General features: G+C 63.4%; 57 protein-coding genes, 2 tRNA genes and 1 pseudogene (2 of these 60 only partly in view). 33 read left to right on the top strand and 27 right to left on the bottom strand.

Annotation, left to right across the window (positions count from 1 at the left end; all coding sequences use genetic code 11):
* Both E8F20_RS24905 and E8F20_RS24900 read left to right on the top strand, forming a co-directional pair.
* A pseudogene (locus E8F20_RS24905) lies at nt 1-199 on the top strand (cold shock domain-containing protein membrane protein) (its annotated part extends 200 nt beyond the left edge of the window); the annotation flags it as partial.
* 54 nt (nt 200-253) lie between these two features.
* The gene (locus E8F20_RS24900; protein WP_162945915.1) at nt 254-478 is read left to right on the top strand and encodes a cold-shock protein; all 225 of its coding nucleotides are present in this window, start codon (nt 254-256) and stop codon (nt 476-478) included.
* Between the two features lie 48 nt (nt 479-526).
* Here E8F20_RS24900 and E8F20_RS24895 read toward each other — a convergent pair whose 3' ends face one another.
* A complete protein-coding gene (locus tag E8F20_RS24895) occupies nt 527-733 on the bottom strand; it encodes a SlyX family protein (RefSeq protein ID WP_280286136.1) in 207 nt (68 codons plus the stop codon).
* 3 nt (nt 734-736) lie between these two features.
* The gene (locus E8F20_RS24890) at nt 737-1162 is read right to left on the bottom strand and encodes an HIT domain-containing protein (protein ID WP_280286135.1); all 426 of its coding nucleotides are present in this window, start codon (nt 1160-1162) and stop codon (nt 737-739) included.
* Between the two features lie 707 nt (nt 1163-1869).
* On the opposite strand from E8F20_RS24890, the gene E8F20_RS24885 reads away from it, so the two are divergent.
* Entirely contained in the window at nt 1870-3237 is a 1368-nt protein-coding gene (locus E8F20_RS24885; protein WP_280286134.1) for an OprD family porin, read from the top strand.
* A gap of 67 nt (nt 3238-3304) precedes the next feature.
* On the opposite strand, the gene E8F20_RS24880 is transcribed toward E8F20_RS24885, so the two are convergent.
* Nucleotides 3305-3718: a PaaI family thioesterase gene (locus E8F20_RS24880; RefSeq protein ID WP_280286186.1), complete on the bottom strand. Its 414-nt coding sequence runs from the start codon at nt 3716-3718 to the stop codon at nt 3305-3307.
* A 113-nt stretch (nt 3719-3831) separates the two neighbouring features.
* Between E8F20_RS24880 and E8F20_RS24875 the strand changes: the two genes are divergently transcribed.
* Together E8F20_RS24875 and E8F20_RS24870 are read left to right on the top strand one after the other, a co-directional pair.
* The gene (locus E8F20_RS24875) at nt 3832-5547 is read left to right on the top strand and encodes a proline--tRNA ligase (protein WP_280286133.1); all 1716 of its coding nucleotides are present in this window, start codon (nt 3832-3834) and stop codon (nt 5545-5547) included.
* An 8-nt stretch (nt 5548-5555) separates the two neighbouring features.
* Nucleotides 5556-6512, top strand: coding sequence for a hypothetical protein (locus E8F20_RS24870; RefSeq protein WP_280286132.1), 957 nt, complete (start codon nt 5556-5558; stop codon nt 6510-6512).
* A 42-nt stretch (nt 6513-6554) separates the two neighbouring features.
* Here the strand turns inward: E8F20_RS24870 and E8F20_RS24865 are convergent, their stop codons facing one another.
* Together E8F20_RS24865 and E8F20_RS24860 are read right to left on the bottom strand one after the other, a co-directional pair.
* Nucleotides 6555-6830, bottom strand: coding sequence for an acylphosphatase (locus E8F20_RS24865; RefSeq protein WP_280286131.1), 276 nt, complete (start codon nt 6828-6830; stop codon nt 6555-6557).
* 4 nt (nt 6831-6834) lie between these two features.
* A complete protein-coding gene (locus tag E8F20_RS24860) occupies nt 6835-7314 on the bottom strand; it encodes a TlpA disulfide reductase family protein (RefSeq protein WP_280286130.1) in 480 nt (159 codons plus the stop codon).
* Nucleotides 7315-7344: 30 nt separating this feature from the next.
* Between E8F20_RS24860 and E8F20_RS24855 the strand changes: the two genes are divergently transcribed.
* Both E8F20_RS24855 and E8F20_RS24850 read left to right on the top strand, forming a co-directional pair.
* Nucleotides 7345-8751 carry a PilZ domain-containing protein gene (locus E8F20_RS24855; RefSeq protein ID WP_280286129.1) on the top strand — a complete coding sequence of 469 codons (1407 nt, stop codon included), beginning with the start codon at nt 7345-7347 and terminating at the stop codon, nt 8749-8751.
* A gap of 121 nt (nt 8752-8872) precedes the next feature.
* Nucleotides 8873-9262, top strand: coding sequence for a hypothetical protein (locus E8F20_RS24850; RefSeq protein ID WP_280286128.1), 390 nt, complete (start codon nt 8873-8875; stop codon nt 9260-9262).
* A 6-nt stretch (nt 9263-9268) separates the two neighbouring features.
* Here the strand turns inward: E8F20_RS24850 and E8F20_RS24845 are convergent, their stop codons facing one another.
* On the bottom strand, nt 9269-9460 hold the full coding sequence (locus E8F20_RS24845) for a hypothetical protein (RefSeq protein ID WP_280286127.1): 192 nt from the start codon (nt 9458-9460) through the stop codon (nt 9269-9271).
* Nucleotides 9461-9597: 137 nt separating this feature from the next.
* The gene (locus E8F20_RS24840; protein ID WP_280286126.1) at nt 9598-10818 is read right to left on the bottom strand and encodes a virulence factor BrkB family protein; all 1221 of its coding nucleotides are present in this window, start codon (nt 10816-10818) and stop codon (nt 9598-9600) included.
* A 124-nt stretch (nt 10819-10942) separates the two neighbouring features.
* Here E8F20_RS24840 and arsC point away from each other — a divergent pair, with 124 nt between their 5' ends.
* Genes arsC through E8F20_RS24825 form a run of 3 tightly spaced genes read left to right on the top strand, consistent with a single transcriptional unit; the run spans nt 10943 to nt 12298 of the window.
* Nucleotides 10943-11296, top strand: a complete 354-nt coding sequence (gene arsC, locus E8F20_RS24835) for an arsenate reductase (glutaredoxin) (protein WP_280286125.1) — start codon at nt 10943-10945, stop codon at nt 11294-11296.
* Nucleotides 11293-11898 (top strand): NAD(P)H:quinone oxidoreductase, encoded by a 606-nt coding sequence (gene wrbA, locus E8F20_RS24830; protein WP_280286124.1) that lies wholly within the window; start codon nt 11293-11295, stop codon nt 11896-11898. Before arsC ends, wrbA begins: the two co-directional genes overlap by 4 nt.
* Nucleotides 11891-12298 (top strand): DUF2069 domain-containing protein, encoded by a 408-nt coding sequence (locus E8F20_RS24825; RefSeq protein WP_280286123.1) that lies wholly within the window; start codon nt 11891-11893, stop codon nt 12296-12298. The genes wrbA and E8F20_RS24825 overlap by 8 nt, the downstream gene beginning before the upstream one ends.
* A gap of 72 nt (nt 12299-12370) precedes the next feature.
* Here E8F20_RS24825 and hda read toward each other — a convergent pair whose 3' ends face one another.
* From hda to E8F20_RS24805, 4 genes are read right to left on the bottom strand one after another with little or no spacing between them, the layout of a single operon-like run.
* Nucleotides 12371-13075 (bottom strand): DnaA regulatory inactivator Hda, encoded by a 705-nt coding sequence (gene hda / locus E8F20_RS24820; RefSeq protein WP_028627573.1) that lies wholly within the window; start codon nt 13073-13075, stop codon nt 12371-12373.
* Nucleotides 13072-14166, bottom strand: a complete 1095-nt coding sequence (locus E8F20_RS24815) for an AI-2E family transporter (RefSeq protein ID WP_280286122.1) — start codon at nt 14164-14166, stop codon at nt 13072-13074. Before E8F20_RS24815 ends, hda begins: the two co-directional genes overlap by 4 nt.
* Before the next feature lies 1 nt (nt 14167).
* Entirely contained in the window at nt 14168-14716 is a 549-nt protein-coding gene (locus E8F20_RS24810; protein ID WP_280286121.1) for a CDP-alcohol phosphatidyltransferase family protein, read from the bottom strand.
* Nucleotides 14717-14754: 38 nt separating this feature from the next.
* On the bottom strand, nt 14755-15795 hold the full coding sequence (locus tag E8F20_RS24805) for a DUF2066 domain-containing protein (RefSeq protein ID WP_280286120.1): 1041 nt from the start codon (nt 15793-15795) through the stop codon (nt 14755-14757).
* Nucleotides 15796-16023: 228 nt separating this feature from the next.
* On the opposite strand from E8F20_RS24805, the gene purM reads away from it, so the two are divergent.
* From purM to E8F20_RS24785, 4 genes are all read left to right on the top strand, one after another.
* Nucleotides 16024-17082 (top strand): phosphoribosylformylglycinamidine cyclo-ligase, encoded by a 1059-nt coding sequence (gene purM / locus E8F20_RS24800; protein WP_028627569.1) that lies wholly within the window; start codon nt 16024-16026, stop codon nt 17080-17082.
* The gene (purN, locus tag E8F20_RS24795) at nt 17082-17732 is read left to right on the top strand and encodes a phosphoribosylglycinamide formyltransferase (protein WP_280286119.1); all 651 of its coding nucleotides are present in this window, start codon (nt 17082-17084) and stop codon (nt 17730-17732) included. The genes purM and purN overlap by 1 nt, the downstream gene beginning before the upstream one ends.
* Nucleotides 17733-17743: 11 nt before the next feature.
* Nucleotides 17744-18460 (top strand): DUF3108 domain-containing protein, encoded by a 717-nt coding sequence (locus tag E8F20_RS24790; RefSeq protein ID WP_280286118.1) that lies wholly within the window; start codon nt 17744-17746, stop codon nt 18458-18460.
* A 173-nt stretch (nt 18461-18633) separates the two neighbouring features.
* Nucleotides 18634-18909, top strand: coding sequence for a Rho-binding antiterminator (locus tag E8F20_RS24785; protein WP_280286117.1), 276 nt, complete (start codon nt 18634-18636; stop codon nt 18907-18909).
* Nucleotides 18910-19188: 279 nt separating this feature from the next.
* On the opposite strand, the gene E8F20_RS24780 is transcribed toward E8F20_RS24785, so the two are convergent.
* From E8F20_RS24780 to cysM, 5 genes are all read right to left on the bottom strand, one after another.
* Entirely contained in the window at nt 19189-19728 is a 540-nt protein-coding gene (locus tag E8F20_RS24780) for a DUF2058 domain-containing protein (protein WP_280286116.1), read from the bottom strand.
* Nucleotides 19729-19749: 21 nt separating this feature from the next.
* Entirely contained in the window at nt 19750-20580 is an 831-nt protein-coding gene (gene mazG / locus E8F20_RS24775) for a nucleoside triphosphate pyrophosphohydrolase (RefSeq protein WP_280286115.1), read from the bottom strand.
* Between the two features lie 63 nt (nt 20581-20643).
* Entirely contained in the window at nt 20644-22890 is a 2247-nt protein-coding gene (gene relA, locus E8F20_RS24770) for a GTP diphosphokinase (protein WP_280286114.1), read from the bottom strand.
* Nucleotides 22891-22973: 83 nt separating this feature from the next.
* On the bottom strand, nt 22974-24326 hold the full coding sequence (rlmD, locus tag E8F20_RS24765) for a 23S rRNA (uracil(1939)-C(5))-methyltransferase RlmD (protein WP_280286113.1): 1353 nt from the start codon (nt 24324-24326) through the stop codon (nt 22974-22976).
* Nucleotides 24313-25224 (bottom strand): cysteine synthase CysM, encoded by a 912-nt coding sequence (gene cysM, locus E8F20_RS24760; RefSeq protein WP_280286112.1) that lies wholly within the window; start codon nt 25222-25224, stop codon nt 24313-24315. Before cysM ends, rlmD begins: the two co-directional genes overlap by 14 nt.
* 486 nt (nt 25225-25710) lie before the next feature.
* On the opposite strand from cysM, the gene E8F20_RS24755 reads away from it, so the two are divergent.
* Nucleotides 25711-26391, top strand: a complete 681-nt coding sequence (locus E8F20_RS24755; RefSeq protein WP_280286111.1) for a Fe2+-dependent dioxygenase — start codon at nt 25711-25713, stop codon at nt 26389-26391.
* Complete coding sequence (locus E8F20_RS24750; protein ID WP_280286110.1) at nt 26392-27183, top strand: tetratricopeptide repeat protein; 792 nt, start codon at nt 26392-26394, stop codon at nt 27181-27183. It begins immediately after the preceding gene.
* 97 nt (nt 27184-27280) lie between these two features.
* Here E8F20_RS24750 and E8F20_RS24745 read toward each other — a convergent pair whose 3' ends face one another.
* From E8F20_RS24745 to E8F20_RS24715, 7 genes are all read right to left on the bottom strand, one after another.
* Nucleotides 27281-27619 carry a DUF3325 domain-containing protein gene (locus tag E8F20_RS24745; RefSeq protein WP_280286109.1) on the bottom strand — a complete coding sequence of 113 codons (339 nt, stop codon included), beginning with the start codon at nt 27617-27619 and terminating at the stop codon, nt 27281-27283.
* 1 nt (nt 27620) lies between these two features.
* Nucleotides 27621-29153, bottom strand: coding sequence for a PepSY-associated TM helix domain-containing protein (locus tag E8F20_RS24740; protein ID WP_280286108.1), 1533 nt, complete (start codon nt 29151-29153; stop codon nt 27621-27623).
* Nucleotides 29150-29533, bottom strand: coding sequence for a hypothetical protein (locus E8F20_RS24735; RefSeq protein ID WP_280286107.1), 384 nt, complete (start codon nt 29531-29533; stop codon nt 29150-29152). The genes E8F20_RS24740 and E8F20_RS24735 overlap by 4 nt, the downstream gene beginning before the upstream one ends.
* Nucleotides 29530-29835 (bottom strand): iron transporter, encoded by a 306-nt coding sequence (locus E8F20_RS24730; protein WP_280286106.1) that lies wholly within the window; start codon nt 29833-29835, stop codon nt 29530-29532. The genes E8F20_RS24735 and E8F20_RS24730 overlap by 4 nt, the downstream gene beginning before the upstream one ends.
* A 14-nt stretch (nt 29836-29849) precedes the next feature.
* Nucleotides 29850-32117 (bottom strand): FepA family TonB-dependent siderophore receptor, encoded by a 2268-nt coding sequence (locus tag E8F20_RS24725; protein WP_280286105.1) that lies wholly within the window; start codon nt 32115-32117, stop codon nt 29850-29852.
* 185 nt (nt 32118-32302) lie between these two features.
* Entirely contained in the window at nt 32303-33655 is a 1353-nt protein-coding gene (locus tag E8F20_RS24720; protein WP_280286104.1) for a sensor histidine kinase, read from the bottom strand.
* A complete protein-coding gene (locus E8F20_RS24715) occupies nt 33652-34365 on the bottom strand; it encodes a response regulator transcription factor (RefSeq protein WP_280286103.1) in 714 nt (237 codons plus the stop codon). Before E8F20_RS24715 ends, E8F20_RS24720 begins: the two co-directional genes overlap by 4 nt.
* Before the next feature lie 114 nt (nt 34366-34479).
* Here E8F20_RS24715 and E8F20_RS24710 point away from each other — a divergent pair, with 114 nt between their 5' ends.
* Genes E8F20_RS24710 through E8F20_RS24695 form a run of 4 tightly spaced genes read left to right on the top strand, consistent with a single transcriptional unit; the run spans nt 34480 to nt 39165 of the window.
* Nucleotides 34480-37242 (top strand): ATP-binding protein, encoded by a 2763-nt coding sequence (locus E8F20_RS24710; protein ID WP_280286102.1) that lies wholly within the window; start codon nt 34480-34482, stop codon nt 37240-37242.
* Nucleotides 37243-37301: 59 nt separating this feature from the next.
* Complete coding sequence (locus E8F20_RS24705; protein WP_280286101.1) at nt 37302-38285, top strand: 2-hydroxyacid dehydrogenase; 984 nt, start codon at nt 37302-37304, stop codon at nt 38283-38285.
* Between the two features lie 35 nt (nt 38286-38320).
* Nucleotides 38321-38761: a hypothetical protein gene (locus E8F20_RS24700; RefSeq protein ID WP_280286100.1), complete on the top strand. Its 441-nt coding sequence runs from the start codon at nt 38321-38323 to the stop codon at nt 38759-38761.
* Complete coding sequence (locus E8F20_RS24695) at nt 38761-39165, top strand: META domain-containing protein (RefSeq protein WP_280286185.1); 405 nt, start codon at nt 38761-38763, stop codon at nt 39163-39165. The genes E8F20_RS24700 and E8F20_RS24695 overlap by 1 nt, the downstream gene beginning before the upstream one ends.
* Before the next feature lie 60 nt (nt 39166-39225).
* Here E8F20_RS24695 and dinB read toward each other — a convergent pair whose 3' ends face one another.
* Nucleotides 39226-40281 (bottom strand): DNA polymerase IV, encoded by a 1056-nt coding sequence (gene dinB / locus E8F20_RS24690; protein WP_028627547.1) that lies wholly within the window; start codon nt 40279-40281, stop codon nt 39226-39228.
* A 187-nt stretch (nt 40282-40468) separates the two neighbouring features.
* On the opposite strand from dinB, the gene E8F20_RS24685 reads away from it, so the two are divergent.
* The 6 genes from E8F20_RS24685 to E8F20_RS24660 all read left to right on the top strand — a co-directional run bounded on the left by E8F20_RS24685 (nt 40469) and on the right by E8F20_RS24660 (nt 48055).
* Nucleotides 40469-40545 (top strand) — tRNA-Met (locus tag E8F20_RS24685).
* 114 nt (nt 40546-40659) lie between these two features.
* A tRNA-Met gene (locus tag E8F20_RS24680) sits at nt 40660-40736 on the top strand.
* Nucleotides 40737-40881: 145 nt separating this feature from the next.
* Nucleotides 40882-43287 (top strand): EAL domain-containing protein, encoded by a 2406-nt coding sequence (locus tag E8F20_RS24675; protein WP_280286099.1) that lies wholly within the window; start codon nt 40882-40884, stop codon nt 43285-43287.
* Nucleotides 43288-43507: 220 nt separating this feature from the next.
* Nucleotides 43508-46153 (top strand): bifunctional lysylphosphatidylglycerol flippase/synthetase MprF, encoded by a 2646-nt coding sequence (gene mprF, locus E8F20_RS24670; protein ID WP_280286098.1) that lies wholly within the window; start codon nt 43508-43510, stop codon nt 46151-46153.
* Between the two features lie 7 nt (nt 46154-46160).
* Nucleotides 46161-47432 (top strand): AcvB/VirJ family lysyl-phosphatidylglycerol hydrolase, encoded by a 1272-nt coding sequence (locus E8F20_RS24665; protein WP_280286097.1) that lies wholly within the window; start codon nt 46161-46163, stop codon nt 47430-47432.
* Between the two features lie 74 nt (nt 47433-47506).
* Nucleotides 47507-48055, top strand: coding sequence for a cytochrome b (locus E8F20_RS24660; RefSeq protein ID WP_280286096.1), 549 nt, complete (start codon nt 47507-47509; stop codon nt 48053-48055).
* Nucleotides 48056-48111: 56 nt separating this feature from the next.
* Here the strand turns inward: E8F20_RS24660 and E8F20_RS24655 are convergent, their stop codons facing one another.
* Nucleotides 48112-50016, bottom strand: a complete 1905-nt coding sequence (locus E8F20_RS24655; RefSeq protein WP_280286095.1) for a potassium transporter Kup — start codon at nt 50014-50016, stop codon at nt 48112-48114.
* A gap of 209 nt (nt 50017-50225) precedes the next feature.
* Between E8F20_RS24655 and rimO the strand changes: the two genes are divergently transcribed.
* From rimO to tsaA, 6 genes are all read left to right on the top strand, one after another.
* On the top strand, nt 50226-51548 hold the full coding sequence (rimO, locus tag E8F20_RS24650) for a 30S ribosomal protein S12 methylthiotransferase RimO (RefSeq protein ID WP_280286094.1): 1323 nt from the start codon (nt 50226-50228) through the stop codon (nt 51546-51548).
* 152 nt (nt 51549-51700) lie between these two features.
* Entirely contained in the window at nt 51701-52051 is a 351-nt protein-coding gene (locus E8F20_RS24645) for a DUF393 domain-containing protein (protein ID WP_280286093.1), read from the top strand.
* Between the two features lie 49 nt (nt 52052-52100).
* Entirely contained in the window at nt 52101-52742 is a 642-nt protein-coding gene (locus E8F20_RS24640) for a glutathione S-transferase family protein (RefSeq protein ID WP_028627539.1), read from the top strand.
* A gap of 95 nt (nt 52743-52837) precedes the next feature.
* Nucleotides 52838-53608: an SDR family oxidoreductase gene (locus E8F20_RS24635; RefSeq protein ID WP_280286092.1), complete on the top strand. Its 771-nt coding sequence runs from the start codon at nt 52838-52840 to the stop codon at nt 53606-53608.
* A 64-nt stretch (nt 53609-53672) separates the two neighbouring features.
* Nucleotides 53673-53858, top strand: a complete 186-nt coding sequence (locus tag E8F20_RS24630) for a hypothetical protein (RefSeq protein WP_280286091.1) — start codon at nt 53673-53675, stop codon at nt 53856-53858.
* Between the two features lies 1 nt (nt 53859).
* The gene (tsaA, locus tag E8F20_RS24625; protein ID WP_280286090.1) at nt 53860-54552 is read left to right on the top strand and encodes a tRNA (N6-threonylcarbamoyladenosine(37)-N6)-methyltransferase TrmO; all 693 of its coding nucleotides are present in this window, start codon (nt 53860-53862) and stop codon (nt 54550-54552) included.
* Nucleotides 54553-54649: 97 nt separating this feature from the next.
* Here tsaA and E8F20_RS24620 read toward each other — a convergent pair whose 3' ends face one another.
* Nucleotides 54650-54964, bottom strand: a complete 315-nt coding sequence (locus E8F20_RS24620; protein ID WP_280286089.1) for a putative quinol monooxygenase — start codon at nt 54962-54964, stop codon at nt 54650-54652.
* Nucleotides 54965-55024: 60 nt separating this feature from the next.
* Between E8F20_RS24620 and E8F20_RS24615 the strand changes: the two genes are divergently transcribed.
* Nucleotides 55025-55438, top strand: a complete 414-nt coding sequence (locus E8F20_RS24615) for a VOC family protein (protein WP_280286088.1) — start codon at nt 55025-55027, stop codon at nt 55436-55438.
* Between the two features lie 61 nt (nt 55439-55499).
* On the opposite strand, the gene fpr is transcribed toward E8F20_RS24615, so the two are convergent.
* Nucleotides 55500-55536 carry the 3' end of a ferredoxin-NADP reductase gene (gene fpr / locus E8F20_RS24610; protein ID WP_028627533.1) on the bottom strand. 743 nt of this gene lie beyond the right edge of the window, so 37 of the gene's 780 nt are visible here — the last part of the coding sequence; its start codon lies off the right edge, out of view — the gene reads right to left on this strand; its stop codon occupies nt 55500-55502.

The raw sequence follows: 55536 nt of genomic DNA, 5'->3' as shown, positions 1-55536 counted from the left end.
CCTGCTCAACCTGCTGCTGGCGCCGGTGGTTCCGGCCTGGGCCAAAGGCCTTCACAACCAACTGCAGAACCTGGTTTCCGCCCTGCTGGTACTGGCAGTGATCCTGCAGACCCTGATTCTCCTGGCCCCTCTGCCGGCAATCGGCGAGCAGCCGGCCGTCCTCGCCAGCCTCCTTGCGGTGATTCTCGCCGTCGCACTTCATCTGGCCATCAACTTGCGCAAGGTAACCCACGCACCGCTACTGCCCCAGGACATGTCCAACCGCGAAACCGGCACCGTGAAGTGGTTCAACACCTCAAAGGGCTTCGGTTTCATCTCCCGTGACTCCGGAGATGACATCTTCGTGCACTTCCGCGCCATTCGCGGCGAAGGCCACCGCGTGCTGATCGAAGGTCAGCGCGTGGAGTTCTCGGTAATCCAGCGGGACAAAGGCCTGCAAGCCGAAGACGTGATTGCCGCACTACCCAGCCGGCGCTGATAGCAACAATGAAACAGGCCGCCAATTGGCGGCCTGTTTCATGGTCGATCAGTAATGGGGCGGGGGCGCCTCGTCCTCGCCAGGGCCGAACTGGCCAAGCAACTCTTCCTGGCGCTTGGCCAGTGCCGTCACCTGGAGCTGCAGGCGATCTACCGCTTTCTGCTGCTCAACCAGTACATCGTTCAGGGTCTGGATAGTGTCATCCTGAAAAGCCAGTCGACTCTCCAAGTCAGCAATGCGTAGTTCCAAACTCATGGCTCACTCCTCCACGAAGCGGAAATCATCGGCCAGTACCAGGCGCAGCTTGGCACGAATGGCGGCCACATCGTCAGCTGAATAAGCCACAGCCGGATGGCGCCCCCAGACCGGAGCAGGCCAGGCCACATCCTCACGGCGCCGCACGATTACATGCATGTGCAATTGACTGACCACATTACCCAGCGTGGCGACATTCATCTTGTCGGCCCCAAAGGTGTCCTTGAGGGTTTCCGCCAGGAATGTCGTCTCTTGCCAGAGTTGACGCTGCTCGTCAGCGCCGAGCTGAAACAGCTCACTGACCTCCTCGCAACGTGGCACCAGAATGAACCAGGGATATCGGGCATCGTTCATCAACAGCAGGCGGCACAGGGGAAAATCACCAATGGGCAGGGTGTCCTGCTGAAGTCTTGGGTCCAGGGCGAACATACTGGCCTCTCCTGTTCGACGTTAGGGAATTCGAGATTAGCACCCTGCCACAGCCATACGACCAACGCAGGGGCGCGCAGCATAGCCAAGGCGCGCGGCGAGCGGAACTCGGAGCGCCCCGCCTCCTATATAAGGAAGCGAAGCGATACAGCGCACCAAAATCGCCCACGCCTGGCGTTTCGTTACCTCTCGCCACACTCGGGTTACTCTCCGCAAGCCAGACCGCAGCCGCTGACCATCCATGGCTTTAGCGTGATCGCCTGTCAATAGCCACCCAACGCGCAAAATGCCTCATTTCGGGGCATAGACTTTCCGCTCCAAGCAGGCTGGGATCAGGCATTGGACAGTGCTGGAACGACCGCACCACGTGGGCAAGGGAGGTTTTCTTTCCGCCCTGCCCAGTTTGTGCACGGTTGTTGCTTATCAGGTGCCAGGTCACACGCGGGAACGGCAACAACTCCAATGGGCGCCCACCCGCATAGTGCCTCGGATACATAGGGGATGAAGGGATGCAAGGCCGAACCTATAGATATGCGACACAGGTCTTTTCGATTTGCGACAGCACTGTGAAGAAATCGTAAGGACTAGGTTTCAACTATCGCCATAATTGTCGCCGTGCTATAAGTTAGCGCCGACACAAAAAGAAAGAACCGCCTTCCATAAATAAGAAAGCGGCGAGAATCTTCAAAACCAAAGGAGCAATCACAATGCAAGTGATGAAGTGGAGCGCACTGGCTCTGGCCGTGACCGCCGGTAGCATGCAGTTGGCTTTTGCCAGCGCCCAGGAAGAGTCCAAGGGCTTCGTAGAAGACAGCAACCTGACTCTTCTGAACAAGAACTTCTTCTTCTACCGCGACTTCCGTAACAACCCTTCCACCAGCCAGAACTACCGTAAAGAATGGGCCCATGGCATCAGCGCCATGTACGAGTCCGGCTTTACCCAAGGCACTGTTGGCTTCGGCGTTGACGCCCACGGCATGCTGGGCCTGAAGCTGGACAGCGGCAACGGCACCAACGGTACCGGCCTGCTCCCGACCGGCTCCGACGGTCGCTCCCAGGACGATTACTCCTATGCGGGTGGCTCCGTTAAAATGCAGGTGTCCAACACCCAGCTGAAGTACGGCAACCTGTTCCCGACCGCTCCGGTATTCGCTACCGGTACCGCTCGACTGTTCCCGGGCTCCGCTGAAGGCTTCCAGCTGCTGAGCAGCGAGATCGAAGGCCTGAACATCGACGCCGGCCACTTCACTTCCATCCGTGATGGCAGCTCCTCCACCAACAGCCACGGCGAAATCACCACCACCTACACTGGCATCGCCAGTGATAGCGCCGACTACGTGGGCGGTTCCTACTCGTTCACCGACAACGTCAGCGCTAGCCTGTATGGCTCCGAGCTGGAAGACATCTGGCGCCAGTACTACGGCAACCTGAACTGGAACATCCCGTTCAGCGACAGCCAAGCGCTGAACCTGGACTTCAACGTCTACCGCACCCTGGATGAAGGCAAATCCCTGGCTGGCGATCTCGACAGCACCGCCTGGTCCGCTGCCGCTGCCTACTCCATCGGCGCCCACAAGTTCACCCTGGCCTACCAGAACGTGAATGGCGACGAGCCCTTCGACTACATCTCGATGGACGGCCAGAACTCGGGCGACTCCATCTACCTGGCCAACTCCGTCCAGTACTCCGACTTCAACGGTCCGAACGAGAAGTCCCTCCAAGTCCGCTACGACCTGAACATGGCTGAGTACGGCGTGCCAGGCCTGAGCTTCATGGCCCGCTACATTTCCGGTAAGGATGTTGATGGCTCCGACGCACAAAAAGGTGGCGCCTTCTTCCCCCTCAATGAAGAGACCGGCGAGTTCGAGCAAGCTATCGGTGATGATGGCAAAGAATGGGAACGCGACATCGAAGCCAAGTACGTGTTCCAGGACGGCCCGGCCAAAGACCTGTCCATCCGCGTTCGCCATGCAACTTGGCGCGGCAACAAGGACATGGCCTTCTTCGGCTCCGCTGGCGGCACTGCCAACGACGAAATCCGTGTGATCACCGAGTACCCGCTGGATATCCTGTAATATCCCTCGCGTACACGTAAGCGATAAAAGAAACCCGGCCTAGGCCGGGTTTCTTTTTGCTCAAACTTTAATCACTCAAGGGCAACGCATACGTACCCGTTACATGTGCGACGAGATTCTCTTCCTCACCTTGCGAATAAAGGGACACTTCACAAACTGCTTGACGGCGACCAAGTTTAAGTATCCGCGCCTCAGCAACTAGATCCACTGGTTTGGGTTTCGCGAGGAAGTTGATATTCAAGTTGGACGTCACTGCCATCTCGACTTTACCGAGCCGCCCTAGCACGACTGCATACATGGCTGCATCGGCCAGCGCCATGATGGTCGGACCGGACAAGGTTCCCCCTGGACGCACCAATCTGGACTGGAAAGGCACCCTCGCCAGCGCGCCTTGCTCGTCGATCCGCTCGATACGGAGGTCGATATCCTCTGCCATGGGTACCCCAGCGCGAATCAATGCTTCAACCTGCTCTGCTGTCAGACTCACTACGTCGCTCTCCTCCCTCTACGGGACTGCAATCCTGTACGCCACTTGATCAGGGCCGTACAATGCCGAGCCATTCAAACCCCTCGCAACCGACAGAACGGCCAAACATGCGTACCAGTCAGTACCTGCTGTCTACCCTCAAGGAAACCCCCGCCGACGCCGTGGTGATCAGCCACCAGTTGCTGCTGCGTGCCGGCATGATCCGCAAGCTTGCCTCCGGCCTCTACACCTGGCTGCCAATGGGCCTGCGGGTACTGCGCAAGGTCGAGACGGTGGTCCGCGAAGAGATGAACGCCGCCGGCGCGCTCGAGGTGTTGATGCCCGCTGTGCAGCCCGCCGAACTGTGGCAAGAATCCGGCCGCTGGCAGCAGTATGGCCCTGAGCTACTGCGCCTGAAGGACCGCCATGAGCGCGAGTTCTGCGTTGGGCCGACCCATGAAGAAGTCATCACCGACATGGCGCGCAATGAGCTGAACAGCTACAAGCAGCTGCCGCTCAATTTCTATCAGATCCAGACCAAGTTCCGTGACGAGATCCGCCCGCGCTTTGGCTTGATGCGTGGCCGCGAGTTCGTGATGAAGGACGCCTACTCCTTCCACATGAACCAGGAATCGCTGCAAGAAACCTACGACCGCATGCACCAGGCCTACTGCAACGTGTTCAGCCGCCTGGGCCTGGACTTCCGTCCCGTGCTGGCCGACACCGGCTCCATCGGCGGCACCGGCTCCCACGAGTTCCACGTGCTGGCAGACTCCGGTGAAGACGATATCGCCTTCAGCGACAGCTCCGACTACGCCGCCAACGTCGAGAAGGCCGAAGCCCTGCCCCGCGAGACCGAACGTCCCGCCGCGAGCCAGGAACTCAAGCTGGTCGACACGCCGAATACCAAAACCATCGCCGACCTGGTGGAAAACTTCGACCTGCCGATCGAAAAGACCATCAAGACCCTGGTGGTGCATGCCGCCGAGGAAGGCAAGCTGGTCGCCTTGATTGTCCGCGGCGACCACGAGCTGAACGAAATCAAGGCCGCCAACCTGCCTCAGGTCGCCAGTCCGCTGGTCTTCGCCAGCGAAGCCGAACTGCGCCAGGCCATTGGCGCCGGCGCGGGCTCCCTCGGCCCGCTGAACCTGCCGCTGCCCTGTGTGGTGGACCGCTCCGTGGCCCTGATGAGCGACTTCGCCATCGGCGCCAACATCGACGACAAGCATTACTTCGGCGTGAACTGGGAGCGTGACCTGCCCCTGCCGGAAGTCGCCGACCTGCGTAACGTGGTCGCTGGCGACCCGAGCCCGGACGGCAAGGGCACCCTGGTGATCAAGCGCGGCATCGAAGTCGGCCACATCTTCCAGCTGGGCACCAAGTACAGCGAAGCCATGAAGCTGAACGTGCTCAGCGAACAAGGCAAGCCGGTCACGCTGATCATGGGTTGCTACGGTATTGGCGTCTCTCGCGTAGTCGCGGCTGCCATCGAGCAGAATTACGACGACCGCGGCATCCTGTGGCCTGAAGCCCTGGCACCGTTCCAGGTTGCCCTGGTACCGCTCAAGTACGAGACCCCAGCCGTCAAGGAAGCTACAGACAAGCTCTATGCCGAGCTGCGCGCAGCGGGTGTCGACGTGTTGCTGGATGACCGTGACAAGAAAACCAGCCCCGGCGTCAAATTCGCCGACATGGAGCTGATCGGCATTCCGCACCGCATCGTGGTGAGCGAGCGCGGCCTGGCCGAAGGCAACCTGGAATACAAGAACCGCCGCGAAACCGACAGCCAGGCTTTGCCGGTGGCTGAGGTTCTGTCCTTTATCACCGCCCGCGTGAATCGCTGATCGAAAGAATGTCCATGCGTAGTTCCCATTACCTCGTCGGCGCCGCCTTGTGCGGCACCCTCTTCGTCAGCGGCTGTGCCAACCATTTGCCACAGCGCAGTGAGCACGAAGAGCGTGTCGAGCGCAAACTGCTGAACCATAGCCTGCAGATCGACGTGGGCGACCCACAGGTACTGGAACTGCCGCAACGACGCATCCGCATCAACGAGCAGAAGACCTTCGAAGTCACTGAGTTCGAAGTTAGCCGTCACTACGATCGCTACACGCCCTACCAGCCCTGGCGGGAGCTCTACGAGGTTCCGTTGGGCGCGGTGGCGGTAGTAGCCGGTGTTGGCGCCAACGTACTCAACGTGGTGTTGCTCGGCAGCCTGCCGGACACGGCTACCAAGGACTGGATCAGCTACGGCTTTGCCGGCCTCAACCCGGCAATGAACGTCGAGTCCAACGGCCGTTCCGAGCAGAACCTGGCCAGCATCGACGAGAAGCAGCAAGACAAGCGCATGGAGTACTCCAGCCTACCCTGGGCCGAACGTCCGGTACTGGTGAAGCTGGGTGGCCACACCCATGAGCTGCTGACCGATCGCAATGGCATCCTGCGCCTGAACCTGCTGGACGGCCCTTTCGCCGACCAGGACATCAGTCGCATCGGCCAGCTCCTGCTGAGTGTCGAAGACCCCATGGACAGCGCCCGAGCCGATGCCACCCTGGGCATCAGCCACGCCCTGCGTGGCAAGCTGGCGGAAGCCCATGCACTGATCTTCGAAGACCTCGAAGACGACGAGGTCCCGCAGTGGGTCCATCGAGTCAAGCGCCTGTCGGAGCTGGGTCTGGAAGAGGAAGCCAGCGAACTGGAGCAGAGCCTGATCGAGCTAACACGCAACGATCCAGAGCTGCAGCAGGAGTTTCTCCAATCACTGATGAAAGACGCCGGGCGACTGGCTGCCGACCCCGGCGATTCGGATTGAGCCCTTCCAGGAGCGAGCCTGGCGCGCTCCTGCCTCACGGCCTCAGCGCCGCACGATAAAGCCGGTGATGCCCTGCAGCGGCTGCTCCTGAAGCTCCACGCCGGTCACCTCTGCCTCGGCCGGTCCCTCCTCCAGCCAGGCAGCCAACTCGCGTACCGCGCCATCCTCCCCCTCCACCAGCACCTCGACCCGGCCGTCAGCCAAGTTGCGCACCCAACCATCCAGCTCCAGGCGGTCGGCTTGCTCCTGCGTCGACTGACGGTAATAGACACCCTGCACCTTACCGCTCACGTAGCCATGCAGACAGATTCGCGCCATCGTCCTACTCCCCTTTGCGCAGCTCTTCGAGGCGCGCAGTCAGGCCCGCCGCAGTCTGCTCGCCCAGCAAGCGCTCCCGCAATTTGCCCTGAGCATCAATGATGTAGGTGACAGGCAACGCTTCACTGCGCGGCAGGTCGTAACGCGTGGACGGGTCTTCCGCCAACACCGTGAACTGGATGCCCATTTTCTGCGTCGCCTGGCCGAGCTCATCACCCTTCAGCCCGTCAAAATTGACCCCCAACACCTTTACGCCCTGGTCAGGTTGCTGCTTGGCGAAAGCGTTGAGTTCGGGAATCTCCGTACGGCAGGGCGCACACCATTCGGCCCAGTAATTGATGACCAGCCACTGGCCTTCGAGGCGCTCAACCGCTACCTTCTGTCCATGCTGATCGACGCCAACATCGTCCGAGCAGTTGGCCAGGAGCAGGCCAGCGCCCATCAGTGCGAACACCCCTATTACAGCCTGGAGTCGCGATCCCATGCATTCGGTCCTCGTGTACGCGGGGTTGGTATGACGCTCGATGCCCTGCGCCTGGAGGTGCCGGACATCCTGGAAGAAAACAGCACTCCACTGGCAAGCGTTCCGGCGCTCCTCGCGCAAGCACGTCAACTCCCTCAGGATAGTGCCCTGCAGCAGGTCCTGGGGCTTTTGTTCAGGCTCAACCGCAGCGTCCTGACCTTACTCGAAAGACAGCGCGTGCTGCAAAGCTTCAGCGAGGAGTTTCGCCACTACGCCCAGTCCTACCAGGAACGGACGGTGCCGCCCACCCTCTTCGTCAAGTTCTGCGACGAACTGGCCTGCGGATTCAAGCGCCTGCTGTTGCAGATTCTCCAGGGGCACCAGCCTTCGCGCCCGCATCTGGCGTGGTGTTTGTACATGACCCAGCACTTCCTCGCCCAGACCCAGCTGCGGCACTACCAGCTCTATCAGGAACCCAGCCCACGTCTGTGGCGCGACAGCCACCTGCTGTACTGGATCGGCGAGCACCAGAGTTGCCTGGACGAGCCGGTTGCAGCCGCCTTCCGCCCCACGCCAGCGAATACCTTGCGCGGCCTCTACCAGCAGATGCTGCTGCTGGCCCTGAGTAACCCCTTCCATCTGAGCGACGGCGAATGCACGCTGCTGTTCGGCGCCCTGGCGCCGCTCGCTGGCCTGGCGCGACTTCTTCCCTGGGACGAAGAGGACGAGAATTGCAGCCCGACCGTCGACCTGACCGAATCCCAGCCCTGCTTGCCACTGGATCAGCGCCCGGACGGTGCCAGCACGTATTTGCGCCGTTTCGAACTGGGTGCGCTGTTGATCGCCGTGCATGAACCCGCTCCCCTGCGCAGCGAAAGTGAAAACCAGCTCCTTGAAAAGGTTCGCCAGCACTGGCTGGGACGCCAGCAGCGCCGCCATCCGCGCACCGAACAATCGGGGCAGTGCCAGTTGGTGGTGGGCCTGGGCGCCATTCATGCCGAGTTGCTGGCCCAGCATCCTGGCCGCTGCGACGCGAAGTTGCTTGATGCCAGTCCTGGCGGCGCTCGCCTGCTTTGCCATGGCGATCTGGGCAACCCGTTGCCGGTGGGGCAGCTCGTGTTGGTCCAAGCCCAAGGCTCACCAGTCCTCGCCCTGGTGCGCTGGCGTTACCAGAACACCGAGGGGGTTCACCTCGGCTTGCGTTACCTGAAGGGCCTGCCACGCCCGGTCTGGTTGCGCCGTGCGCCTAACGCCCAGACGCATCCCGGTGTACTGCAGAGCACGCCAGAACCCGGAAATGGCTGGCACCACGGCCTGTGGCTACCGTGCAAACAGTTCGGCGAAGAAGAAAACCTCTGGCTACAGCTGGCCAGTGTGCACAACCAGGCCATCGTGCGCCTACCGGAGCCCAACCTCTGCACCTCGCTGGTAGCGCGCTATCGCCTGCAACTTGCTTGAGTGGTCAAACTGCGAGGCCGGTCACGCCATCCGGTGGCCAAGGCGCACAGTTCGCGCGGGAATGGCTGCTTATAATCCCGGTCCATCGGTACGCTCGTACCTTTTCCAGCCTGGATGTCCCATGCAACAGCAAGACAGCCTGATCGGCCCGGTCCCTGCCCGCGTCGTCGAAGTCGCCCGCTCTACCGTCACGCCCTTCGAAGGCCGAGTGGCAGATTTCAATGTGGCGGCCTGGCTGCATCTACCGGGCATGACGGATCTGCCGGTCTCGCTGCAGGTGAGCTACATGGACGGCGAACAACGACGCGAAGTCGCGGTGGATCACGGCAGGCTCAACGCCAAGGGCAAGATCCTGCTGGCCGGTATCGCTCGCTTGCCTTTCAAGCAGAAGATCGACCAGATGCAGGTGCGCCTTCGCTCCGCCGTCCCGATCAAGGGATTGCTGGTGGAGGAACTCTTCGTGCAGCCCGTGGAACTGGCCGAGCCAGCCAACCGCCAGGTACGCGCCTGACGGGCTTCAGCCGGGCAGCGCCCGATTGTTTTCCTGGGACGGTAAATCTGTACCGTTCTGCTCCTCTTGCACGACCACTGGCGCCAGGGATTCCGGCCAATGACGGAACTTCAGCCCGGTCACCCGATTCAGCCCCTCCAGCGCCCATTGCGGTGCGCGCTCGTGCAGGTGGATCAGTTTGTCTTTCGCGGTACCCATTGCCTTCATCCCCTGGCCATCGGTTCGATGGCCCCTTCCCTGTCAGTGCCATAAACATGCCAACCGCAACGGCCCACAAGTTCACAGCCCGCTCCTGGATCGAGCCGGCGCCGTCTAGCGCCCACTGACAAATTTCGTCAGTCGTGCCCCGGCTTGAGCCATTGCGCCAGACTGCCACCAAACAAGGCCTGCTGCTCTTCCTCAAGCAGCTCCAGAGCCTTGCGCAGTGGCGGATACCACGCCTCATCCAGATGTTCGGGCAATTGACCAAGCCGTGGCAGCGGCCAGGGCATGTGGACGAATAACTGATAAAAACTGTAGCCGCTCAAATCACGACAGAGCACCCACGAAGCGCCGCTAGCGCGGCAGACCAGGTGCTGGCCTTCCAGCAGCTCCATCATCTCCAGCCACTCATCCTCCGGCAGGTGCCAGCCGGCCCGCTGTACATCCAGGTGACGCACCGGCATGCCGCGCAACTGCCGATCATGGAACACCCGAAGGATCCCGAGTAGCACCAGCAAGCGCGGCAGCGCGCGGCGACGCCAGTGCCAGGGCGTGGAAAGGTTGCACACCAGTTCGGCACCAAACAGCACGATGACCCATGACAAGTAGATCCACAGCAGGAACAAGGGCACCGTGGCGAACGCACCATAGATCAGTTGGTAGCCAGGAAAGAAGCTGACGTAGAGGCCGAACAGGGCCTTGGCGGCCTCGAACAGCAGCGCGGTGAAGACGCCGCCCGCCAAAGCGTGGCGCACCGGCACCCGTGCGTTGGGCACCGCGGCATAGATCAGCGTGAAAGCGGCGATGCTCGATAGCAACGGCATGAACCCGAGCAAGGTCTTGGCACCGATCAGGGCATCCGGACCGGAAAGCAGCGACAACGAGGTGATGTAGGTACTGACAGCGAATCCCGCCCCCAGCAGCAAGGGACCCAAGCTGAGAATCGCCCAGTAAAGCAGAAAGCTGGAAACGCCTCGCCGCGGTTGGCGCACTCGCCAGATGGTGTTGAAAGCCTTCTCGATGGTTACCAGCATCATGAATGCAGTCACGACCAACAGGCCGACGCCGACCCAGGTCAAGTGCCGCGCCTGCACCGTGAAGCCACGCAGGTATTCCTGCAGGGTTTCCCCCGTGGAGGGCACGAAGTTACGGAAGATGAAGCTCTGGATCTGCTCGCCGGTGCCCTGGAAAGCCGGAATGGCCGAGAGCATGGTGAACGTCACCGTCATCATCGGTACCACGGCGAACAGGCTGGTATAGGTGAGGGCTGCGGCGCTGTTGGTGCCACGATCGGCAATGAAGCGTTGCAGCAGAAAGCGCCAGAAATCGACGACGTCGGTGAGGCGTTGGCGCATTCCATCTCCTTGATTCATATCGGCCTGGCCCGACTCAGCAGACCGCAACCACGGTGCACGGTTCAGGCCGACACCGCGACACGGTTAGAATAGCCGTCTCGACCAAGCCCATGCGACCCCCGACATGACTGAACTGACCCTCTACCACAACCCTCGCTGCTCCAAATCCCGCGGCGCCCTGGAACTGTTGGAAGCCCGGGGCCTGGCCCCTACCATCGTGCGCTACCTGGAAACGCCGCCCAGTGCCACCGAATTGCGAGACCTGCTGGCCAAGTTGGGGCTGACCGCCCGTCAGCTATTGCGCACCGGTGAAGATCAGTACAAAGCCCTCAGTCTGGACGACACCAGCCTCTCTGAAGAGCAGCTGATCGCCACAATGGCCGCCCATCCGAAGCTGATCGAACGCCCCATCCTGGTCGCCGGCGACAAGGCCGTGGTCGGCCGTCCGCCAGAGAAGGTGCTGGAGATCCTTCCTTGAGCGCGCCCTACATCCTGGTTCTCTACTACAGCCGTCACGGCGCCACCGCCGAGATGGCCAGACAGATCGCCCGTGGCATCGAGCTGACCGGCCTGGAGGCGCGCCTGCGCACCGTACCAGCAGTGTCCACCGAGTGCGAAGCCGTGGCTCCGGACATCCCCGCCGACGGCGCCCTCTACGCCACCCTCGACGACTTGCGCCACTGCGTTGGCCTGGCGCTGGGCAGCCCCACCCGCTTCGGCAACATGGCAGCACCGCTGAAATACTTCCTCGACGGCACCAGTAGCCTCTGGCTGACCGGTGAACTGGTGGGCAAACCGGCGGCAGTGTTCACCTCCACCGCCAGCCTGCATGGCGGCCAGGAAACGACCTTGCTGTCGATGCTGCTGCCACTGATGCACCACGGCATGCTGGTCACCGGCCTGCCCTACAGTGAGCCAGCGCTGCTGGAAACACGTGGCGGCGGCACCCCCTACGGGGCCAGCCATCATGCCGGGGCCGACGGCAAGCGGCCGCTGGACGAACACGAAATCGCCCTCTGCCGCGCTCTGGGCCAACGCCTGGCACAAACAGCACAACGCCTGGAGACCTCGCGTGGCTAGAAAACCCAAGAAACTGCCGGAACTCGCCTGGCTGACCCCGCGCATGACCGTCAGCCGTGTCGTCAGCCTGGTGAGCTTCATCGCCCTGGCCGTGTTGCTGGCGGTCAATACCCTGTTCTTCGCCGACCTGCACGGTGCCCGGACCTGGGTGGTCCTGGCCATCCTGATGGTTCCGCTGGCACTGCTGGCCCCCGGCATGATCCTCGGCAACGCTCGCGCTCATGCCTGGGCCTGCTTCGTAGTGAATCTCTATTTCATCCAAGGCGTCCTCGCCGCCATCGACCCGGCACGCAGCCTGTTCGGCTGGCTGGAAGCCGGCCTCAGCCTGCTGTTGTTCTGTGCGGCGCTGCTCTATACCCGGTGGCGTTTCCAGTACAACCGCAAGCTCGCCGGGGAGTAATTCCCGCCTGGAAATGAAAAAGCCCGGATACTGATCCGGGCTTTTTCTTGGGCGACCATCAGGAAACGCGGGTTACCAACCGAAGATTTCCTTGAGGAACGGAATGGTCAGCTTGCGCTGGGCCTGAAGCGATGCCTGATCAAGGATATCCAGCAGGTCGAATAGCAAGTTCATGCTGCGCGGGCCACGGGTCAGGATGAAGCGCCCGACTTCGTCGGTCAGATGCAGGCCACGGCGGGAGGCACGCAATTGCAATGCCCGCAGCTTGTCTTCGTCGGACAGTGCATGCAGTTGGAACACTAGCGCCAAGGTCAGGCGCGACTTCAGGTCCGGCAGCTTGATACCCAATTCACGAGGTGACTTGCTGGCCGACAGGAGCAGCTTGCGGCCGGCGTCGCGAAGACGGTTGAACAGGTGGAACAAACCCTCCTCCCATTCCGGCCGCCCAGCCAGGGCATGCAAGTCGTCCAGGCAGACCAACTCGCACTGTTCCAGGTTGTCGAAGACTTCCGGGCCGTAGTGCACCAGTTCGTCCATGGGCAGGTAAATCGCCTGCTCGTCGCGCTGCTCGAAGCGCAGACAGGCGGCCTGCAGCAGATGACTGCGCCCTGCGCCTTCACCTCCCCACAGATAGATCAGGCTCTCGGTCCAGCCGGCATCAGGTTCGCACAGGCGTTCGACATAGCCGAGTGCCGCAGCGTTGGCGCCGGGATAGAAGTTGGCGAAGGTGGCGTCGTCACGCAGACGCACACTCAGGGGAAGCTGGATCGGTGTCATGCCGTACTGGGAGGGTCGTCGGGACCGCTACTCGACTGTCCGTAAAGGTCGGAAAGTTTATAGAAATCATGCGCATGGCGCAGCAAAACCATGATGATTGCCGCCACGGGCAGTGCCAGCAGCACGCCGGTGAAGCCAAACAGTTGGCCGCCGGCAAGTATTGCAAAGATTACCGCCACCGGGTGAAGGCCAATGCGATCGCCCACCAGCAGCGGGGTCAGCAGCATACCTTCTAGTAACTGCCCTATGGTGAAAACCGCCACCACGCCTATCAATGGATAGAGTTCGAAGCCCCCGTACTGGAACAGTGCGGCCAACACCGCAGCGCCAAAACCCACCACGAATCCCATGTAGGGCACGATGCTGGCCAACCCGGCCACCAGGCCGATCAGCAATCCCAGGTCCAGCCCCACCAGCATCAGCCCTGCAGCGTAGATCAGGCCCAGCGCCAACATCACCAGCAACTGGCCCCGCACGAAAGCGCCCAGCACCTCATGGCACTCGCCTACCAGCACGACGATATAGGACTCGCGGCTGCGGGGCAGCAAGCCACGAAGCTTGGCCACCATCAGGTCCCAGTCCCGCAGCAGGTAGAACCCCACGACCGGAATCAACAGCAGGTTGCCCAGCCAACCCAACAGCGCCAGGCCCGAGGCCGTGACACTCGCCAGCAAGGTACCGGCAATGTCGGTGGTCTGCCCCAGGTGCCCACTGATCACCGCCTTCAGTCTATCGAAGCGCCAGAAGTCCCCAGGCAGACCGAGCTGGGCCTGAACCCAGGGCAGTGCACTTTGCTGCAACCAGTCGAGCATCTGCGGCGCCACCTCGTAGAGGCGGAAAAGCTGACGGCCGAGCATGGGCAACAGCACCAGCAGCAGCGCCAGCAGGATCAGCCCGAACAGGCCGAATACCAACGCAACCCCCCAGGTGCGGGACAGACCAAGACGCTCCAGACGGTCCACCAGCGGGTCGCCGAGATAGGCCAGCAGCATGCCCACCAGGAAGGGCGAGAGAACGGGGTGCAACTCATAGAGCAACCACCCCAGTAGCAGAAAGCCACCCAGCCATAGCCAGCGGCGCGAATCGGTCATGTCAGGCCCTCATCCTTGCGTAACGAAATTTCCGTCCCCAATCCCAGACGTAGTGGGCTCCGCTTCCCAAAGTCACCACCAGCACCATCCAGCTCAGCGGCCAGCGCAACGAAGCCAGTGCCGGCGCCAGGCTGAGTTCCAGCAGTACGTAAAGCACCAGGAGCATCTGCAGCAAAGTACTGAGTTTGCCCAACCAACTCGGTGAAAACTCCGCCGGCCCTGCCAATACGCGAAACAACCCGGCCCCCAGCACTATCAGCAGGTCCCGCAGGAACACCACCAGCGCCAGCCAGAGCGGCAGCACCTGGGTAATAGTCAGGCAGATGAAGCAGGTCACCAGCAGGAGCTTGTCGGCCAGAGGGTCGAACAGCGAGCCGAAGCGGCTGGTCCAGTGGTAACGCCGGGCGAGAAAACCGTCCAGGGCATCGGAGCTGGCCGCCAGGACGAACAGCACCAGGGCCTGATCATGTCGATCGGACAGCAGCAACCCGGCAATGGGCAGAACCAGTGCCAGGCGCAGCAAGGTCAGCAGATTGGGCAACTGGTGCATGGCATCCCCGTCACGGGTAGGCCAGCAGTGTACGCCCGCTACCAGTGGAAGCGCAGCAGGTTGTTGCGCGGCACCACCTGAGGTGCTGGCGCGGCCTGAGGATCAGCAGACGGGGCGGATACGGCAGGTGCCTCGGGCGGCGACTCCTGGAGTCCAACCAGGGCCAGTTGGGCACGCAGCTGCTCGGGAGTGGCGGTCACCTGGAATTCCAGGCGGTCACCCTCGACCTTGAGCAAGCGTGCGCCGAATGGCTCCAGCAGGCGCGACAACTCGGCATATCGCTCCAGGTTGGCACCTTGCACCTCCAGCGCCAGGCTCTGCCCGGCACCCTGTGCCACCACGAAGCGCGACGCCAGACGCTGGCTCACCGCCGACATCACGGCATCGGCCACTGCAGAGCTGTCGGCCCCTTCAGCAGTACCCTGCTCGCGACTGTCCCCCAGCCACAGGCGCCATTGGGCCTGCCACTTGCCGTCGGTCTCGCTGGCATCCACCGCCAGCAGGGCATCCGCACCATAACGCTCGGACGCCTGGGTCAGCGCACCGGGCGTGGCGGAAGTGAGTTGTTCGGGAGTCGCCAACAACTGCTCATTGAGGTCGGCGAGCGGAAGGCGCAGCGGCAAACCACGGTTCTGCGCTGCCTGGCGCAGTGGTGCTGCGGTTTCCTGACCGTCACCAACCAGGCTGTTGCTACCCTCACCGGAACGGTTCAACCACCAGGCGAGAATGGCCGGTCGGTTGGCGCTCCACAGCGGGATACCAGCCTGGCGCAACGTGCGCTCGGCGGTGATCGGGTCGAAATCCACCACCAGGGTCTGGCCTTCGTAACCGTACTGACTGATGAGCTGCTGCGGATCCTTGCGCACGGCTTCCAGGGCGGGGTTCTGGGCGGCCTTGGGGTCACCGGACAGGCGCAGAACCAGCGTGTCCAAGGCGCGTACCAAGGCCTGATTGCGCTCCTCCGGCTGCTGCGACGTAACGGGTTCACGAACCTGGTAGAGGTTGTTAACCGTTTCGGCATGCGCCGACGGGCCGAGAAGCGTGAGGCAGAGCAGGAAAACTGAAGCGATCAGGCGCATGGTGGACTCTCTGTAGGCGGACAGATGCAGCATAGGCCGCAATCGAAGGGCTATACCTTAATCAGCCCTCTGGCGCGCGGCAATGCAGGCGTTTTTCCGTTCTTTTCTCCCGAGGCCGACCGCTGCCGATGGCCGCTACCGGGCAAGCCTGATAAAATCGCGCGCCTTCGCAAACCGGCAGCCAGACTTGCCGGTCGATCCTCGAATTTCCCCTATAGGCCTGGATTTATGAGCAAGCAACCCTCCCTGAGCTACAAGGACGCCGGTGTAGACATCGACGCTGGTGAAGCCCTGGTCGAACGCATCAAAGGCGTGGCCAAGCGCACCGCACGCCCGGAAGTGATGGGCGGCCTGGGTGGCTTCGGCGCCCTTTGCGAGATCCCGGCCGGCTACAAGCAGCCGGTGCTGGTATCCGGCACCGACGGCGTTGGCACCAAGCTGCGCCTTGCACTGAACCTGAACAAGCACGACAGCATCGGCCAGGACCTGGTCGCCATGTGTGTGAACGACCTGGTGGTCTGCGGCGCAGAGCCGCTGTTCTTCCTCGACTACTACGCCACTGGCAAGCTCAACGTTGACGTCGCCGCCACCGTGGTCACCGGCATCGGTGCCGGTTGCGAACTGGCCGGTTGCTCCCTGGTAGGCGGCGAGACCGCCGAGATGCCTGGCATGTACGAAGGCGAAGACTACGACCTGGCAGGTTTCTGCGTCGGTGTGGTGGAAAAAGCCGAAATCATCGACGGCTCCAAAGTCCGTACCGGCGACACCCTGATCGCCCTGCCCTCCTCCGGCCCGCACTCCAACGGCTATTCGCTGATCCGCAAGATCATCGAAGTCAGCGGCGCCGACATCGAGCAGATCCAGCTCGACGGCAAACCCCTGACCGACCTGCTGATGGCCCCGACCCGCATCTACGTCAAGCCGTTGCTGCAGTTGATCAAGGAAACCGGCGCGGTGAAGGCCATGGCCCACATCACTGGCGGCGGCCTGCTGGACAACATCCCTCGCGTCCTGCCGGACAACGCCCAAGCCGTGATCGACGTGGCCAGTTGGCAGCGTCCGGCGGTCTTCGACTGGCTGCAGGAAAAAGGCAACGTCGACGAGACCGAGATGCACCGCGTGCTGAACTGTGGCGTAGGCATGGTCATTTGCGTTGCGCCGGAGCAGGCTGAAGCCGCGCTCAAGGTCCTGCGTGCCGCTGGCGAACAGCCCTGGGTCATTGGTGAAATCGCCGCGGCCGACGAAGGCGCCCAACGCGTCGTACTGAACAACCTGAAGAGCCACTGATGGTTGCACGCTGTGATGTGGTAGTGCTGATCTCCGGCTCCGGCAGCAACCTGCAGGCGCTGATCGATAGCACCACCGGCAACGACCATCCGGCCCGCATTCGCGCGGTTATCTCGAACCGCGCCGATGCCTACGGCCTGGAGCGCGCCAGAAATGCCGGTATCGACACCCTGGTTCTCGACCACAAGGCCTACGCCGACCGCGAAGCCTTCGATGGTGCGCTGATCGAGGCCATCGATGCCTTCTCACCGCAGCTGGTGGTGCTGGCCGGTTTCATGCGCATCCTCACGCCCGGTTTCGTGCGTCACTATCAGGGGCGCCTGCTGAACATTCATCCCTCGCTGTTGCCCAAGTACAAGGGATTGCACACCCATCAGCGCGCGCTGGAAGCCGGTGACACCGAGCATGGCTGCAGCGTGCACTTCGTGACAGAAGAACTTGATGGCGGCCCTCTGGTCGTGCAGGCCCTGATCCCGGTAGAGTCGAACGACACGCCGGAAAGCCTGGCCCAGCGAGTTCATGTACAGGAACACCACATCTATCCGCTGGCCATGCGCTGGTTTGCCGAAGGCAGACTGCGCCTGGGCCAGAACGGCGCCGAACTGGATGGACAAGCGTTGCCCGCTTCGGGGCAACAACTGCGTAACTAGGAGATTCGCCAATGCGTCGTGCCTTGCTGTTGCTCCTCGCCCTCGTCACCCTGCCCGTCATGGCGGCCGAGTTGAAACCCTTCGAGGCCAGCTACACCGCCGACTGGAAACAGCTTCCCATCAGCGGCACTGCCGGCCGCAGCCTGAAGCAGCTCGACAATGGTCGCTGGGAACTGGACTTCGAAGCCGCCATGCTGGTCGCCAGCCTGAGCGAAGTGAGCACTTTCCGCGTCGAAAACAATGCCTTTCTGCCTCTGACCTACCGCTTCAATCGCAGCGGCCTGGGCAAGAGCAAGCAAGTGGAATTCGATTTCGACTGGGCTCAGAAGCAGATCATCGGCAACGACCGCGGCAATCAGGTGCGCCTGCCCCTGAACCGTGGCCTGCAAGACAAATCCACCTACCAGCTGGTGCTTCAGCATGACGTCGCCGACGGCAAGAAGAGCATGAGCTACCAGGTGATCGACGGCGACGAGATCGAGACCTACGATTTCCGCGTACTGGGCGAGGAGCGCGTGCGCACCAAAGCCGGCCTGGTGGACGCCATCAAGGTCGAGCGCGTACGTGACCCTACCCAGAGCAGCCGCAAGACCGTGCTCTGGTTCGCCAAGGACTGGGACTACCTGCTGGTGCGCCTGCACCAGGTCGAGAAGGACGGCAAGGAGTACCAGATCATGCTCAAGGAGGGCTCGGTGAACGGCAAGTCGGTACAAGGCCTGCCGGAGTAGCGCCTCTCCCACGAAGAACCGGGCTCAGTGCCCGGTTTTTTGTGCCCGCAGAAAATGCACGCCGTACCTTGGTCGTGCCCTGGATGGACGAAACAGGCCGATACTTGAAGGAAAGCCAGGGCGCGCGGACAGCGCCTATGCTGATTTACCGGCACGCTGCAGAGGAAACCGCCATGACCGACGAATACCTGCCGCTCTCCTGCGAACTCTACGACTACATCGAGATCGCCTGCCTGCACCGCTACCAGTTGCACATCGAACTGGCCGGCGGCGCCCGCCTGGATGCCCGCGCCATGACCACCCTGACGACGCCGAACAAGGAAGAGTTCCTGATCGTGCAGAACGAGGGCGGCCAGGAACGCCTGCGCCTGGACCAGATCACAGCGATCACGCCACTGACGGAGGGGGCGAGTTTCGGGCGGGTGTTACTGGGAAATCAGATCTGCTGAGCCACCCGGATTGCATTCGGGCTGTAGGGGCGAGTTCATAGGCTATGTCTGCATTACGTGTTCAAGCAGCTGCATTGCCCACAGGAGCTGGCCCGCTGGTAAATCTCTCGCAACAGCTAACGCAGTCCCGCTGCAGGTAGGTGAGCCCCTCACAGGTTCCAGGACCGAGCCCCTGATTGGCAGTCCCGATCACTGGGTTTCCACAACCCTCGGCACCCAGTAGCCAGCCAGACGGCCCTTCAAAAGAAAACCGGGCCAAGGCCCGGTTTCTTCACCGCATCACCACATCAGATCGTCCGGCACCTTGTAGGCTGCGTACGGATCGTCAGCATCCGGCTCTTCGGTCTGGGTGTTGAGCAGCACCACCCGACGCGGGTCGCGCTCCTGGATACGCAGGGCGGCATCACGCGGGATCACTTCGTAGCCGCCGCCATGGCGGACGACGGCCAGGGAGCCACGGCTCAGCTTATCGCGCATCAAGGCGTTGACGGCGATGCGCTTGACCTTCTTCTCGTCGACGAAGTTGTAGTAGTCGTCGCTGGTCAACTTGGGCAGGCGGGAGCTTTCGATCAGTTGCTTGATCTGGGCTGCCCTGGCCTTCTGCTCGGCTTTTTCCTGCTGCTGGCGATTCAGTTCCTGGTCGCGTGCGGCTTTCTCGGCCTGGGCCTGAAGGGCTGCCTGACGCAGGCTGTCATCCTTTTCGACCTGGTTCTTCTTCTCCAGGCGCTGTTGTTTCTGTTGCTGCTTGCCGGCCTGCTTGACCTGCTTTTCATTCACCAGCCCGGCTTTAAGCAGCTGGTCGCGGAGGGAAAGGCTCATGTCGGGGTTCAGTCTCTCGAGTTAACAGCCAAGGCTGAGTTTTTCCTGTTTCTTGGCTTCGCCCCAGAGGGCATCCAGTTCTTCCAGGGTGCAATCTTCAATGGGACGGCCCGCATCGCGCAATGCCTGTTCGATAAAACGGAAGCGTCGCTCGAACTTGCCATTGGCGCCGCGCAGTGCTGTTTCCGGATCGACCTTGAGGTGACGCGCCAGATTGACCACGACGAACAGCAGATCGCCCACCTCATCGGCGATGGCCTGTGGATCGTTCTCGGACATGGCCTCCAGCACCTCATCCAGCTCTTCGCGCAGCTTGTCGATCACCGGTAGCGCCTCGGGCCAGTCGAAGCCCACCTGGGCAGCCCGTTTCTGCAGCTTGGCAGCGCGACTGAGGGCAGGCAACGCGGTGGGCACGTCGTCCAGCAGCGATAGCTGCTCAGGTGCGACGGCCTTTTCAGCACGTTCCTCCGCCTTGATCTCTTCCCAGCGCTGCTTGATCGCCGCCTCTTCCAGGCGCGCCATGTCGGGTGCGCCGTAGAGGTCGCCGTCGGGGAATACGTGAGGATGGCGACGAACCAGCTTGCGGGTAATGGCATCCACCACGCCGGCAAACTCGAATCGCCCGTCCTCCTTCGCCAGTTGGCTGTAATAGACCACCTGGAACAGCAGGTCACCGAGCTCTCCCGGCAGGTGGTCGAAGTCACCGCGCTCGATGGCATCGGCCACTTCGTAGGCTTCTTCGATGGTGTGCGGAACGATGCTCGCGTAGTCCTGCGTCAGGTCCCAGGGGCAGCCGTACTGGGGGTCGCGCAGCCTGGCCATCAGGTGCAGCAGGTCGTTGAGTTGATACATGACGGGGTCCTGTGGCGAATCCTGGCATCTTGCCGGGTGGGATACCCCCACCCGGCAAGAGGATCAGGCGGCTCTGTTACGCCGCGCTTCGATGATGTTCGGCAACTGGGCGATCCGCGCCAACAGCCGGCCCAGCGCATCCAGACCAGGAATCTCGATGGTCAGCATCATGGCGGCGGTGTTGTCTTCCTTGTTGGAACGGGTGTTGACCGCGAGCACGTTGATGCGCTCGTTGAGCAGGACCTGGGACACGTCGCGCAAGAGGCCGGAGCGGTCATAGGCGCGAATGACGATATCCACCGGGTAGGTCTGCACGGGCGCCGGCCCCCAGCTCACCTGGATCATCCGCTCGGGCTCGCGGCCGGCCAGTTGCAGCGCCGAGGCACAGTCTTGACGGTGGATGCTGACACCACGGCCGAGGGTGATGTAGCCCACGATCGGATCGCCCGGCAGAGGCTGGCAGCAGCCTGCCATCTGGGTCAGCAGGTTGCCAACGCCCTGGATCTGCACGTCGCCGCGCTTGCCCGGCTTGTGATGGGAGATCTTGCGCGGAATCAGCTCCAGCTGCTCGCTGGCACCACGCTCGGGTTCCACCAGGGCCTGGGCGGCATTGACCACATGGGCCAGGCGCAAGTCACCGGCACCCAGGGCCGCATGCATGTCTTCGGCCGTGCGCAGATTGCACTTCTCGGCCAGTTTTTCGAAGTCCACCGGCGGCAGCGCCAGGCGCGACAGCTCGCGCTCTAGCATGGCCTTGCCGGCCGCGACGTTCTGGTCGCGAGCCTGCAACTTGAACCAGTGGACGATCTTCGCCCGCGCCCTGGAGGTGGTGATGTAGCCCAGGTTCGGGTTGAGCCAGTCGCGGCTGGGCGAGCCCTGCTTGCCGGTGATGATCTCCACCTGCTCGCCGGTTTGAAGGCTGTAGTTCAGGGGCACGATGCGCCCGTTGATCTTGGCGCCACGGCAGTTGTGGCCGATCTCGGTATGGACCCGATAGGCGAAGTCCAGCGGCGTGGCGCCCTTGGGCAGATCGATGGCGTGGCCATCGGGGGTAAAGACATAGACGCGGTCGGGCTCGATATCCACCCGCAACTGCTCGGCCAAGCCACCGATGTCGCCCAGTTCCTCGTGCCATTCGAGCACTTGGCGCAGCCAGGCGATCTTCTCTTCGTAGTGGTCGGAGCTGGACTTGACGTCAGTGCCTTTGTAGCGCCAATGGGCGCAGACCCCCAGTTCGGCCTCCTCGTGCATGGCGTGGGTGCGGATCTGCACCTCCAGCACCTTGCCGTCCGGGCCGATCACGGCGGTGTGCAGGGATCGATAGCCGTTTTCCTTGGGGTTGGCGATGTAGTCGTCGAACTCCTTGGGGATGTGTCGCCAGAGCGTGTGGACGATGCCGAGTGCGGTATAGCAATCGCGCAACTCTGGCACCAGGACCCGCACGGCGCGAACGTCGTAGATCTGGCTGAATTGCAGCCCTTTGCGCTGCATCTTCCGCCAGATGGAATAGATGTGCTTGGCGCGGCCGCTGATGTCGGCCTTGATGCCGGTGGCGGCCAGTTCCTCGCGCAGCTGTTTCATCACGTCGGCGATGTACTGCTCGCGGTCCAGGCGGCGCTCGTGGAGCAGCTTTGCGATCTGTTTGTACTGGTCCGGCTCCAGATAGCGGAAGGACAGGTCCTCCAGCTCCCACTTGATGTGGCCGATACCGAGACGGTGGGCAAGCGGCGCGTAGATGTCGAACACCTCGCGAGCAACGCGGTGGCGCTTCTCCTCGTCGGTGTTCTTCACCTCACGAATGGCACAGGTACGCTCGGCCAGCTTGATCAGCGCCACGCGCACATCGTCCACCATCGCCACCAGCATCTTGCGCAGATTCTCTACCTGCGCCTGAGTGCCGAGCACCATGGATTGCCGGGGATTGAGACTGGCACTGATGGCGGCCATGCGCAGCACGCCTTCGATCAGCCTGGCCACCACCGCACCGAAACGCTGCTGCACGGCCGGGAGCTGGATTTTGCCTTCACGCACGCCACGGTAAATCACCGCGGCCACCAGGGACTCCTGATCCAGCTTCAGGTCAGCGAGGATCTCGGCGATCTCGAGACCCGTCTGGAAACTGGAGTTGCCTTCCGCCCAGCGGTTCTGGGCGGCGATGGCCTGTTGTTCGGCGTCACGGGCGAACTCACACGCCTCTTTGAGTACCGCGCGGTCGAGCACCGGGTCGAGGCTGATGACATGGTCCAGCCACGCCTCGAGGTTGATGCTGCCGTCCGTATTGACCGGCTGTTGCGCTCTCACCTGTACCATCTTGCCTACCTTCCCTACGACGTGAACCCCTCACGTCGAATTGTCGCCAGCCTCTGTCGTGCCGGTCGGATTACGCGGGCTTCCTAGCCCACCTCGAATAACGCCATGGCCTCGACATGGGCCGTATGAGGAAACATGTCGAGAATCCCGGCCTTCTTCAGCTGGTATCCCTGCTTGACCAGTTCGGCGCTGTCACGCGCCAGGGTCGCCGGGTTGCAGGATACATAGACCACTCGTTGCGCACCGGTTGCAGCCATCTGCCGAACGGCTTCGAAAGCGCCGTCACGCGGCGGATCGAGCAACACGGCATCAAAACCCTGTCGGGCCCAAGGCGCATTGGCCAGGGGGTTCGACAGGTCGGCCTGGAAGAAGTGCACATTCTCCAGGCCATTGGCGGCGGCATTGCCACGCGCCCTTTCCACCATCGCCTCGACACCTTCCACCGCCACCACCTCGCGCACCTGGCGAGCCAGTGGCAGTGCGAAGTTGCCAAGCCCACAGAACAGGTCCAGCACCCGGTCGCCCGGCTGCGGATTCATCCAGTCTAGCGCCTGCACCACCATTGCTTCGTTGACCGTTTCATTCACCTGGACGAAATCGCCGGGGCGATATTCAAGTTCCAGGTTCCAGCGCTCCAGGCGATAGCCCAGGCGTGCATCCGGCTGGACAGGATGAGGCTCACCCTCACCGTGCAGCCAGAGCTGCACCTGATGCTCCGCACAGAACTCGCTCAGGCGCTGGAGGTCGGCCTCACCCAGGGGCTGGGTGTGACGCAACAGCAACGCCGACGCGGTGCCATGGAACAGCTCCACATGACCAACTGCCTGGGGCTTTTCCAGGGATCTGAGCAGCCCGGGCAACGCGCGCATCACAGGTTGCAAGGGCTGTACCAGTACCTGGCAATCCTTGATCCCGACTATCGCCTGGCTGGAAGCCGCACGGAATCCGACTTCCAGCTGGCGGTGCCTGGCATCCCAACGCACAGCGATGCGGGCGCGGCGCCGATAACCGAACTCGGTCCCCACAAGTGGGGCCACCCACTCCTGCGGCTGGAGGTCGGCGAAACGCATGAGCTGCTCCGCCAGGGTGCGCTGTTTCAGGGCGACCTGCTCGGCATGGGGCAGATGTTGCAAGGTGCAGCCGCCGCAATGGCCCGCATGAGCGCACGGCGGTACGAGACGCATTGGACTGGGGCTCAGCACACGTTCGGTACGGGCTTCCACCACCTGGCTGCGGGCAGCGAGCACACGGACTTCCACCTCCTCCTCCGGGAGGGCGCCGGCGACGAACCAGGTGCGTCCTTCGAAAAAGGCAATGCCGCGTCCGTCGTGAGCCAGCCGCTCGATGGCGAGCCGCTGCTTCTTGCCCACGGGGACTTGCTGGGTCCGCGTTCCGCCGCTGGGCTGGAAGCGCAGACCGGTGTTACGCCGGGACATTGGGGTCTTCGTAGATGCCGGTGGAGAGATAACGATCACCCCGGTCACAGATGATCGCCACCATTACGGCGTTTTCCACCTCGCGCGACAGGCGCAGCATGGCAGCCACCGCGCCACCGGAGGAAACGCCACAGAAAATCCCCTCTTCACGGGCCAGGCGACGCATGGTGTCTTCGGCTTCGCTCTGGGCCATGTCGACTACACGATCCACACGGTCGGCCTGGTAGATCTTCGGCAGGTATTCCTCAGGCCAACGACGGATGCCGGGAATGGCCGAGCCTTCCTGGGGTTGCAGGCCGACGATCTGGATATTTTCGTTCTGCTCCTTGAGGTAGCGCGACACACCCATGATGGTGCCGGTGGTGCCCATGGAGCTGATGAAATGGGTGATGGTGCCCTGGGTCTGCTGCCAGATTTCCGGGCCAGTACCCACGTAATGGGCTTCCGGATTGTCACCGTTGGCGAACTGGTCCAGCACTTTGCCGCGGCCACCGCGCTGCAGGCTTTCGGCCAGATCACGAGCGCCTTCCATGCCTTCTTCGCGACTCACCAGAATCAGCTCGGCACCGTAGGCGGTCATGGCAGCCTTGCGTTCGGCGCTCATGTTGTCCGGCATGATCAGCATCATCTTGTAGCCCTTGATGGCCGCAGCCATCGCCAGGGCGATGCCAGTGTTGCCGGACGTGGCCTCGATCAGCGTGTCGCCGGGCTTGATGTCACCGCGCAGTTCGGCGCGGGTGATCATCGACAGGGCCGGGCGATCCTTGACCGAGCCGGCGGGGTTGTTACCTTCGAGCTTGACCAGGAGGGTGTTGCTGGTGTCGCCGGCCAGCCGCTGCAAACGCACCAGCGGGGTGTGGCCGATGCAATCGGCGATTGTGGGGTACTGCAGGGTCATGGCGGGCTTCGCAATCCAGACGCAGGGGGTGCATATGATAGCGGCAAACCGCGCAACGCCATATGGCGCAAGCGTTTCGGCTTATGGCGAGCAGCTATATATTTGTACCGAAACCAGCGTTTCCCTGGAGTGTCGCCGAATGCTTCATTGCTCCGGAAGGCACCGCTGACAGGTAGCCTGGTCGGCAGCTGCGGACACCAGGTTTGCCGGCGCGACCTTGGCTTACGCACCCGCTATGTCTGCGTTAGCTGTTGCGAGAGATTTATCAGCGGGCCAAGAACCTTGTAGGAGCAGGCCTGCCGTCAAAACGCTGCCATTCGCTGGCAAGCCAGCTCCTACCGGCAATGCCGCTGCTTGCAACATGTAATGCAGACATAGCTTGCGCACCCGGCCTGCATTCGGGAATCAACGCGGAGCTGCGGTTTTACAGTCTTAATGAAAATAAATACTATTCGCCTCCACTCCATTCTCCCCCGGTGATCCGCCATGCTCCTGCACATTCCCGGTATCTTCACGACCGACGAAGCAGCGCGTATCCGCGAGACGCTGGAACAGGCCGAATGGGCCGACGGCAAGACAACCGCGGGCTACCAGTCGGCAAGGGCCAAGCACAACGAGCAACTGCCCGAAGGCGACCCACTGGCGCGCGAGATCAGCACCGCCATGCTGCAGCGCCTGTGGAACAACCCCCAGTTCATGTCCGCAGTACTGCCGAACAAGGTGTACCCGCCCCTGTTCAACCGCTACTGCGGCGGCGGCACCTTCGGCTACCACATCGACAATGCCGTACGTGCCATCAAGGGCAGTCCCGAACAGGTGCGCACCGATGTATCCGCCACGTTGTTCTTCAGCGAACCGGAGTCCTACGACGGCGGCGACTTGGTGATTCAGGACACCTATGGCGCTCATCGCGTCAAACTGGCCGCTGGCGACCTGGTGATCTACCCCGCCAGTAGCCTGCATAAAGTGGAGCCGGTCACCCGTGGCGAACGACTGGCCTCCTTCTTCTGGGTGCAGAGCATGGTCCGCGAGGACAGCCAGCGTACCCTGCTGTTCGAAATGGACCAGGCGATCCAGAGCCTCGCCCGCGACGTGCCTGACCACCCTGCCCTGCTCCAGCTAACCGGCAACTACCACAACCTGTTGCGTCGCTGGGCCGAGGTTTAGATGAGCTTCACCCTGAGTCGAACCGAAACCCTGGGTGTCGATGAACTGCCTGGGCGCCTCGCGGCCGATCCGCGCCAAGCCGCACGAACCATTCTGGCTGCAGCGCGCGAGGGTGTGACCGAGGCGCAGACGCTACTGGGCCAGATTCTCCTCGACGGCCAAGGCATCGAACAGGACGCCACGCTGGCGCGAACCTGGTTCGCTATTGCTGCCGAGGGCGGAGACGCCATGGCCCGTAACATGCTGGGCCGCTGCCTGGAGCAGGGCTGGGGCGGCGCAGTCGACCTGTCCGGAGCCGCTCGCGAGTACTGCCGTGCCCTGGAGTCCGGACTGGATTGGGCGATGTACAACTATGCAGGTCTGCTGGCATCCGGACGCGGGGTGGAAAAAAACCAGCGCCTGGCATTCGCCCTCTATCTGCGGGCTGCCGAGATGGGCCATGCCAAATCGATGAACCTGACAGGCCGTTATTACGAAGAAGGCATTAGCGTCGAGCCGTCGATGGAGCGAGCCCGGGACTGGTATCGCCGCTCAGCCGAGGGCGGTGACTTCCGCGGTCAGTTCAGTCACGCCGCCGTACTGGCGGATGACGGGCAACTGGACGAAGCCTTGCACTGGCTGCGCAAGGCCCTGGCGGGCGGGAACCTGAACTTCCTCCGGGTCAGTCGCGCCAGCCTCGCCCGAGCGCCGCAGGCAGAACTGCGTGCGCTCGCCCTTGCCTACCACCAGCGCGCCGCCGAACTGGGCGATGAAAGCGATCGCCAGGCACTGGCGCTCTATACACGCGCCTGACCCCGACTCCGCATTACGGCGCGGCTTCCGGCAAGCGTTGGTTGGCCCGGCAGATTAGTCCACATACAGCGCGCATTGCGCCGTGTGCTCCAGGGCTTCACAGCCCCATCAGCCAGACCAACGCCACTATCGGCGCCACGCCCAAGGGCAGCCAAACCGCAAGGCGCGGCCGGTAGGGCAGCAACAGGACCAGCGCAAAACCCGCCAGGGAAATCAGGCCGAACCAGCCCACCGTCCCCATGGCCCAGCCCCAGGCGCCAACGCTGGCAACCAGACTCAGACCCAGGCCAAACCAACCGACCGCTCGCAGACCCCGGCGCAGCAGAGGCGCTGGCAAGCACTGCCAGACCTGTTTGAAATGACGCTCCAGCCCCATGCACAGCGCCAGCATCCCGCCATAGGCCAGCCACAGGCCTGACAGAAATCCTGCAATCATTTCAGTTCACCTCCGCCAGCGTGCGGGATGGGCGACGCGCAGCCGATCGTTCGACAGCGGGGCGAACCCTGTACGCCGTCCAGGCCAGCAGCAGGCCACACGCCATGGCAGTGAGCTCCAGCAACAGCCGGTTTCGCTCGGCCCAGGGCGCTTCCAGGCGCAGAAAGCTGGCCAGCGGCAAGGCCAGACAAAGCAACGCCGCCAGCCCCAATTGTTCGCGCCAGGCCGTGAGGTACGGGCGCAGCCAGGCATGTACCAGGCTGAGGACCCAGAGGGCGAAGAACACCCGCACTTCCCAGGTACCCCGCTGCGTCAACTCAACCGGCAACAGACGGTTGGCCCAGAGCAGGCCCACGCAGGCCAAGGTCAGTCCAGCCACCACCGCCACATTCAGCGGCTCGGCAATCCGGTAGAGTACGGCGGCTACGGCGCCCTCTGCATCGGGCCGACGGCGGCGCTTGACGGTGAAGAGGACCAGACCGGTTGCGATCATCGCGCTGCTCACCAAGCCACAGAAGAAGTAGAGCCAGCGCATGGGATAACCACCGAACTGAGCGAAATGCAGGCCGGCCATCACCCGCTGGGTGAGCTGGGCGGCCCGCATCTCTGGCGGCCCTTCCAGCAATTCTCCGGTCACCCCATCGAAGACCATGTTCTGCCCTTTGGTCAGTGCGATGCGGTTGCCCAGCACCCGCCGAACCTCGATACGCGCATCGGCACGTCCAGGGTTCTGGATCACCACACCGCCTACGGGTCCCATCCTCCGCTCCGCCTCCGCCAGCACCGGCCCCAGGTCGGTCAGCGGCGCGGCCGCTACCGGCCCACGCGGGCTCGGCTCGTGATGATGGCCGTGCTGGGCCTCGGCGTAGGCACGGAAGTCACCCTCGAACAGGGCATCCACCGCCGCGGGCATGTAGATGAGAAAGAAGATGACCAAGCCGGTGTAGCTGATCATCAGGTGGAACGGCAGCAGCAGCACTGCGCTGGCGTTGTGGCCATCCAGCCAGGAACGCTGGCCCTTGCCGGGCCTGAAAGTGAAGAATTCCTTGAAGATCTTCTTGTGGATCACGATGCCGGAAACCAGCGCCGCGAGCATCGCCATAGCTGCCAGCCCGACCACCCAGATGCCAATGTTTCGCGGCAGGTCGAGCGTGAAGTGGAATCGGAAGAAAAACAGACCGCCAGCGGTCTCACGCACAGCGATCGGCTCGCCCGTGGCTGGATCAAGATGTTGGCCGCTACCGTGGCGCCGGCCACCGGTGGAAGCCACCAGGTCCGGGGCACGTTCGCTAGGCAGGCTGATGCTCCAGATCCTCTCGCCGGCCTTGTGCTCGCCGAGCCAGGTCAGTGCTCGTTCGGCCGCCTCAGCCTGGGAGACCGTTCGCAGCGGCACTTCCGGACGCATCCAGTTATCGATCTCCTGATCGAACACAGCGAGGGTTCCGGTAAGGAAGATGACGAACAGCAACCAGCCGAACAGCAGGCCGCCCCAGGTGTGCAGCCAGGCCATGGATTGGGTGAAGGTGTTCTTCACGACTGACCCTCCAGGTGCTCAAGGGAAACCCCAGCGGCCATTCGCAACGCGGGCAGCAATGAGACGGCCAGGCCGGGCCATTGGCCGAGGCGTCGCGCCAGCTCACGCGCCGCTTCGTGGGGAACGGACTCACGCTGGCGCATCCGCTCCCGCTCGGTCGCATTGGCCGTTACCCGCGAGGACTGTTCAGCATCGCCCTTGGTTATCAGCAAGCGCGCTCGCTGGCCGGCGGCGGACGTCACCAACAGCGACTGGAACCGGTAATACGCAGAGCCCTGCTCAGCGACACCGGGCGCAACAGCCCTGTCCAGATCAGGCCTGGCCTGTATGTCCGAAAGCCAGGACCAGCCGCACGGCAGGACAAGCAGCAGCCGTCTCATGCCACCCTCTCCAACAGTTGCGGCCAAAAGCCCACAGCCGCCAGCGGTAACGCCCAGGCGGTGAGCAACCAGGCCTTCCACGCACTGCGTGCGGCAAAGGCCCAGAGGATGGCGAAGGTGAAGATTGCAAAGGACGGTAGCGTGGCGACTATCACCGCGTCCGCCCCGTCCAGGGGCGACAGCCGGGCCAGGGCGGCGGTGAAGGCGTAACTGAACAGGTAGCCACCAAGCAAGGCGGCGGCGCTGCGTGACAGCACCGCCAGCCAGGCTGGCGCAACCCAGGCGAACAACCTGGCGATCATCGACTTGCCAACCCTCAGAAGGCGGTAGTGAAGGAGGCGAAGAAAGCGCGCCCCGGCTCGTTGTAGGTGTTGGCGCCCGCGTCGCCAGCGTTGCCCTCACGATAAATGCGCTTGTCGAACAGGTTATTCACCCCCAGGCGCAGGCTGAAGTTCTTGTTGAACTCGTAGCCGGTGCTGATGCCCACCAGCGAGTACGGGTCGACATCTTGCTGCGCGCTACTGTCGTAGGGCTGGTCGGTGCGCGGGTTGAGCGATGGTGCTTCCTGCTTGCCGTAATGGGTGGCATTGACCTGGAAGGAGAGCTGCTCGGTCGCGCGCCAGTCCAGCGATGTGTTGATGGTGTATTCGGGGATGATGCTCAGCGGCTCGCCGGTATCGCGGTTCTCCGACTCGATCATGTAGGTGACGTTGGTGTTCCAGTCGAGATTCGGTGCCAGGGCGACGAAGAGGTTGCCCTCAATCCCCTCGACCACTGCCTTGCCGGCGTTTTCCCACTGCTGCACACGACGACCGTTGGCCAGGCGGAAGGCGAAATCGTTGCTGCCGACGATCTTGTTCTTGTAATCGTTGCGGAAGTAGGTCGCGCTGGTCCGCCAGGCCCCTTTGTCCAGCGCCAGGCCGATTTCCTTGTTCACGCTGATTTCCGGTTCCAGGTCCGGGTTGCCAACCAGGTAACAGCCGCCGCTGTTGGTTTCGTTGGCGTTGCAGCCGTTACCACGGCTGTAGAGCAGATAGTTGGGATTGGACTGGTAGAGGTTCGGTGTCTTGTAGGCGCGGGCGATGCCGCCTTTCAGGGTCAGCTCGTCGGTCAGTAGGTGCGACGCGTTCAGACTGGGGCTCCAGTTGGGGCCGAAGTCCTGGTGATTGTCGTAGCGCAGGCCCGGCGTGACGATGGTGTCCGCCCCCAGCTCGATATTGTCCTCGGCATAGAAGGCGTAGCTGTAGGCCGAGGTCTTGGTGCTGTTGCGGTCGAAGCCTGCCAGGCTCGGCACGCCGCCGGTGCCGGGATCGAAGCTCTGCGTACGCATGGAGCCCGGATCAGTGAGGGTCTCGTAGAGGTACTCGGTGCCCAGTGTCAGCACCTGCTCCAGACCGAAGCTCACTGGCAGGTTCACTTCGGCGTTGGCGCGGGTGTTGCGCAAGCGCGAGGTGAAATCGCCGGCGCCTTCGCTGGGCGCGCCCTCAGGGCCGCCAGCCAGGCCCTCGTTGAGGCGCCAGTTGCGGGTGTAGTCATAACCGAGGGACGCCTTCGAAGAGCCCCAATCGAAGTCGCCGGAATGGGTCAGCGCATAGCTGGTGCGCTGCAGGACGTTGGTTTCCTTGCCGATCAGGCTGTTGATGAAGTCCGGGTTGCCACCGGCGTTGTTGTTCATGGTGTCGCCGGTATAGATGTTGCCTTGGCGGCTGTAGCCGGCTTCCAGGTCAAGGGTCTGCTCCGGCGTCAGCTGCCAACTGAGCAGTCCGTTGACGTCCTTGTTTCGAACCCCTTCGCGGCCGGCGACTACCGAATCATCGCTTGCCTGGTGAGCGGCGTTGATGTCGGCATCGTCGGCGTCGGTCTTGCTTACGCCGCCGTAGACTCGGAAAGACAGGGCATCGGTGAGCGGGCCGCTGAGGCTGAAGTTGGTGCGCTTGCTCATGCCCTCGGCGTCGTCTTCCGGCAACGAAGTGAAGGCGGTGACCGAGCCGCTCAGCTTGTCAGTCGGACGTTTGGTGATGATATTGATCACGCCCCCCATGGCACCCGAGCCATAACGGGCCGCCGCAGGGCCACGGAGAATCTCGATGCGTTCGACCTGCTCGGCCGGTACCCAGTTGGTTTCGCCGCGCGTGTCGCGGTCACCGTTCCAGCCATAGCGCACGGCATTGCGCGAGGTGGAGGGTTTACCGTCGATGAGGATCAGGGTGTTCTCCGGCCCCATGCCGCGCAAGTCGATCTGGCGATTGTTGCCACGGCTGCCGCTGGTGCTGTTTCCCGTGAGGTTGACGCCCGGCTCGCGGCGGATGATCTCGGACAGGTCATTCACCGGCGGACGCTTCTGGATGTCCTCGGCGGTGATGATGGACACGCCCGGCGCCTGCTTCAGCTCCTCTTCGGCAGTGCCGAGCACGCGGGTTTCTTCCAGCTCCATGGCCTGGCGAGTACCGGGAACCGGCAGGTCAGTGGACTCCACCGGCACTTCATCACCCTCGAGTTCCAGGGGGGCGGAGAAGCCAAGGCCAGGCGCGGACATCGCCAGCAGGGCCAGGGTCAGGTGGCTGAGTTTGAAACGCGGTTGCATGCTCCATCTCCTTGACGCGGGTGAACCCGGGCCGAAGGAAACGGCGCCCTGTGAAGGGCGACACGTCGAGCTAAAGGATCAGATGGCGAATGCGCCCTGCCTGGCCGGAACTATCCGGCCCGCCCCGCTGTCGGCTCGGGAATTGGCGCAAATGCTATTTATTACTATTTGATAGTAAATCTAATTTACAAAGTATACGTTTGCAGCCGCAGATTCATGCGCAGACCGGTGCCTGTGTTTTCCGCCCAGAGTTCGCCGCCTTGAAGACGCACCATGCTTCGGGCGATGGACAGCCCCAGGCCAAAGCCATCGCCGCCTGGCCTTTCAGCCGCCAGCCGGGTGAAGGGCATGAAGATGGCTTCCAGCTGACTGTCGGCGACTCCGGGGCCGTCATCATCGACCCAGAGATGCCAGCGCCCCCCGTCCTGACGGCCTCCCAGGCGCACATGGCCAGCCTCCGGCGAATGACGGATGGCGTTGCGCAGTATGTTCTCCAAGGCCTGGGCCAGACCGTTGAGATGGCCGCGAACCCGGCACTCCGGCCCCAGTTCGCAAGGCATGCGAGCCACATCCCAACCCGCTTCGAAGGAGGCGTTTTCCCGCAGCACCTCCCAGAGAGAGGCCACCTCCACCTCCTCCAGAGGCAGCTCGGGACGATCCGTGTCCAGCCAGACCAATTCGAGGGTGTCGTTGACCAGGCTCTCCATGCTGCGCACTTCGCGCTCCAGGCGCTGGCGCAGTGCTTCGATGCCGTCGGCGCTTTCGCTGGCGACACGCAGGCGACTGAGGGGGGTGCGCAGTTCATGGGACAGGTCCCGTAGCAACTGGCGCTGAAAAGCGACCGTGTTTTCCAGGCGTCCGGCCATATGGTCGAACGCGCGCCCCAACTCGCCCAACTCGTCCTGCCGGGCACTGACCGCTCGGGCAACACGCGAGCCCAGGCGGTCTCCGCGCAGGGCGTTGGCCTGCTCGCGCAGATGAGTCAGGGGTGAAATCAGCACACGGTAGAGCAGCACGCAGAGCAACAAGGCCAGTGCCCCAGGCACCAGACCATGGATTACCAGTTGCCAGGCCATGCCGAAGCCACTGGGCAGGAAGCGCTCGGGCAGCTGAATCACCAACTGGCCGGCATGCGGATTGCCCGGAAAAGGCAAGCTTACGGTCGGCAATCCGACTGCACGCTTGCTCATGGGCCAGTCGATCCGCCGCATGAAGGTCAGGTGGCTGCGCTCCTCGACGCTCAAGGCGCGGCTGCCAAGGGACTGCAGGTCGCTGCCGATCACCGCGACCCAACTCGACTCGCGGGTCGCCATGTCCGCGACCCAGGCATCGACGCCCCCGGCGCCTCCACGCATCCAGGCCATTTCCGCCTCATGGGCATAAGCCGTGAGCTGCTCGCGGGCCGCGTGCGTCAGGCGGTAGCTGCGAAGCTCCACATAGGCACTCCAGGACCGGCTGAGCCAAAGCACCAGCAAGCAGAAGGCCACCAGCAGAACCGCCAGCTTCCAGAACAGCGAATGGCGCCCCGGCAGCTTCATGTTGGCTGGCGCGTCAGCAGGTAACCCTTGCCCCAGACCGTTTCCAACCGCCCGGCGCTGTACCCGACGGCCTGCAGCTTGCGGCGAGTATGGCTGACGTGCATGTCCAGCACGCGGTCATGCTGGGAGAAGGCGCGGTGCAGCACCTGCTGATAGAGGAAGGGCTTGCTCAACACCTCTTCGGCATTGCGCGAGAGCAAATCCAGCAGCCGGTACTCGGTGGGGGTCAGTCCCGCCCAATGCTCACCCAAGCGAACGTCATTGCGGTTATCGACGAAATCCAGTTGCGGGTCCTGATTGGGCTCCACCGTCGCTTCCGCACGCTCGTAGGCGACGCGGCGCAGCACGGCTTCAATGCGCACCTCCATCTCGCCCATGCTGAAGGGTTTGGGCAGGTAGTCGTCCGCACCCTGGCTGAACCCGGCGATGCGATCCTGCTCGGCACCCAGGGCGGACATCAGGATCACCGGCACCTTGCGTTCGCGGCGCAAGTGGGCGAGCGCATCCAGGCCGTTACAGCCTGGCAGCAGGATGTCCATGAGGATCAGGTCGAAGTCTTCCTCTCGGGCCAGCCCCAAGCCCTCCTTGCCGTCGTGGCGGAGCGTGACATCGAAGCCACGACCACGCAGGTGGTCGTGCAAATGGGTTGCCAGCAGGGGGTCGTCCTCGATGGCAAGGATGCGAGCGGGGGCACGGGGTGTGACCTGCATGAAAACAACCTGCAAATGCGAAAAATTACCGTATGCGAATTGTGGCAAAAGTGCCGGAAGATTCCCACCCGATGAGTCGCTACACTGCGCGGAAAGCGCATTGGGAGGAGTGGCGTGTACAAGGATCTGGGCATCAAGGGCCGTGTGCTCATGCTGACACTGCTGCCAACCAGCCTGCTGGCGCTGGTACTGGGCGGCTATTTCACCTGGGTGCAGCAGGCCGACATGCAAGCCCAGCTACTTCAACGCGGCCAGATGATCGCCGAACACCTGGCGCCACTCGCCGCGCCCGCCCTGATCCGCGGCGATGCCGTGCTGTTGGAGCGGATTGCCGACCACGCACTGGACCAGGCTGATGTGCGCTCGGTGAGCTTCATTGGCGCCGACCACAAGCGCCTCGCCCACGCCGGGCCGCGCATGCTCAACGAGAGCCCCGACGGCGAGGGCGACAACCTCGCCCTGAAGAGCAACACCGATGCGACCCGATTCCTGCAGCCGGTGTTCGAGCGTCACCGGGTGCTGTCCGGCGACAACGCACCGCTGTCCAGCGACAACCTGCTGGGCTGGGTGGAGCTGGAGATGTCCCACCAGGGCACCCTGTTACGCGGCTATCGAAGCCTACTCGCCAGCCTGCTGCTGATCACCACCGGCCTGGGCGTCACCGCTCTGCTGGCCTTGCGCATGAGCCGCGCCATCAACGACCCGCTGCGGCGCATCAAACAGGGCGTCGCGCTGCTCAAGGAAGGCCGCCTGGAAACCCGCCTGCCGCCCCTGGGCAGCCATGAGCTGGATGAACTGGCCTCAGGCATCAATCGCATGGCCGAAGCCCTGCAGACCGCACAGGAAGAGTTGCAGCACAACATCGACCAGGCTACCGAGGACGTTCGCCAGAACCTCGAGACCATCGAGATCCAGAACATCGAGCTGGACCTGGCGCGCAAGGAGGCCCTGGAGGCCAGCCGCATCAAGTCCGAATTCCTCGCCAACATGAGCCACGAGATCCGCACCCCTCTCAATGGCATCCTCGGATTCACCAACCTGCTGAAGAAGAGCGACCTCACCTCGCGTCAGCAGGACTACCTGAACACCATCGAAAAATCCGCCGACAGCCTGCTGGGCATCATCAACGAGGTGCTCGATTTCTCGAAGATCGAGGCCGGCAAGCTGGTCCTGGAGAACATCCCATTCAATCTTCGCGACCTGGTCCAGGACACCCTGACCATCCTCGCCCCGGCCGCTCACGAGAAACGCCTGGAGCTGGTCAGCCTGGTCTACCGCGACACCCCGCTGCAGCTGATGGGTGACCCGATGCGCCTCAAGCAGGTGCTGACCAACCTGGTCAGCAACGCCATCAAATTCACCCGCGAAGGCACCATCGCTGTGCGCGCCATGCTCGAGGACGACAGCGACGACGAATTGGCGCAACTGCGCATCAGCGTGCAGGACACTGGTATCGGCCTCACCGACTCGGACTTGCGCGCCCTGTTCCAGGCCTTCACCCAGGCCGACAACTCACTCTCCCGCCAGGCCGGCGGCACTGGCCTTGGCCTGGTGATTTCCAAGCGTCTGATCGAACAGATGGGCGGCGAGATCGGCGTCAGCAGTACGCCAGGCGTGGGCTCGGAGTTCTGGATCACCCTCAGCCTGCCCAAATCCCTGGACGAGATCGACGACGCCACCCAGCACAATCTCGACGGCCGCCGCGTGGCAGTGCTCGAACCCCAGGAGCTGACCCGCCAATCGCTGCACCACCAGTTGGAAGATTGCGGCCTGGAGGTGTTGGACTACCCCAGCATCGACACCCTGGTCGACGATGTCGCCGCGCGCCGCCTGAGCAACCGCCCCATCGGACTCGCCGTGATCGGTGCGGACGTCCAGACGCTCTCGCCAGAGCAGCTCAGCCAACGGGCCTGGGAACTGGAGCAGCTCGGCTGCAAGAGCCTGGTGCTCTGCCCCACCACCGAGCAGGCGCTTTACCACCGGGCCCTGCCCGAAGCCCATAGCCAGTTGCAGGCCAAACCGGCATGCACCCTCAAGCTGCAACAGGCCCTGAGTGGCCTGGTCAGCCCGCGTCCGCCGCGTATCGACCTGCCGCAACCGAACAACAGCCGCGCGCCAAGGCTGCTCTGCGTTGACGACAACCCGGCCAACCTCCTCCTGGTGCAGACCTTGTTGACCGACATGGGGGCTCAGGTCCGAGCTGTCGACAGCGGTTTCGCCGCAGTAGAAGCGGTGCAGCGCGAGCGCTTCGACCTGGTCCTGATGGACGTGCAGATGCCCGGCATGGACGGCACCCAGGCCACCGAAGCGATTCGCCGCTGGGAGAACGAGCAACGCATCGATCCGGTGCCCATCGTCGCCCTGACCGCTCATGCCCTGACCAACGAAAAGCGAGCCCTCCTCCAGGGCGGGATGGATGACTACCTGACCAAACCCATTGGCGAACGCCAATTGGCCCAGGTGGTGCTCAAGTGGAGTGGCCTCAGCCTCGGCAGTCAGCCGACGCAACGCCAAGGCCAGGGCAGAGAAAGCCATTACGACAACGGCCTGGAGGTACTGGACCCGGAGGAAGGGCTGCGTCTGGCAGCCGGCAAGGCCGATCTGGCGGCAGACATGCTGTCCATGCTGCTGGCTTCCCTCGACGCGGACCGCGAAGCCATCCAGCTGGCCGCCCGCAGTGGCGACCGTACCGGCCTTCTGGAGCGGGTCCACCGCTTGCACGGTGCAACCCGTTACTGCGGCGTGCCGCAACTGCGCGCCGCCTGCCAGCGCAGCGAAACGCTGCTCAAGCAGAACGACCCGGCTGCGCCGCAGGCCCTTGAAGAACTGGATGCGGCCATCGCCCGCCTGGCCGAGGCGGCACGACTGGAGGCTTGACCCAGGGCACGTGCAATGGCCAACCGCCAGCTATGCTGCTGAACAATCAAGGAGAACCCATGCGCACCATTCTGTTCAGCAGCCAGGCCTATGACCGCGAAAGCTTCCTCGGCGCCTGCCCCAATTTCGAACTGCACTTCCAGCAGGCGCGGCTGACGCTGGACACCACAGCCCTGGCCAACGGGTTCGACGTGGTCTGCGCCTTCATCAACGACGACCTCTCCGCTCCTGCGCTGGAGCGCCTGGCCAATGGCGGCACCCGACTGATCGCGCTGCGTTCGGCCGGCTACAACCACGTGGACCTGGCCGCCGCCAAACGCCTCGGCCTGACGGTAGTGCGGGTACCTGCCTACTCTCCCCACGCCGTCGCCGAGCATGCGGTGGCGCTGATCCTGGCCCTCAACCGACGCCTGCACCGCGCCTACAACCGGACCCGCGAAGGCGACTTCACCCTTCACGGGCTGACCGGCTTCGACTTGGTGGGCAAGACCGTCGGCGTCATGGGTACCGGTCAGATAGGGGCCACCTTTGCCCGCATCATGGCCGGCTTCGGCTGCGGCCTGCTGGCCTTCGACCCGCAGCGCAATGCCAGCGTCGAGGCCCTTGGGGCGATCTACGTCGACCTGCCGGAACTGCTCGCCAACAGCGACATCATCAGCCTGCACTGCCCGCTCAACGACGCCACCCGCCACCTGGTGAACGCGCAGAGCCTGGAGCAGATGAAACGCGGCGCCATGCTGATCAACACCGGGCGCGGCGCCTTGGTCGACACCCCGGCGCTGATCGACGCTCTGAAGTCCGGCCAGCTCGGCTACCTCGGCCTGGATGTGTATGAAGAAGAGGCCAACCTGTTCTTCGAAGACCGATCCGACCTGCCCCTGCAGGATGACGTGCTCGCGCGGCTGCTCACGTTCCCCAACGTGATCGTCACCGCCCACCAGGCCTTCCTCACCCGCGAAGCCCTGTCCGCCATCGCCCGCACCACCCTGGACAACATCACGGCATGGGCCGCCGGGCGACCATGCAATCAGGTGGACACCTAGGCCGTGATAGGATGCGCGGCGCTTCCGGAGGACCTATGGCCGAACACGATTTCCGTTACAACCTGCTCAACCCCGCCCACACCCTGAACGAATGCCGCGCCCTCTCACCGGGCCTCTACCAGGTCACGGGCACTGGCGGCTCGATCCAGGCCGGCGACACCCTGCTGGTGACCCTCAAGGGCAGCCGTGACCTCAGCATGCGCCTGTCCGTAGACAAGGTCCGCCACCTGATCAACCCGCCCGGCCAATGGCTGGCGGTAGCTAAAGGCCCGGTCTTCAAGGAGCTTTCGATTCACAACTGGCATGTGGACTGCGACGCCTGCGGCGCACGCTTGGACTTCGAGTTCGCCGTCGACGGCGGCCTTGGCAAACAGGCCCAGGCACCAGCCGCCGAAGCGCGCATCGCCGAGCTGGGCTGGCGCAGCCACGCTGGCAAACACTACTGTCCGAACTGTCGTCAGGAGGACGCAAAATGATCAATAAAGCCCTGCTGCTGGCCGCACTGGCCGCTACCCTCGCCGGTTGCGCGACCGATCGCCCGCAACTGGAGACCGGCACGACGTACCAGGTGGAGTGGATCGGCGAACGCCCGCTGATCGACCGTAGCCACCTGACCATCACCTTGGGCGACGACAACCGAGCCTACGGCAATGCCGGCTGTAACCACTGGTTCGCGTCGTACACCCTGGAAGGCGGCAAACTGACCTTCGGCGCCGCCGGCAGCACCCGCAAGATGTGCGCCCCCGCGCTGATGGAGCAGGAACAGCGCTTCCTCGACGCCCTGGGCAAGGTCCAGCGCTGGGACATTTCCCCCATCGACCAGTTGCGCCTGTGGCCAGCCGAAGGCAAGCCGATCAGGCTGTGGCCGGTGGAAGGCTGATCGCCTCCTGCCGCTCCGTCCTTTCCATGAATTCGCCCCTGCAGAACAGCAGGTCGAGCATCAGAACAGGTTCAGCTGCTCATGCGCACCGCGCAGGTCTTGCAACCTCACGCCCACGCCGATCAAACGCACCGGCTTGTCCCCCCGGGCAAACGCCGCGCTGAGCAACTGCCGATAACTGTCCAGATCACGCCGGGCGCCAGCCTGCTCCAACGTCGTCTGGGTGAAGTCATGGAATTTCAGCTTCACGAAGGGTTTATCCGGCTTGTAGGTGCTGTCCAGTCGCGCCATGCGTCCACGCAACTCGTCCAGCAAGGCCGGCAGCCGCTCCAGGCAGGCGTCCAGGTTGGGTAGATCCTGGTCGTAGGTGTTCTCCACACTGATGGACTGCCGCCGGTTATCGACCTGCACGATACGATCATCCTGCCCCCGCGCCAGGTTGTAGAGCCGCTCGCCGAAGCTTCCAAACTCCCGCGCCAGCGCCAGCTTGTTCCAATCCCGCAGGTCTGCGCAGGTGCGCACGCCGAGGCGCGCCAGCTTCTCCGCGGTCACCTTGCCTACCCCGTGCAACATGTTCACCGGCAACGCGGCAACAAACTCATCCACCTGGTCCGGCTTCACCACGTACAGGCCGTCAGGCTTGCGCCAGTCACTGGCGATCTTGGCGATGAACTTGTTCGGCGCCACGCCGGCGGAGACCGTGATGTGCAGCTCCGCCGCCACCCGTCGGCGAATCTCCTGGGCGATGCGCGTGGCGCTGCCATTGAAGTGCGGGCTGTCGGAGACGTCCAGGTAGGCCTCGTCCAGGGACAGCGGCTCGATGATCTCGGTGTAGTCTCGGAAAATCTGGTGGATCTGCCGCGAGACACCTTTATAGACGTCCATCCGCGGCCGGACGATGGTCAGGTCCGGACACAGCTTGACCGCCGTACGCATCGGCATCGCCGAGCGCACCCCGTAGGCGCGCGCGTCGTAATTGCAGGTCGCCACGACCCCGCGCTTGTCCGGAGAGCCGCCAACTGCCAGGGGTTTGCCCGCCAACGCCGGGTCATCGCGCATCTCGATGGCGGCATAGAAGCAGTCGCAGTCAATGTGGATGATCTTTCGTTGCGGCATGAGGGTCAGTGGCGCGAGCGCGATTCCGGTAGCAGGCGATGATACCGCAGCCAGCCCGCTTCCCAGGCGCTCTAGCGCACTGGTGCGCGCCGTCCGAAAGACCTCCCGGATTGCTAAATATTTGAGGGAAAAAGAATTTTTCTGCGAAACCGTTTGACAGCCCCCTGCAGAAATGTAGAATGGCGACCGCGGGATGGAGCAGTCTGGTAGCTCGTCGGGCTCATAACCCGAAGGTCGTTGGTTCAAATCCAGCTCCCGCAACCAGTTTCAAGAAAGGCCACTCTTCGGAGTGGCCTTTTTCGTTTGGGCTGAATTAAGTATTTGATTTAAATGAAAGAAATCGTTTGACAGCCCTCTTCAGAACTGTAGAATTGCCGGCGCGGGATGGAGCAGTCTGGTAGCTCGTCGGGCTCATAACCCGAAGGTCGTTGGTTCAAATCCAGCTCCCGCAACCAGTTTCAAGAAAGGCCACTCTTCGGAGTGGCCTTTTTCTTTTCCCCTCCCCAGCTCCGTCTGTCCAGGCTGCTCGTCAGTCGCCCGTCCGGCAAGACCTCGACCTCTATACTTGAAGCGCACCCATCCACTCGGTGGAGGTTGGTCATGCCTGCCTATTGTGCTTCCAGCGAGGAAGTCGAATACCTGAACCGCGCACTGCGCACCTTGAGCGGCTGCAACCGCGCCCTGTTGCGCGCCGAAGACCCGTGCTTCCTGTTCCAGGAAATCTGCCGGGTCGTGGTAGAGGAAGGCGGGTACCGCATGGCCTGGGTCGGCCGCGCTGAGCATGATGAAGCGCAGTCGGTGACACCCCTGGCCCACGTCGGCCTCGATCGGGCCTATGTGGATTCCCTCAACATCACCTGGGCCGACCGTGAGCGCGGACACGGCACCACCGGCACGGCCATCCGCACCGGCACCCCGACCATCACGCGCAATATCCTCACTGACCCCAGGCTCAGCCCATGGCGGGAAAGCGCCATCACCCACGGCATTGCCTCGGTCCTGTCCCTGCCCCTGCGGGTGGACGGCCAGGTTTTCGGTGCTCTGGCGATCTGCGCCAAGGAGCCGGATGCCTTCGGCGAGCGGGAACTGGAACTGCTCAGCGAGGCCGCCGACGACCTCGCTTTCGGACTCCAGGCCTTGCGCGGCAAGGCCAAGCGTCGACAGGCCGAGCTCCAGGTGGACGCCCTCAATCGTGCCCTGGCCACCCGCGTAGCGGTCAACCATGCGGTGATCCACGCCAACGATGAAACACCGCTGCTGGCGGAGATTTGCCGGGTGCTGGTAGACGAGTGCGGCTATCGCCAGGCCTGGGTCGACTACCGCCAGGACGATCCGGCACGCCCATATAAAGTGATGGCCTGCAACGCTGCCAATGGCATCTGCCAGGGCTGGGGTGCGGGCGGCCATGACGACGGTTTTCACAGCCAGCTGGAAACCGCCCTGCAGGCCGGCGACCCATTGGTGATGCGTGACCTGCTCAACGACCCTGCCGCCGCGCTGCACCAGGAAGCTCGCGAGTACGGCTTCGCCGCGGCGCTGGCATTGCCCCTGCGGGTCGAAGAACACCTCATCGGCATGCTGGTGATCATGGCGGCCCATGCCGACGCCTTCGATGAGACGGAAGTGGAACTTTTGCTGGCCATGGCCAATGACCTGGGCTTTGGCATTACCACACTGCGTACCCGCGCCCGTGCCATGGAAGCCGAAGCGACAATCCGCAGGATGGCCTATGAAGACACCCTGACCGGCCTGCCCAATCGCGTGCGCCTGCGTGAGTTGCTGGATACCGCCATCGTCAACGCTCGCCAGGAACGTCGCCCCTTCGGCCTGCTGCAGCTGGAGATCGCCCGCAACCAGGAAATCAACGAAACCCTCGGCTACCGCGAAGGCGATCGCCTGCAGATCGAGATCGCCTCCCGCCTCAAACAGGTGGTGGGGGCTGAACGCATCGTGGCGCGAATGGGTGAGTGCGAGTTTGCCGTGCTCATGCCCAATAGCGGCGCCGAGCAGGCGTCGCAACTGGCCAAACAGTTACTCACAGCGCTGTACGACCCGGTGGAACTGTCCGGCCTCTATCTGGAAGCAAGGGCCAGCATCGGCATTGCGCTCTACCCCGGCCACGGCACGGCGCCCGAGGCGTTGATCCGCCGTTCCGGCAGCGCCATGGAACAGGCCAAGCGCTCCAACGCCGGCTTCGCGGTGTTCCAGGGCGGACTCGACCAGGAATGTGCCCAACACCTGACGCTGATGGGCGACCTGCGCCGCGCCATCGATCGCAACGAGTTGCTGCTCTACTACCAACCCAAAGTCGAAATCGCCAGCAACCGCGTTTGCGGCACCGAAGCCCTGGTGCGCTGGCGCCACCCGCAGCACGGCATGCTGCCGCCGGACGAGTTCGTGCGCCTCGCGGAAAACACCGGGCTGATCACCCCGCTGACGCTCTGGGTGCTGGATACCGCCTTGGGCCAACGCTATGCCTGGCATGAAGAGGGCGATGAGCGACCGATCTCGGTCAACCTGTCGGCCCACGACCTGCGTGACCCCCGGCTTCTGGAGCGCATCCAGGGTTCCTTCGCCACCTGGGGCGCCAAGCCTCACTGGATCGAATTCGAACTGACCGAAAGCGCGCTGATGGAAGACCCGGTGGCCTCGCTGCAGACCCTGTCCGCGCTCAAGGAGCTCAACGCGCACCTGACCATCGATGACTTCGGCACCGGCTACTCATCCCTCGCCTATCTACAGAAACTGCCGGTGGACTCGCTGAAGATCGACCAGTCCTTCGTCACCCACATGACCAGCAACGACGGCTCGGCGAAGATTGTCCGCTCCATCATCGAACTGGCCCACAACCTCGACCTGACTGTGGTGGCCGAAGGAGTGGAAGACCAGTTGACCCTCAACCAGCTCGGTCAGTACGGCTGCGACATTGCCCAGGGCTACAAGATCAGTCAGCCGATACCCGCCGATCAGTTCCGCGATTGGGAGACCCGCTCGGTCTGGCACTGACCGGTGCGGGCCCCTGGCCGCGACAAGTTGCTACCCGCCGCTTCCGCACGCCGCCCCCCCCCGCTGCAGCCGTCCCCGGCACTCGCCTAGACTTGGCGGCACACCCGGCCATTTCTCGTACTTCACTGCAGCAATGCCGGCGAAGAAAAAGTTCTGCCAGACACTTGGAACTTGCTGTCGGCGCCCACACTCAGTGGCGCACATTGCCCAGAGGTGCTCGATGCGCGCCAACACCCCGCCAGTGGAACGCCCGGCCAACGGCCAACTCAACGAAGAACCGGCCCCGCTACGCTGGCTCGATAGCCTCACAGCCTACCGACAGTGGATCGTCATCGCCTTCACCCTGCTGGTCTTCGTGCTCGGTTTGCTGGCCTGCTGGCACCTGTTGCGAGAACTGGACCCTAATGCCCTGCGCGCCGCCGTCCACGACGTTCCCGGCACGAGCCTGTTGTTGGCACTGGTGGCCACCTCCGTCAGCTTCATGGCCTATGTCGGTTACGAGTGGTCCGGTTGCCGCTTCGCTGGCGTACACCTGCCGTTGCAGCGCATGGCCCTCGGCAGCTTCTGCGCCTCGGGCATTGGTAACGCGGTCGGCCTGTCGATGCTCACGGGCGGCTCGGTACGTTTCCGTCTCTATGGCCGCGACAAACTGAGTGCCGGCGATATCGCCCGCATTACCCTGTTCGCCAGCCTCGCGCTGGGCTCGGCACTCCCGCCGCTGGCTGCCCTGGCCGCGCTGAGTTCCCCGGCCGCAGCTTCCCGAGCCCTGGGCCTGCCGGAAAGCCTGGTGATCAGCCTGGCCCTGGCTGTGCTGCTGGCCGGTGCCGGGCTGATCTTCTGGATTTCCCGCCAGCGCGCGCCGGAACCACCCGTACCTGGCTGCATCGATCTCCGCCTGGGCAATCGCAGCGTGCGTCTGCCCGGCCTGCGTTTGTCGGCGGTACAGCTGCTGATCACGGTGATCGACGTCTGCGCCGCCGCCTGCGTGCTCTATGTCCTGCTACCGGAAGCGCCGCCGCTCGGCGCCTTCCTGCTGGTCTACTTGCTCGCCCTGGCAGCCGGTGTGCTCAGCCACGTCCCGGGCGGCGTCGGCGTGTTCGAGGCTGTGCTACTGGCCGCCTTTGCCGGCCAGTTGGGCGCAGCGCCACTGGCGGCGGCACTGGTGCTCTACCGCCTGATCTATGTCGGCCTGCCACTGGTACTGGCCTGCCTGTTGCTGCTGGCCAATGAAGCGCAGCGTCTGTTCCCCGCTGGCCGCCAGGCCCTGCGCGCCGCCTCCGGCCTGGCCGCGCCGGTGCTGTCGCTGTTGGTGTTCCTATCCGGCGTGGTGCTGCTGTTTTCCGGCGTTACCCCGGCGGCGGACGCCCGCCTGGAACACCTGAGTTTCCTGATTCCCCACCGCCTGATCGACGCCTCACACCTGGCCGCAAGCCTCATCGGCGTGCTCTGCCTGCTGCTCGCCCACGGCCTGCGCCATCGCCTGTCGGCAGCTTGGGCGCTCACGGTAGTGCTCCTGCTGGCTGGCGCCGGGCTGTCACTTCTCAAGGGGTTCGATTGGGAGGAAGCCAGTCTCCTGACCATGACGGCCGTGCTACTGGCCATCTTTCGCGCCGCCTTCTACCGCCCCAGCCGCCTGCTGGAAGTGCCCTTCTCGCCGCTTAACCTCGCCGCCAGCGCCTGCGTATTGCTCGCCGCCCTCTGGTTGATGTTCTTCGCCTTCCAGGGCGTACCCTACAGCCATGAGCTCTGGTGGCAGTTCGAGGTGGACGGCGACGCCCCTCGCGCCCTGCGCGCCTGCCTGGCCAGCGGCCTGCTGCTAGCGGGCATCGCCCTGGCCTGGCTACTGCGTCCGGTACCTCCGACCATCCACGAACCCACGAAAGAGGAGCTGCTGCGCGCCGTCGAGGTCATCCGCAACTCCGACCAACCCGATGGCGGCCTGGTGCTGACGGGGGACAAGGCGCTGCTCTTCCATCCGGAGGGTGACGCCTTCCTCATGTACGCCCGCCGCGGCCGCAGCCTGGTGGCGCTGTTCGATCCCATTGGTCCGTCCTACCGGCGCGCCGAGCTAATCTGGCAGTTCCGCGACCTCTGCGACCACCACCATGCGCGGCCGGTGTTCTACCAGGTGCGCGCGGAGAACCTGCCCTACTACATGGATATCGGTCTCTCCGCGCTGAAGCTGGGCGAGGAAGCCCGGGTCGACCTTCCCCGATTCGACCTGGACGCCAAGAACAAGGCCATGAAGGACCTGCGCTACACCCTCAGCCGTGGCCAGCGCGACGGCCTCGGCCTGCAGATCTACGATGCCGGGACTGCCCCCCTGGATCAGCTGAGGACCATCTCCGAAGCCTGGATGCAAGGCAAACAGGCACGGGAGAAAGGCTTTTCCCTCGGTCGCTTCGACCCCGACTACCTGAAACACTTCCGCATCGCCACCATCGAGTTCGAGGGCAAGCCGGTGGCCTTCGCCAACCTGCTGGAAACCGAGGGCAATACCCTGTCCAGCATTGACCTGATGCGGGTCCATCCGCACGCGCCGAAGCTCACCATGGAGTTCCTCATGCTCAGCCTGCTGCTGCACTACAAGGAACGCGGCCATGCCCGCTTCAGCCTGGGCATGGTGCCCCTGGCCGGACTGCAGCCGCGCCGCGGTGCGCCCCTGACCCAACGTCTCGGCGCCCTGGTGTTCCGGCGTGGCGAGCAGTTCTATAACTTCCAGGGCCTGCGCCGCTTCAAGGAGAAGTTCCAACCCGACTGGGAGCCGCGCTACATGGCCGTGCCCGCAGGCCTCGACCCGCTGGTGGCGTTGGCCGATACCGCCGCCCTGATCGCCGGCGGCTTTACCGGTCTGGTCAAACGCTGAGGTACGCATGCTCAAACGCAACTGGCGACGCCTGCTGCTGATACTGATCCTCGCCCTGGTGGGCGCGGCCCTGCTGGTCTGGAGCCGCCCCGCCCCCCAGGCCAGGCTGGACCATCTGAAACTGCCCGACGGCAGTGCCATGACCCTGGCCAATCCCTCGGGAGCCGTGCAGCACCGCGTGCTGCTGGTGACCAGCGGCAATCAGCGTCTGGCGGATGCCGATTTGCTGACCCTGGCCCGCAGCAGCAACGCGCGACTTCTACAACTCGACCTGCCGACCAAGGATTGCGCGGCACAGCAGCAGCGCTTGCAGCAAGCCCGCGAAGCCCTTGGCGGCGAGCCCACCCTGGTGGCCGGCATCGGTCCGGGAGCCAGCTTCGCTTGGCGCTGGCTGGCCGGACAGTTCGACGACACGGCCCAGGCCCTGTCCATCGACTTCAGCCTCGCGACCCCTGACTGCCCCGCCGACCTGCCGCAGAAGGCCGCCCACGGCCACTGGTTGGCCGCCTGGAACGACAACCCGGACGACCCCAGCGCCGCCTTCGCCCGCAACCAGGCCAATGCCGAAACCCTGATCAGCGACTACGACACCAGCCTGGTGCAGTTGCTCCAGCAACGCGTGCAAAGCCTGCTGCAGGGCCAGGGCGAGCCATTACCTGTGGTGGAAGTACCGGCCGCCAAGCCTGCCGAGACGGTCACCCTGTTCTATTCCGGCGATGGCGGCTGGCGCGACCTTGACCGTGCGGTGGCCGATGAGATGGCCAAGCGAAACTACCCGGTGGTGGGTGTCGATGCGCTGCGCTACTTCTGGCAGCACAAGAGCCCCGAGCAGGGCGCCGCCGATCTCAGCCGACTGATGAAGCAATACCGTGAAAAGTGGGGAGCCAAGCGCTTCGTGCTGGCCGGCTACTCTTTCGGCGCTGACGTGCTGCCGGCCTTCTATAACCGCCTGCCCAAGGCCGATCAGGATCAGGTGGACGCGATCCTGCTACTGGCCCTGGCGCGCAGTGGCAGCTTCGAGATCGAGGTGCAGGGTTGGCTCGGCCAAGCCGGCCAGGAAGCCGCCACGGGGCCGGAACTGTCCAGACTGCCGGCCACCAAGGTGCTCTGCGTGTTCGGCAAGGAAGAAGCCAACGAAAGCGGCTGCACACAGCCGGGCGCTGTCGGGGAAAAACTCGAGCTACCCGGCGGCCACCATTACGACGAGAACTACCCGGCATTGGCGGAGAAACTGCTGGCTGCCGTCGAGAAGCGGCAGAAATCACTGGCCATGGATTGACCCAGGTTCAGATTCGCTTAAGACAAAGGGGCTATCCTCCGCTCCGTTTTGAATATCGAGCAAGAGGTACCGTGATGAGTCTCAAGAACGCAACTTCCCGCTACGGGAACCTATCGATCGCCCTGCACTGGCTGATGCTGGTACTGATCGCAGCCGTCTATGCCTGCATCGAACTTAAGGGCAACTTTCCCAAAGGCAGCGAAACCCGCGAATTACTCAAGCAGTGGCACTTCATGCTCGGCATGACCGTGTTCTTCCTGGTCTGGCTGCGCCTGATCGGACGGATGATCTCCCCCGCGCCTGCCATTCAACCCGCGCCGACGAGCTGGCAGAACGCCCTCGCCAAACTGATGCACCTGGCACTCTATGCCCTGATGATCGGCGCGCCTCTGGCCGGTTGGCTGATCCTCAGCGCAGCAGGCAAGCCCACTCCGTTCTTCGGCCTTGAACTACCGGCGCTGATCGGCCCGAACAAGGAGCTGGCCGGGCAGATCAAGGAACTCCACGAACTGGCGGGCACTGCCGGCTACTGGCTGATCGGCCTTCACGCGGTGGCGGCGCTGTTCCACCACTATGTGAGTCGGGACAACACCCTGGTGCGGATGCTGCCGCGCAAGGGCTGATTGCCACATGCCTCAGGGTGCGCCGCGTGGCGCACCCGACTCGCCATTCCCCGCCTTCAAATCTCCACCTGCGTCCCCAACTCGATCACCCGGTTCAGCGGCAGGTTGAAGTACCTCAAGTTACTATTGGCATTCTTCAGCAAGAACGCGAACAAGGCCTCGCGCCAGCGCGCCATACCGATGCGCTTGGTGGGGATCACCGTTTCCCGACTGAGGAACCAGGTGGTGCTCATCGGGCTGAAATCCAGTTCGTTGAGGTGACAGAGCCTCAGCGCCGCCGGCACGTCCGGCTCTTCGATAAAGCCGAAGTGCAGGATTACCCTGAAGAATCCATCACCATAGGCGTCTACCTCGAAACGCCGGTCTGCCGCCACCCGTGGCGTGTCCTCGCTCACCACGGTCAGCAGCACGACCTGCTCGTGCAGTACCTGGTTATGGAGCAGGTTATGCAACAGTGCGTGAGGCACTGCGTCTGTCCGCGCAGTAAGGAACACGGCAGTACCCTGCACCCGATGCGGAGGCTGTGAACGAATACTGCTGATGAACAGTGGCAACGGCAGCGCGGTTTCGTCCAGGCGCTCGACCACGATCTGCTTGCCACGCTTCCAGGTAGTCATCAGGGTGAACAGCGCAATGCCGGCAATCACCGGGAAGGCCCCTCCCTGGAAAATCTTCGGCACGTTGGCCGCGAAGAACAGGCTGTCGACGAAAAGGAAGCCCAGCAGTACGGGCACGGCCAGCCACCAGGGCGTTTTCCACAGCAGCAGCATCACCACAGCCACCAGCAGGGTGGTGATCAGCATGGTGCCGGTCACCGCCACGCCGTAGGCCGAGGCCAGCGCCCCTGACGACTCGAAGCCCAGCACCAGCAATACCACGCCCACCATGAGCGCCCAGTTAACCGCACCGATGTAGATTTGCCCCTGCTCCTGCTGCGAGGTGTGCTGGACGAACATGCGCGGTATGTAACCGAGCTGCATGGCCTGATGCGTCAGGGAGAAGGCCCCGGAAATCACCGCCTGGGAGGCGATTACGGTCGCCAGGGTGGCCAGCCCGACCATCGGCAGCAGCGCCCAGCCCGGCGCCAACAGATAGAAAGGGTTACGGGCTGCGGCAGGGTCGGCAAGGATCATCGCCCCCTGACCGAAGTAGTTCAGCACCAGCCCTGGCAACACCAGGAAGAACCAGGCGCGGGCGATGGGCTTGCGGCCGAAGTGGCCCATGTCGGCATAGAGCGCTTCGGCACCGGTCAGGGCCAGCACCACGGCCCCGAGGATGGCAACGCCGATGCCCGGATGGACAACGAAAAAATGTACGCACCACCAGGGGTTGAGCGCTCTCAGCACTTCCGGCTGCTGGGCGATGCCATAGATGCCCAGCGCACCTAGCACACTGAACCAGAGCACCATGATCGGCCCGAAAAGCGTACCGATCCGCGCGGTGCCGTGTTTCTGGATCAGGAACAGGCCCACCAGCACGATCAGCGACAGGGGCACGACCCACTGCTCCAGGCCGTCGAACGCGATTTCCAGCCCCTCGATGGCCGATAGCACCGAGATCGCCGGGGTAATCATGCTGTCTCCATAGAACAGCGCGGTCCCGCACAAGCCGAGCAGCAACACGCTTGCCTTCAATCGGGGGGACGACCTGGCTGCGCGCTGGGCCAGGGCCGTCAGGGCCATGGCGCCGCCTTCCCCTTCGTTGTCCGCGCGCAAGATGAACAGCACGTACTTGATCGACACCACCCAGATCAGTGACCAGAAGATCAGCGATAGAACGCCCAGAACCCCATCGTGATTGACCTGGACGCCGTACTGGGCGGAGAAGACTTCCTTGAGGGTGTACAGCGGGCTGGTGCCGATATCGCCGTAGACCACACCGGCAGCGGCCACCAGCAAACCGACCCCTGAAGCCGTATGTCCGGCGTGCTGCTCGGCGGGTTGCGTGATGCTTTCGCTCATCTAAACCTTCCTGCTGATGACAGTTGAAGCGCATCGTTGGGGCAGCTTTTCCGGCGAACATGGGCGTCCCGCCCCGCCTGCGCCGGATTCCCAAAGGCTAGCTGCGAAATGAGGACACGTAAGGGTAGAAATGACTGACGCCTGCCGCTAGAATTGCGCACTTTTTGATCAGAGGCGCCCTCCCGAGCGCCCATTGAGGTTAGCCGCACATGTCCACCGCTACTCCCAAAGTCGGATTCGTCAGCCTAGGGTGCCCGAAGGCCACCGTCGATTCCGAGCGCATCCTCACCCAGCTGCGCATGGAAGGCTACGAGATCGTACCGACCTATCAGGATGCCGACGTAGTGGTGGTGAACACCTGCGGGTTCATCGACAGCGCCAAGGCCGAGTCCCTGGATGCCATCGGTGAAGCCATCGCCGAAAACGGCAAGGTGATCGTCACCGGCTGCATGGGCGTATCCGAAGACTCCATCCGTGATGTGCACCCGAGCGTGCTGGCCGTCACCGGCCCACAGCAGTACGAGCAAGTGGTCAGCGCGGTGCACGAAGTGGTGCCACCGAAGGCCGACCACGACCCCTTCGTCGACCTGGTCCCGCCGCAAGGCATCAAGCTGACCCCGCGCCACTACGCCTACCTGAAGATTTCCGAAGGCTGCAACCACAGCTGCAGCTTCTGCATCATCCCGTCCATGCGCGGCAAGCTGGTCAGCCGCCCGGTGGGTGATGTGCTGTCCGAAGCCGAACGCCTGGTCAAGGCCGGCGTCAAGGAGCTGCTGGTGATCTCCCAGGACACCAGCGCCTACGGTGTCGACCTCAAGTACAAGCTCGACTTCTGGAACGGCCAGCCGGTCAAGACCCGCATGCTGGAACTCTGCGAGGCCCTCTCCGCCATGGGCGTGTGGGTGCGCCTGCATTACGTCTACCCGTACCCCAACGTGGACGACGTGATCCCGCTCATGGCCGAAGGCAAGCTGCTGCCTTACCTGGATATCCCCTTCCAGCACGCCAGCCCGAAAGTGCTCAAGTCCATGAAGCGCCCGGCGTTCGAGGACAAGACCCTGGCGCGCATCAAGAAATGGCGCGAGATCTGCCCGGACCTGACCATCCGCTCCACCTTCATCGTCGGCTTCCCCGGCGAAACCGAAGAAGACTTCCAGTACCTGCTGGACTGGCTGACCGAAGCCCAACTGGACCGCGTCGGCTGCTTCCAGTACTCCCCGGTGGACGGCGCCCCGGCCAACGACCTGGGACTGGAGCCGGTGCCGGACGACGTAAAGCAAGACCGCTGGGAGCGTTTCATGGCGCATCAGCAAGCCATTTCGACCGCGCGCCTGCAGTTGAAGATCGGCCGCGAAATGGACGTGCTGATCGACGAAGTCGACGACGAAGGCGCCGTGGCCCGTTCCTGGGCGGACGCACCGGAAATCGACGGCAGCGTGTTCATCGAGTCCACCAGCGTGAAGCCGGGCGACAAGGTGCGCGTGCGCATCGTCGATGCCGATGAATACGACATGTGGGCCGAACTGGTCTGATGTGATGCTGCGTTGATTGAGCCCCGCTGATGCGGGGCTTTTTCTTTGCGGTGCTGATTCGTCTAGCGGAACATAGAAGTCGAATCGAGTCGCAGGATGAGGCGAGCGGCGTTCTGCGGGAGCGCAGCGCTACCCATCACCGGAGCCTGGCCATGCTCAAGGTCTTCTACGACGGCGCCTGCCCCCGCTGCATGGCCGACCGTCGCTGGTACGAATCCTTGCCCCGCGCCGCCGAAGGCGTGGAGTGGGTCGACATCACTGGTCGCGACGCCGAACTACGCGCGCTTGGCATCGACCCTTACCTCGCCCTGACCGAACTTCACGTCCAGGACGAAACCGGCCGCATCCACCGCGAACTCGACGCCTACATCCTCCTGCTCACCCGTGTGCCGAGGCTGGCACCGCTTGTCTGGTTGCTCGCCCTGCCCGTCATCAAACCGCTTCTGTCGCTCGTCTACCGCCGCTGGGTGCTTCGCCGCTTGCGCCGAGACGGCAGGCTCTAGGGGCAGCGTCTAGACTCGCTCCATCCACGGCCCAAGCGGAACCACAATAATGACCAGCCAGAACCGCCAGGTAACCCTCTACCACTGCCCCTATACCCGTTCCACCGGTGCCCTGACCCTGCTCGAAGAACTCGGCGCCGACTTCACGCTCCACGTGATGAACATGAAGACTGGGGAGCAGCGCAAGCCGGAATTCCTCGCGATCAACCCCATGGGCAAGGTACCCACTCTCACCCACGGCGATGCGGTGGTCACGGAGCAAGTCTCGGTCTACCTCTACCTCGCCGACCTCTACCCGGAAGCCAAGCTTGCGCCGCCCCTGGGCGACCCGCTGCGCGGACCCTACCTGCGCTGGATGGTGTTCTACGGGTCCTGCTTCGAACCAGCAGTGGTGGACCGGGTACAGAAGCGTGAGCCGATTCCTGAGGCACGCTCGCCCTACGGCGATTTCGACAGCGTGATGAAGACCCTGATCAGCCAGATGAAAGACGGGCCCTGGCTGCTCGGCGAGCAGTTCACCGCTGCCGACGTGCTCTGGGGCAGCGCGCTGAACTGGACCACCCAGTTCGGGTTGATCCCGGAGGTGCCGGCGATCAAGGACTACATCGCCCGTTTCGTCGAACGCCCCGCCTACCAGCGCGCCCTGGCCAAGGACGCCGAGCTGGCCGCCGCCCAGGCTGCACCGGCCTGAAATGCTGCCGTATTCCGCACCTCGATAATGCCCCCGCCCCGGCATCGCCGGGGCTAGGGTATGGGCCTCTTCCAGTTCATCGTCGAGGCATCCTCATGCATCCCTATTTCAGCCTCCAGGGCCGTACCGCCCTGGTCACTGGCGGTACCCGTGGCATTGGGCGGATGATCGCCCAGGGCTTCCTCGAAGCCGGCGCGCGCGTTTTCATCTGCGCCCGCGATGCCGAGGCCTGCCACGCGACCGCCTCCGAGCTTTCCGCTTTTGGCGAATGCCACGCCCTCGTCGCCGACCTCTCCAGCGAGGACGGTGCAAAAGCCCTTGCCGCAGCGCTTGAACAACGCATCGAACAACTGGACATCCTGGTGAACAACGCCGGCACCACCTGGGGCGCACCCCTGGAGAGCTATCCGGTGAAGGGCTGGGAGAAAGTCATGCAGCTCAACGTGACCTCGGTGTTCAGCTGCATCCAGCAATTGCTGCCGTTGCTGCGCAAAGCCGGTAACGAAGCCAGCCCAGCGCGAGTGATCAATATCGGATCAGTGGCCGGTATCACCTCCCACGGCGAGGACGCCTACGCCTATGGCCCGAGCAAGGCCGCGCTGCATCAACTGTCGCGGATGCTGGCGCGGGAACTGGTGGCCGAACACATCAACGTCAATGTGATCGCTCCCGGGCGCTTCCCCAGCAAAATGACCCGCTTCATCGCCAACGATCCCGATGCCATGGCACGCGACACCGCGCTGATCCCGATGAAGCGCTGGGGCCGGGGCGAGGAAATGGCGGCGCTGGCCATCAGCCTGGCGAGCACGGCGGGGGCCTACATGACCGGCAACATCATCCCCATCGACGGTGGTTTCCACCTGTAACGCATCGCTTGCGCAGCGCATGGGCCGGCGCTAGGGTAGCCGCGCTATCCACCGGACTTCGCCCATGCGTCTCGCTCTTCTTACGCTTCTGTTCGCCCTCGCCACCCCAAGTAATGCGGCGCCGGCTCCGTTCTTCATCTGGCAAAGCAAGCTGGACGGTGCGTTGACCTGTGCCCAGACCACTCCCGGCGAAGGCTGGCTGCGCCTTGGCGGGCCCTTCCGTGACGCCGGCTGCCGCGTGCCCTACTGATATGCAGCACAGCGTTTCGCCCGTCGGCTACGTCCGCTCCTGCTTCAAGGAAAAATTCGCCATCCCCCGCCAACCGCATCTGGCGCCTGCCGCCCGTGGCATGCTGGAACTGGTGCCGCCCTTCGACACGGGAGATGCAGTGGCAGGCCTGGAGCAGGTCAGCCATATCTGGCTGCTGTTCCTCTTCCACCAGGCCCTTGAAGACAAGCCACGGCTGAAGGTGCGTCCGCCGCGCCTGGGCGGCAACCAGTCCATTGGCGTGTTTGCCAGCCGCTCCACCCACCGCCCCAACGGCATTGGCCAGTCGGTCGTGAAGCTGGAGAAGGTGGAAGCCGGTCGTCTCTGGCTGTCCGGCATCGATCTGCTGGACGGCACCCCGGTCATCGATATCAAACCCTACGTACCCTACGCTGACCGCCAGGACGGTGCGCTGAACGCCATCGCCGACGCGGCGCCCGAGCTGATTCCGGTGGAATGGGAGCCCACGGCCCTGCTCCAGGCTCGCGAGCATGGTCAGCGCCTGGGCGAACCCCTGGCAGAGCTGGTGGAACAGTGCCTGGCCCAGGACCCGCGCCCGGCCTACCAGAAGCCCGAACCCGAACGCCGCTACGGCGCTCGCCTGTGGGATGTGGATGTGCGCTGGCACTATCCCGAACCGGGACGGATTCGCGTACTGGAGATTGCGCGGGGCTGAACTGCGGCAAGCTTTTCAAGGGTGGATAACGCTTCACCGATCCACCAATGGCGCCCGAGGCTGGCGACGATGGGTAAAGTGAAGAACGATTTCCACTCTACTGGGCGCGCTGGCGAGCGGCGTTGAGCACCAGGGAATCTGCCTCGATGCAGTCCTGTTCGAGAATCAGCGGTTCCACCAGCGGTCGGCTGGCGAGGAAGTGCGGGGTCTGCATATGGGCCTCGAACGCAGCTTCGTCGGTGTAGACCTCATACAGCCAGATGAGATCGGGATTGCTGCGATCCTGCAACACATCGAATACCAGGCAACCCGGTTCGTCACGCACTGAAGCGGCGGCGTTGACGCGCATGGCGTCCATGAAGGCGTCCAGGCTACCGGGGCGCAAGCGGGTCTTTAGAAGAAGGCAGTACACGTTGAACTCCTTTTTGTCTTATATTTCTCGCAAATTGTATACAAAAATGGAGTCGCGGAAATGTCCAACCGTCCAGGCCGCCTCAACGGCCTTCGCCACATCGCCATCGTCGTGCCTAACCTGGAGGAGTGCGAACGCTTCTACGTGGATGTGCTGGGCATGGAAGTCCTCAACCGTGCCAACGAAGACCTGGTGTACCTCACCTGCGGCAATGACAACCTGTCCCTTGGCCGCGCCTTTGCGCCCAGTAGCGGTGTGCAGGCGGTGGATCACTACGGATTCGTAGTCGACAGCCTCGAAGAGCTGGACGCTTGGTACCAGTACCTCAAGGCCCGGGGCGTGACCATGCTTGACCGCCCTTTCGCCCATGGCGACGGCGCCCACAGCTTCCACGTGCTGGATCCGGCCGGGAACAAGATCCAGCCGATCTACCACCCGGCTATCTCGGGGCAACGCTTCAGCTCTCCGGTCTGATGCCCCCGGAAACAACAAAGCCCGCCATTTCAGGCGGGCTTTGTTGTTGAGCGGCTGGCGATTACTTCTCGACGAAGGCGCGCTCGATCAGGTAGTCA

This window comes from Pseudomonas sp. BN415, assembly GCF_029871195.1.
Lineage (GTDB): Bacteria > Pseudomonadota > Gammaproteobacteria > Pseudomonadales > Pseudomonadaceae > Metapseudomonas > Metapseudomonas resinovorans.
Note: the sequence above shows the minus strand (reverse complement) of the source record. Positions and strands in the feature narration are given on the sequence as shown.

What these genes read in the sequence shown, in the direction of transcription:
- E8F20_RS24900 (WP_162945915.1), top strand. Translation starts at nt 254, where the DNA reads ATGTCCAACCGCGAAACCGGCACCGTGAAGTGGTTCAACACCTCAAAG.
- E8F20_RS24895 (WP_280286136.1), bottom strand. Translation starts at nt 733, where the DNA reads ATGAGTTTGGAACTACGCATTGCTGACTTGGAGAGTCGACTGGCTTTT.
- E8F20_RS24890 (WP_280286135.1), bottom strand. Translation starts at nt 1,162, where the DNA reads ATGTTCGCCCTGGACCCAAGACTTCAGCAGGACACCCTGCCCATTGGT.
- E8F20_RS24885 (WP_280286134.1), top strand. Translation starts at nt 1,870, where the DNA reads ATGCAAGTGATGAAGTGGAGCGCACTGGCTCTGGCCGTGACCGCCGGT.
- E8F20_RS24875 (WP_280286133.1), top strand. Translation starts at nt 3,832, where the DNA reads ATGCGTACCAGTCAGTACCTGCTGTCTACCCTCAAGGAAACCCCCGCC.
- E8F20_RS24870 (WP_280286132.1), top strand. Translation starts at nt 5,556, where the DNA reads ATGTCCATGCGTAGTTCCCATTACCTCGTCGGCGCCGCCTTGTGCGGC.
- E8F20_RS24865 (WP_280286131.1), bottom strand. Translation starts at nt 6,830, where the DNA reads ATGGCGCGAATCTGTCTGCATGGCTACGTGAGCGGTAAGGTGCAGGGT.
- E8F20_RS24860 (WP_280286130.1), bottom strand. Translation starts at nt 7,314, where the DNA reads ATGGGATCGCGACTCCAGGCTGTAATAGGGGTGTTCGCACTGATGGGC.
- E8F20_RS24855 (WP_280286129.1), top strand. Translation starts at nt 7,345, where the DNA reads ATGACGCTCGATGCCCTGCGCCTGGAGGTGCCGGACATCCTGGAAGAA.
- E8F20_RS24850 (WP_280286128.1), top strand. Translation starts at nt 8,873, where the DNA reads ATGCAACAGCAAGACAGCCTGATCGGCCCGGTCCCTGCCCGCGTCGTC.
- E8F20_RS24845 (WP_280286127.1), bottom strand. Translation starts at nt 9,460, where the DNA reads ATGGGTACCGCGAAAGACAAACTGATCCACCTGCACGAGCGCGCACCG.
- E8F20_RS24840 (WP_280286126.1), bottom strand. Translation starts at nt 10,818, where the DNA reads ATGCGCCAACGCCTCACCGACGTCGTCGATTTCTGGCGCTTTCTGCTG.
- arsC (WP_280286125.1), top strand. Translation starts at nt 10,943, where the DNA reads ATGACTGAACTGACCCTCTACCACAACCCTCGCTGCTCCAAATCCCGC.
- hda (WP_028627573.1), bottom strand. Translation starts at nt 13,075, where the DNA reads ATGACACCGATCCAGCTTCCCCTGAGTGTGCGTCTGCGTGACGACGCC.
- E8F20_RS24815 (WP_280286122.1), bottom strand. Translation starts at nt 14,166, where the DNA reads ATGACCGATTCGCGCCGCTGGCTATGGCTGGGTGGCTTTCTGCTACTG.
- E8F20_RS24810 (WP_280286121.1), bottom strand. Translation starts at nt 14,716, where the DNA reads ATGCACCAGTTGCCCAATCTGCTGACCTTGCTGCGCCTGGCACTGGTT.
- E8F20_RS24805 (WP_280286120.1), bottom strand. Translation starts at nt 15,795, where the DNA reads ATGCGCCTGATCGCTTCAGTTTTCCTGCTCTGCCTCACGCTTCTCGGC.
- purM (WP_028627569.1), top strand. Translation starts at nt 16,024, where the DNA reads ATGAGCAAGCAACCCTCCCTGAGCTACAAGGACGCCGGTGTAGACATC.
- purN (WP_280286119.1), top strand. Translation starts at nt 17,082, where the DNA reads ATGGTTGCACGCTGTGATGTGGTAGTGCTGATCTCCGGCTCCGGCAGC.
- E8F20_RS24790 (WP_280286118.1), top strand. Translation starts at nt 17,744, where the DNA reads ATGCGTCGTGCCTTGCTGTTGCTCCTCGCCCTCGTCACCCTGCCCGTC.
- E8F20_RS24785 (WP_280286117.1), top strand. Translation starts at nt 18,634, where the DNA reads ATGACCGACGAATACCTGCCGCTCTCCTGCGAACTCTACGACTACATC.
- E8F20_RS24780 (WP_280286116.1), bottom strand. Translation starts at nt 19,728, where the DNA reads ATGAGCCTTTCCCTCCGCGACCAGCTGCTTAAAGCCGGGCTGGTGAAT.
- mazG (WP_280286115.1), bottom strand. Translation starts at nt 20,580, where the DNA reads ATGTATCAACTCAACGACCTGCTGCACCTGATGGCCAGGCTGCGCGAC.
- relA (WP_280286114.1), bottom strand. Translation starts at nt 22,890, where the DNA reads ATGGTACAGGTGAGAGCGCAACAGCCGGTCAATACGGACGGCAGCATC.
- rlmD (WP_280286113.1), bottom strand. Translation starts at nt 24,326, where the DNA reads ATGTCCCGGCGTAACACCGGTCTGCGCTTCCAGCCCAGCGGCGGAACG.
- cysM (WP_280286112.1), bottom strand. Translation starts at nt 25,224, where the DNA reads ATGACCCTGCAGTACCCCACAATCGCCGATTGCATCGGCCACACCCCG.
- E8F20_RS24755 (WP_280286111.1), top strand. Translation starts at nt 25,711, where the DNA reads ATGCTCCTGCACATTCCCGGTATCTTCACGACCGACGAAGCAGCGCGT.
- E8F20_RS24750 (WP_280286110.1), top strand. Translation starts at nt 26,392, where the DNA reads ATGAGCTTCACCCTGAGTCGAACCGAAACCCTGGGTGTCGATGAACTG.
- E8F20_RS24745 (WP_280286109.1), bottom strand. Translation starts at nt 27,619, where the DNA reads ATGATTGCAGGATTTCTGTCAGGCCTGTGGCTGGCCTATGGCGGGATG.
- E8F20_RS24735 (WP_280286107.1), bottom strand. Translation starts at nt 29,533, where the DNA reads ATGAGACGGCTGCTGCTTGTCCTGCCGTGCGGCTGGTCCTGGCTTTCG.
- E8F20_RS24730 (WP_280286106.1), bottom strand. Translation starts at nt 29,835, where the DNA reads ATGATCGCCAGGTTGTTCGCCTGGGTTGCGCCAGCCTGGCTGGCGGTG.
- E8F20_RS24725 (WP_280286105.1), bottom strand. Translation starts at nt 32,117, where the DNA reads ATGCAACCGCGTTTCAAACTCAGCCACCTGACCCTGGCCCTGCTGGCG.
- E8F20_RS24720 (WP_280286104.1), bottom strand. Translation starts at nt 33,655, where the DNA reads ATGAAGCTGCCGGGGCGCCATTCGCTGTTCTGGAAGCTGGCGGTTCTG.
- E8F20_RS24715 (WP_280286103.1), bottom strand. Translation starts at nt 34,365, where the DNA reads ATGCAGGTCACACCCCGTGCCCCCGCTCGCATCCTTGCCATCGAGGAC.
- E8F20_RS24705 (WP_280286101.1), top strand. Translation starts at nt 37,302, where the DNA reads ATGCGCACCATTCTGTTCAGCAGCCAGGCCTATGACCGCGAAAGCTTC.
- E8F20_RS24700 (WP_280286100.1), top strand. Translation starts at nt 38,321, where the DNA reads ATGGCCGAACACGATTTCCGTTACAACCTGCTCAACCCCGCCCACACC.
- dinB (WP_028627547.1), bottom strand. Translation starts at nt 40,281, where the DNA reads ATGCCGCAACGAAAGATCATCCACATTGACTGCGACTGCTTCTATGCC.
- E8F20_RS24675 (WP_280286099.1), top strand. Translation starts at nt 40,882, where the DNA reads ATGCCTGCCTATTGTGCTTCCAGCGAGGAAGTCGAATACCTGAACCGC.
- mprF (WP_280286098.1), top strand. Translation starts at nt 43,508, where the DNA reads ATGCGCGCCAACACCCCGCCAGTGGAACGCCCGGCCAACGGCCAACTC.
- E8F20_RS24665 (WP_280286097.1), top strand. Translation starts at nt 46,161, where the DNA reads ATGCTCAAACGCAACTGGCGACGCCTGCTGCTGATACTGATCCTCGCC.
- E8F20_RS24660 (WP_280286096.1), top strand. Translation starts at nt 47,507, where the DNA reads ATGAGTCTCAAGAACGCAACTTCCCGCTACGGGAACCTATCGATCGCC.
- E8F20_RS24655 (WP_280286095.1), bottom strand. Translation starts at nt 50,016, where the DNA reads ATGAGCGAAAGCATCACGCAACCCGCCGAGCAGCACGCCGGACATACG.
- rimO (WP_280286094.1), top strand. Translation starts at nt 50,226, where the DNA reads ATGTCCACCGCTACTCCCAAAGTCGGATTCGTCAGCCTAGGGTGCCCG.
- E8F20_RS24645 (WP_280286093.1), top strand. Translation starts at nt 51,701, where the DNA reads ATGCTCAAGGTCTTCTACGACGGCGCCTGCCCCCGCTGCATGGCCGAC.
- E8F20_RS24640 (WP_028627539.1), top strand. Translation starts at nt 52,101, where the DNA reads ATGACCAGCCAGAACCGCCAGGTAACCCTCTACCACTGCCCCTATACC.
- E8F20_RS24635 (WP_280286092.1), top strand. Translation starts at nt 52,838, where the DNA reads ATGCATCCCTATTTCAGCCTCCAGGGCCGTACCGCCCTGGTCACTGGC.
- E8F20_RS24630 (WP_280286091.1), top strand. Translation starts at nt 53,673, where the DNA reads ATGCGTCTCGCTCTTCTTACGCTTCTGTTCGCCCTCGCCACCCCAAGT.
- tsaA (WP_280286090.1), top strand. Translation starts at nt 53,860, where the DNA reads ATGCAGCACAGCGTTTCGCCCGTCGGCTACGTCCGCTCCTGCTTCAAG.
- E8F20_RS24615 (WP_280286088.1), top strand. Translation starts at nt 55,025, where the DNA reads ATGTCCAACCGTCCAGGCCGCCTCAACGGCCTTCGCCACATCGCCATC.